Raw genomic sequence first — 57,671 nt, forward strand, 5'->3', positions numbered from 1 at the left:
AATGTCCTCAAGCTGCTCGCACGCTTGCCAGAGCAGATGCCCGAGGAACATGGCGCCAACCTGCAACAGGCCAACGACTCGATCAATGTCTATCGCGCAGCGGTCAGCCAGTTCCGCGACTCCCAGATCGACAACGCCGCGGCACTCAAGCGCATGGCAGAGCAAGGCGACGTATTGATCGACGCCAGCCAAAAACTGACGGTCTCCCAGACCGCTGTGCGCGACCGTGATGCCGCCGAGGCCAAGACCTTCCTGGTCTCGGCTGCCGTACTGGCCCTGTTGTTCGGTGTCATCGCCGCCCTGGTCATCACCCGGCAGATCGTCGGTCCTCTGGGCCAGACGCTCAAAATCGCCGAACGCGTGGCTGCCGGCGACCTGAACCACAACCTCACTTCCGAGCGCCGTGACGAACTGGGCCAGCTACAGCGCGCCATGCAGAACATGACCGTGGGCCTGCGGCAATTGATCGGTGGCATCAGCGAAGGCGTCACGCAAATCGCCAGCGCCGCCGAACAACTATCGGCCGTTACCGTACAGACCAGCGCCGGGGTCAACAGCCAGAAAGCGGAAACCGACCAGGTCGCCACCGCCATGCACGAAATGACCGCCACGGTGCAGGAAGTGGCCAGCAATGCCGAAGAGGCTTCCGAAGCGGCCGTCGCCGCCGATGCCCAGGCGCGCGAAGGCGATAAAGTCGTCGGCGAAGCGATTGCCCAGATCGAACGCCTGGCACTCGAAGTGGGTAATTCCACCACCGCCATGGGCGAGCTGAAGCGAGAAAGCGACAAGATCGGCAGTGTGCTGGATGTGATCAAGTCCGTCGCCCAGCAAACCAACCTGCTGGCCCTCAACGCCGCCATCGAAGCTGCCCGGGCCGGTGAAGCCGGGCGTGGGTTTGCGGTGGTCGCCGATGAAGTCCGCAGCCTAGCCCAGCGCACCCAGAAGTCCACTGAAGAAATCGCAGAACTGATTGTGGGCCTGCAAACCGGTACTGAACAGGTCGCGACCATCATGGACAACAGCCGCAGCCTGACCGACAGCAGCGTCGAACTGACCCGCCGCGCGGGAGGCTCGTTGGAGAACATTACTCGCACGGTTTCGGCGATCCAATCGATGAACCAGCAGATCGCGGCCGCGGCCGAACAGCAGAGCGCCGTGGCCGAAGAGATCAACCGCAGCGTGCTGAACGTACGCGACGTGTCAGAGCAAACTGCATCGTCCAGCGAAAAAACCGCTGCCTCCAGCGCCGAACTGGCCCGGCTGGGCGTGCACTTGCAGACGTTGGTGGGACGATTCAGGGTCTAGGGGGCGAACAAAGACGGCAGCCATCAGCGAACGCCTGGGCAAGCTCCAAGAGAGCGTACAAGCGGCCCCCAAAAAGGTTTGTACGGCCCCGCAGACCAGGCGTTGCTCAATCAACCTGCCGGCCCTCAACGCGACCATCGAGGCGGCCCGGGCCGGGGAGGCCGGGCGTGGCTTTGCCGTGGCGGCCAACGAGGGCCGTAGCCTCGCCGCGGTCGAGCAGCAGACCGCTGTGGCTGAGGCAATCAATCGCAGCGTGCTGACCTCATTCGCAAACGGTGTGCAACCCAGACCTCAAAGTTCGTCTCGTAGCAAAGGCCTGCTGCCTAAATCCTGAGCAAAGCGAAGCAAATAACCGTCTGGATCCTGTACAAGGAAATTGCTCTCTCCTTGAAGCTGTTTATTCTCCCTATACCAAAATTCCTCTACGGGCTTTCGTAACGTATGCCCGGATAGCACGAGCGTTCTCGCCAAAGCGTTGACATCAGGGCATTCGATTGAAAGGTTTATCCCGCGTCCATAGGGTTTTTCAAGCGGTTCAACTCGCCAGGGTGATACATCGGAACGGCCCTGCTCCAGCATCAATTGACTTCCATGATATGAAATGAAAGCAAAACCGTTTTCCGGCCTTTCGTACTCAATGTTAAAACCAATCACCTTGCAGTAAAATTTCAAGCTATGTTTAATATCAGAGACTATCATCTCTGGCAGAAGCGTATTGAAGTTAACCATAAAACCCCTTCATCCTTGAATTAATTAAATCAGCCAAAAACCATTACTGGCCGCCCCAGAAAAAGCCCTTTTCCGAAATCATTCCTTGAAAACTCAGACTTTTCCCAGATAGAAAATCTAGACGACTATCAAATAAAAGGAAATCCTTTGTTTTGTTTCTAATTAAGACCGACAAAATTTGTAATCTCGGCAAGACTTGACATCTCATGCAACAAATCAAAAAAAGTTACAAACCGCGTCTGAAATAAATTTTATATTTTTCGATTTGCGAATACTTTTAGTTTTCCGTAGATTCGCCTCCGCCCAAAACGGAGTAGAACATGGTCAAAATTATTATTGGCTCCGACCAACCCGTCGAGGCTGGTTTGAGTTGAGCGTAAAGCTACATCTCCTTTAATCATTGGCATGTCTTACTGATCGCCGATGCACCTCCGCGCCCGGCTCTAAAAGAGCTTCGATATGAATAGCCTTCTTCAAACCCCCAAATCTAAAATACTACTCAACACAGGCAGACTAGGAAAATGGTCAACATCGTCACGACGGAAGAAAATTACGACTGGAAGCGAGAACACGGCATTTTAACGACGATAAAACAAATGGCAAACCAAGTGCCCGTCCGAGATACCGACAATCAAATGCTTCAAGGTAAAGCCTTGGCGCTCTGGTCCAAAAACGCAGAACAAATGAACATTTTTTTGCGTCAATCCGTGGAGGACATAAGAAAATCCCAGTTACTGAAAATAAAAAAACTGGTTGATAATGCTTACACAAGCGTCCCTTTCTATCGTGAGCTTTATACCGCCTGCGGCTACGAACTTGGAAGCATCTCCAGCTTCGCAGACTTCGAACGACTTCCCATCATAAACAAGACCCTCCTCAATAGCTTTGAACCAAGCAAGATAGTCAACGACGCTGAACACCTTGAGCGTGCCAACACCTCTCGCACATCAGGCTCCAGTGGAAATCCGTTCACCGTATATAGCGACGATAACGACATCATCCTCGACCACTTACAAGTGCTCCGTTTCTACAATTCGTGCTTGAAAACTCCGTTACAAGAAAGCGATTGGATCTATCTGCTCCACCACGTAGGCTTGGCGTTCTCATCCCTTCATGGCAAATATAGAACATTCCAACTACCAGACCTGTTATCTGACACACCGTTAGGCGAACACCTGTCCTATCTGCGTCCCAGGTTACTTGTAACACTGCCAAGCTACCTTCCTTTGATACTTCAACACAAAGAACATGTGAAAAGCAGTGGGGTGGAAGCTATCTTGACTAATTCTGAGTCCAGTACTCAGCAAGAGCGTGACTATTATTCTAAAGCGCTGGGTCTCCCTGTGTATGACGAGTACAGCTCCGAAGAAATAGGAATGATCGCGACCCAATGCACTCACGGCAATTATCACGTCATTGAAGACGGTGTGTATTTGGAAATTGTGAACGCCGACAACCGGGGCTTCGGTAATGTCGTCTGTACGGATCTTAATAATGAGCTTATGCCATTGATTCGATTCGATCATGGCGATGTGGCCAAGAAAAATACCTCTAACAGCCTTTGCGAATGCGGCAGTGCATGCACCTCTTTGGAAGAAATAAATGGCAGACGTGACGACACTTTTCGCACTCGGGGACTGGAGGTCGTACCAAGCGCTTCTCTGTTGGCCGCTATAGATGACATATTGATTACACCTGACAAGACCTTGAAGCATTTCCGCCTGTTACAAAAAAACTCAGAGACCGTAGAGTTGATTACCCAATATTCAGGCGCCCCGCATAAAAGCATGCCGAAAATATTACAGGAGCTAAGAGATCGAATTTCCCTTTTGTTTGGCTATTCAATTACGCTGCTACACCGAGAGGTACATGAGTGGCCCATGCAGAAATCCTACAAACGCAGAAGCATTGTTCGAGAATGGAAACTTAATTAAACATGTCATTGATCAAGGTGATAAACGCTTCCTTATCCATTCACGGAAAAACATTTTTCTCGGATCTGAACCTGACCATTAACAGAGGCGACCAACTAGGAATCGTTGGAGATAACGGCGCTGGAAAAAGTTCACTGCTTCGTAGCATCGCAAAACAACAAGATGAACATGATGGCGACATAATACATGCTCGAGGGTTACGCTGTCTCTACGTAGAGCAGGGATACCCTGCTCAATGGGGCGAGTCAACTGCGGTTGAAATATTGGAAAATTGTTTATCTGACGCAACGAAAGACCAATGGAAAGTCAGCTACACTCTTGAAATGTTTAACTTTCCAGAAGGCTACCGCGCACTACCATTCAATCAACTAAGTGGCGGTTGGAAAAAAATAGTAATGATTGCCGAAGCAGCTATCTTGCAACCACATGTATTACTACTGGATGAACCAACAAATCACTTAGACCGTTCCCACATAGACAACCTGATTCGTTTGCTCAGGCAAAAACAAATTGCAGATACATTTGCTGTAGTCAGCCACAACCGTGACTTCCTGGATTTAGCTACGAAGAGTACGCTTTTTCTTCATGACCAGCGTTTTTCTCACTTCAAAACCGGTTTCACTCACGCAAGAAAACTGCTTTCAGAGCAGGAGCAGGCGTTATCCGAATACAGATCAGTCAAATTCAATGAAATTCAAAGATTAAAAAAAAGTGCACATTTTCAACGTCAACTGGGTGTAAACAATCACAGTGACAATGCTGCTCAAAAGGCAAAAAAAATAGAGCGCAGGGTCAAGAGTCTTGAAGCCAACATGCCCACCGCGAAAATTTTGCGCAAACAAGACATTACATTGACCACTGATGAATTAAATGTAAAAAAAATCCTCCATATAGAAAACCTCAAGTTACATTCAACCCAAGGACATTTCCTTTTTTTTATAAAAACGCTTGTCATCAATCGAGGCGATCGAATCGTTATTTCTGGCAAAAACGGTTCCGGCAAAAGCACCTTGCTGAAGGCCATTATTGACGGCACGGTCGCGGAGATAAAGCGCAATCCATCCATAAGAATAGGCATTCTTGATCAAGACTTCTCTGCATTACCGAAAGCATCCAGCGCATTGGAGTTCTTCTCAAGCAATTTTGAAATTGATCAGCAGCAAGCAATCAATAAACTCGCCTCTGCGGGATTCTCCTATTTGACTACCCAAAAAAAAATTGGGCAACTCAGCTACGGCGAGCGCTGTCGACTCGCTCTATTGGCATTGAGTTTGAACAATCCAAACTTTTTAATTCTGGACGAACCTACAAACCACTTGGATATAAAGTCCCAAGAGGCACTGGAAAGCGAAATCCAGCGACTGAATCCCGCTGCGATAATCGTTTCCCACGATGCAAGATTTATTGAAAATATTGGAAATCGCCACTTTGAAATAACCAACAGCGTACTTAAGGAATATTACTAGAGCACGAGCACATGGATTCGTAGCTCACACTTCACACCTGCTAAACACTCCAGACACTTGCACAGACCTATATTATCTATGAACGATTTAATTAGCTTGAAGTCAGTCTGCAAAAATTATTCTCTAGCCAGAGAAACTAAAGGTCTAATGGCATGGAGCAAGCAATTAATAAAACCAAAATATGACCTATTTCAGGCACTGGACTCGATAGAACTCGCTATTAAAAATGGCGCCGCCGTTGGATTTATTGGACCAAACGGAGCGGGAAAATCCAGTTTGATCAAGATATTGTGTGGAATACAAAAACCTTCATCCGGACAGGTAAGGGTCCTCGGCTGCGACCCAAGTCTTCGTGAAAAAAAATTCCTTAAACAAATAGGAGTTGTCTTCGGCCATAAAACATCACTCTGGTGGGATCTACCAGTAAAAACAAGTTTTGACACCTATAAAGAAATTTATGGTATTCCAGACAATAACTATCTGCGTCGGCTTTCAGAACTATCTGATGCCTTGAATCTGGTTAAGGTCCTTCACAAACCCGTTCGCAACTTAAGCTTGGGCGAACGCGTAAAATGCGAGCTAACCCTTAATCTCTTGCACTCTCCAAAATTGATTTTCCTCGATGAGCCAACAGTCGGTCTGGACGTAACGTCCAAATATGAAATACGTAGATACCTGAACCATGAAAGAAAAACAAATAACCTTTCGGTATTTCTAACAAGCCATGACCTCGGCGATATAGAGGCCTGTTGTGACGACGCCATTATCATAGACAAAGGGCGCATTCGCTTTGACGGCTCCATGCGTGAATTAAGCAGGACTTTTAGGACTAATGTAAAACTAACCGTCAGCACTCAAGACATAACTAATAGCGAGAAAGGGCTTCTAGCATTCAAAAAAGCCATTGAAAGCTTTCCAGAGTTCAGCATTCTTAATGATGGATCAAACCAGACCTCCTACATAGTGCCACGATCATCAATCAGCGCCATCTTCAGCTTATTCAGGGAGGGCATCTATGACTTGGAAGTCTCTTCATTGGATTTTGAGAATAGCGTAGTCAATCTTTTCAAAACCTGGTCTGATGAGTAATCATGAACATTACCGCCTATTACAAGCTCATTCAAACAGGATTGCTCTCGGCGTATCGAGACAGGTCCATGTTGATAACCGACCTACTCATCGCCACGGGCGTACCATTTTTTATACAATTCGCCATATGGAGCTTTGTTTACCACGGAGGCACCGCAGAAACGCTTCCGCAATATACATTAAAGGAAACATATCTTTATTATGTTTCGGTGCTAGCGCTCAATCGATTGAACAACACCTACGATCTGATTTTTAGAGTCTCCACAAATGTACATGAGGGGCAACTGGAAGGTATTTTCATTAAGCCTATAAGCTACTTTAAGTACAACCTGTTTATTTTTCTGGGTGAAAGCATTCTTTATTATGTTCCGATATTGATTATCGCTGCTTTCGTCATGATTTCAGGTTCTATAGGCCCTGGAGCCATAGGCTTCATAGTATTGAGCCTGATCAATCTGTTGTTCTGCTTTCTACTCGGATTCTTAATGTCACTGTCTACGTTTTGGCTAACTCGTCCCGACATGACACTCAGTTTCCAAGCTATTTTGGCGAACGTAATTGGTGGAACGTTGCTTCCATTGTCGTATTGGCCGGAGTTTCTTCAGCCTTTGATGCGATATAATCCGTTTAGATTACTCATCAGCGGTCCAGCAGAATTCTTGCTGCGCCCAAGCAGCGGATTACTTATAGAACTTCTAAGTCTTTATGCGGCCTGGTTTCTGATTATGTTGGCGGCCTGCAAGATCGCTTTTAAGTTCGCTAGCAACAGGTACTCGGGAGTAGGAGGTTAAATGCACGCACTCATATTGATCAGAAACGCGGCAAAAGAAGCGGGCAAATACAAAACCAATCTTTTCGGCAGCACGCTTGCGTTAGTGACACTTTATACTTTACAGTTTGTTTTTTTTGATGTCATCAGTACTTTCGTTGTTACTGACGAAATAAACACCAACTGGTTACTCATTTTCTTCATGTCATACACGCTGGGAGGTTTGCTAACCAGCTTCTTTAGTTCCGCTATTGCCGGTTTTTTTCGGCAGCTCACACAGGGCCGGATTGACATGTTGCTGGTGCGACCAGTTAACCTGCTGACACTGATTTTATTCCGCTGGTGCCAGGTTCATTATCTATGGAGCACATTACTCATGGCGGTCATTTGCGGGTTTTCGAATAAAATAGATTTTTCACCGTTCTTAGCGAGCCCATTAAACTCTGGCTTGTATTTGCTTGTCATGCTGACGGGAGTGGTCGCAAGCGTTACCTTTATTATGGCGCTAAACTCATTTTCGTTTGTTACCCAGCGCGACCTACCTGTCGACTACATTCATTCATCCATTTTTACGTTTGCGCTGTTGCCCGCGACATTCTACTCCAAGATATTGCTATATTTTTTGATCGCAGCCTTACCAATGATCGTATTTGCGTCTGTTGCATTAGATGCATTGTTTAATGGACTAACGCTGTTCGTATCAGCCTTTATTATGGTGGTAACCCTCACGTTTTTTGTTACCATCAAGCAGGTTTACAATCTATTTAGACGATTCGACAGCATCGGTGGATGACAGATAGCGATTAGCCAACGGAGGTTTTAATCAAGCCCATGAACGCGTTACCTCATGGGCGGGTTAAAGGAATGTCTAGATAACAAATCGGGGGCATCAACGACGCCCCTGGTTTTTACCTCTATATAGTTTAAGCCACAGCTAGAGCAATTTTTATCAGAACACCTGCTTGCGAAGCCGGGTAGCTGCCTCAGGAAAAATCAACAACTTGCTTCACCGCCTTGGCAAAGATAGCACTGATTGTTCCTTGCTCTTGCGCGGCCAAGTGAGACGTTACCACTAGACTTTTAGTGGACAAAGAAAGTAGGCCATACGGATCTTTAAATTGACCTCTATTTTCTACCCACTCATTGTAGTAACCATCAATATAGCAAAACGCTTCCGGGCGAGTACAAAGAAAGTCTTTAAGTGCCACTGGACAAATGATCCAAGGACTGGACATATTAAAGATTTTAATGGTTGGACTCGCATTTTTTAATACATCCTCATTAATCAAATGTCGCGTTTCAGGACATCCTGCAAGATGAATGCATACAACGTCCATAGTGCCCACAATGTCCTTCACAGATGCATACGTCATGCTCAGATTTTTTTCAATTGCGGGCTTTCTAGTTCGAGACCAATAGGTCATTCTCGAACAACCACGTAGATGTAGCTGATGCGCCATCTCGGTGCCAATAGCCCCCATCCCCACAAACCCGATGCTCAAGGCTGACAGGGAAGGTCTGGGTGTTTGAATCCAGCGCCCCCCCTCTTTCACACCCTCAATACTTTCAGGAACTTTTGCCAGGCACATGGTGAGCATGGCCAATGTAAACTCTGCCACTGCCTTGACATTCATATAAGGGGTATTGGTCAGGCGTATGGATTTTTTTGTAGCGTAGTCGATATCCACAAAACTCGCTGTACCCGTCCCCATGACCACCACGTGCCTCAGTTGAGTGGCCTTATCAATCAATCGAGCCGATAAATACTCCGGTCCGCCCAAAATATAAGTGTGCACGTCCGGTAGTAGTTCTAAAAGCTGTTGCTCGTCAACTGGACGTCTAATATGGATGGGCTCGATGCTATTTGGAAATACCGCTCTATCGATGTCAAAATCCCCTGTAATCAGGACCTTTCTCATTCTGAAACCTTCTCTGCGGTATTAATTCTATTGGCCGGTTCCAGTTCGAGCAAAGCTTGCCTCAAGCGTGAAATAGAATGGTCGAACTGATCATCAGGCTTCAATAAAGCAATTCTTATACGGTCGCCCCCTGAAACTTTATGGTTGCTCCAATAGAAATACCTTCCTGGCAGTACGGCCACGTCATAAGTTGCAAGGTAGTCAGTTAACTCAAGATCCGAGAGGCCAGTTTGCTTTATGTTAAGCCACATGACCGTCATGATCGACTGCGGATGTTCTGCATCCACATAAACCCCTGTCCCTACGAGTTGCGATCGTACTATTTCCGAGTTTTTGGTAATAATAGAATGCATGTAAGCGAGGCCGCCTTTTCTCAATGTCGCTTCGATAAACTCGATGATTACTCTCAGTGTAAAACTTGAGCAGCAAAGATAGATCTCTTCGTAAATAGCTCTAATATCCTGAGCTAAATCTTCGCTGTATGAGAGCAGGCTGGCTTTGGCATCCAATGTCGGCCACTGTTTACCGGTATCCTCTAGAACGATAAACGACGCATTCTTTTCAAGCAGAAGCGCATACTCGTCGAGCAGAGTTTTATGGCAAAATCGAAAGGAGGTGTCGAGTATTAACACTATATTGAGCCTGCAACATAGATCAGTGATATCTTCCATCATGACCGCGCCGCAGACGAAACCTGTGGGATTGTTCGGATTGACGATGAACAGAGCATTCAGATCTTTGTCTCGAATGACTTTCTCTAGTAACTCTATGTCGTAGAACATTTTTTCCGGAATGGCTTCAAGTTCGACTTCCCTTCGTCGAAGTAACTGAGCGAGGTTGTCAAATGTCGGCTCGATCAAACCGATTTTAAACTTTTTTGAACGTGCCCATGCACCCACTATATCTATGCTATTTGACGCAGTGGGACAAACCGAAAAATATTTGTGTCGTTTTAAACCTGCCAGCGAGAAATAATCTGCAAAAGTATTTTTAAAGGCCATTTCCATTTGTGGGATAGACGTCTCGACGGCGGCATCCCATAAATCCGGCAAATTGAATAACACGCCTCTAAAATGCTTCTTCGCGGAAATATAACTATGACCGTCCGCAAGGTTATACTTTACCGACAGTCCAAAAACCTCATGTTCAGTGAGGCTCTGGTTTTTGTAATCAGGCAAATAATTCATCAGACTTCCACCGGGCAATTTCAAATATTAACGTGACCTTAGCTTCCTGATTTGCCTTCCATGACGTGCCGAACCTTAATAACCAGACGCCTACATGTAAAGTTTAACTACCAATAACTAGTTATCTAAATATGTCTTACTCTTACCACCCCTGGGCTGAGCAATACTTCAAGAAATGTATTTTGTAACATTACTTGCTAGCACAGTTGCGAACCTTGAAAGTCAAAAACACTATCGTCAATTGCATTTGTCAGCACTCATATAGTCAGTAGCAGTAGCTTTACCCCCCCCTATTAGAGTTTCCAAATATATCAAAGCAACACTTTGTATATTTTTAACTTTTTTAGCCCGCCATTACAGGCTTCCAACCCATTATTCTTCGACAAAGGCGCTTGAACTTTGCAAGTTATACGTTACATCCAGAAACCTAACAGTTCTGATAGTAGACAACCTGTTCATATAGACAGAGACTGAATCAGTCGTCTGGCTTCTGGAAAATGATCATGGATACCACTCCTGTCAGGCTTCTCATTGAATATCGATACGATGCTCTTGATCGCTTGGTCGGCTACGTGCCCGGCGATCAGTCCAAAGGCAGTCGTTTTTATCAACGAGACCGGCTGACTACGGAAATCCAAGGATCCCTTCAACTTCAGATGTTTCAAAGCATGGAAAGACTACTGGCGGAAAGCCACAATGGAAACAGCCAGGTCACTTCGTTGTTGATGACCGACCAACATGGCTCTGTGCTGACAGCCTTCGGCACGAGATCAGCTTATACACCATACGGTCATCGTCCAAAGGCGGGAGGGTTGACCAGTATTATGGGCTTCAACGGCGAACGGGCTGATTCAATCACCGGTCACTACCTGCTGGGGAACGGACACCGTGCTTTCAATCCGCGGCTCATGCGCTTCAACAGTCCCGACAGCTTGAGCCCCTTTGGGAAAGGTGGCTTAAATAGCTATGCGTATTGCGGGGGTGACCCAGTCAACCGTAGCGATCCCACGGGAAGATGGTTTGGGTGGGCTTGGTTTACCAGTAATCTTGTCCAAATGGCTGCTGATTACCTGCCTCCTTTAATCCCCCAACGAGTCGCAAGGTGGATCCCGGGAATAGCAAATCCCACGTTAGGGAAGTGGGCTAAACATATTAACAAGGTGAGCAATTTTTTTTCGGGGCTTAGCTACATACCCGTGAGCTTGATTGACAATTTGGCTTTTACTCCAACTCGCTATGGCATAGCTTTAGGCGTCCATTTGGGGGTTACGGCCCTTTCCGTTGCCAGCGGTACTGTGCGGGTTCTGCACAAAATAGCTACAGAGGGGAGAGTACCAGTGCAGCTCACGGCAGTTCGACCTCGTATGCATAGCGCTTCGGCAGTAGTCCCGTCTCAAGCCCGGTTGCCTTCAAGCTGGCGGGCAGGGCAAATGAGGGTAATGCCAACTGCTTCTGAGGTACGAACAGGCATCCGATCTAATAACACCGATGTATGACGATGGAAAACAAGTCACTCAGTCCATCGGCGTGTTCATCCGTTCCCCTGCCACGCCACCCGGCATGCGGGTACGCCCCCCATTCGGTCGTCCTCATGCAGTTGCGCTTCACTTCGTTCGCTGTGGTCAGCTTACGGCGAGACTTTCACTCACCCGTTTGCACCAACACTAGGGGCGCTAAAACTCGCCCTTCAGCACAGGGCTACACAACCTTGCGCCATTGCCTTCAACTACGCCAGAATCCGCCGGCTTGTGCGCCTTGGCCCTGGGCTCTAACGTTTGCAGGTCGCTGTCAGTTCAGCGATCGGGTTTAGCAGCTCGGCACAATATCAAGGCACGCAGGTCCGCTTTATGGCGGCTGTGCGTGGGGCACTTCGGTGCGCCGGGTTCCTTGATTCCTGGTCTGCTAACCCGCGCACAGTCGCCACCCTTTTCGTTTAGCAGCGATGTCTGGTGGCTCCATCAATCAAGGAGCGTCAACCATGCACAAGGTCACACCCAACCCACCAGAACCCGAAACCGACCCCAAGAAACTCCAGGAAGCCACCGACCGCGCGCTCGATTACTACCTGAAGCCCAAACAGCCCAACCCCGAAGAAAAACAGCCGCCGGGCCAGCTCTTCACCGTCGTGGACGGTATCGACACTGAAAGCCTGTTGGCCAACCTCAGCGAAAACCTGGCCTCAGCCGATGCCATGGTCAGTGACCTTGCGTTCGACCTGAAAGGCTCGCGACGCCACATCGCCCTTGGTATTCAGCAACTGATCGAGTTGAGTGGTTTGTTGGCGAATCGGGCGCTGGACAACGTCAACACACAGCCCTGACCGCACCACGAAATGTGGCGAGGGAGCTTGCTCCCGCTCGGCCGCGCAGCGGACGCCAAAAAGCGGGGGCGGCTGCGCCACCCAGCGGGAGCAAGCTCCCTCGCCACAGGTGTCAACCATGTCCCCGGACCAAAACAGTGCCCAACAAAAAGCCCCGCTTCCTTTCAGAAGCGGGGCTTTTTGCGTATCAGGCCACTTGAGGCTGTGCGCTCAACGGCTGAAGCGGTAACAACGGTGCATGAGGATCAGCGTTGATCGATTCGCGCCACGCCGCCAGCCACTCGGGATGCCCCTCGCTCCAGACCTGCTCATGCAGGCGGGACAAGGCCACCGGGTCGCTCAGCAGAGCCAGTCGCTCGGCGTTGCTGAGACCGGCCGGGCCGGCCTTCAAGGCGTGACGAACACGTTCGACCCGCAGCCATTCGATCGGCTCGGCCTTGCCATGACGCGAGGTCGCCAACGCATACGCCAAGGCGTTCTGTTGCGGATCGACCACCGCCCGGATGAAACCGTCTTTGAGCGCATGCCAACGGTTTTCATGGGTGTACTGGTCCGTCGACAGCAGTTCCTGTGGTGGTGCGTATTCCTCAGGGATCAGGAACAGGCTTTCATCACGGGACTTCAAGCCCAGGCCCACGCGGCTGGAAATCACCGATACCGGAATCGACAGCATCAGCGAACCGACAATCGGCACCAGCCACCACAGGAAGCTCGGGTTCAGCCAGATCACCAACAAGGCCCAGAAGAAGCCCAGCAAGGTTTGCGGACCGTGGCGCTTGACCGCTTCGCTCCATGGCGTGGAGTCGTCGTCACGTTGTGGCGAGTTCCAGGTTGCAGCCCAGCCCAGGAATGCGGCGAGCACGAAACGGGTGTGGAAAATCATCCGCACTGGCGCCAGCAGCATGGAGAACAGCATCTCCAGGAGCATCGACAGCGTCACCTTGAACTTGCCACCGAACTCCTTCGCACCCTTGGCCCAGATCAGCACGATACTCAGCAACTTGGGCAGGAACAGCAGCACGATGGTGGTGGAGAACAGGGCGATGGCTTTTTCCGGGTGCCATTGTGGCCACAACGGATAGAGCTGACGCGGCTCGAGGAAGTACTGCGGCTCCATCAACGTGTTCACCGCCAACAACGCAGTGGACAGCACCAGGAAGAAGAACCACAGCGGCGCCGACAGGTAGGACATCACGCCAGTCAGGAACACCGCACGGTGCACCGGGTGCATGCCCTTGACCAGGAACAGCCGGAAGTTCATCAGGTTGCCGTGGCACCAGCGACGGTCACGCTTGAGTTCGTCCAGCAGGTTCGGCGGCAGTTCTTCATAGCTGCCCGGCAGGTCATAGGCAATCCACACGCCCCAGCCGGCACGGCGCATCAGCGCCGCTTCGACGAAGTCGTGGGACAGGATGGCACCGGCGAACGCGCCTTTCCCAGGCAGCGGCGCCAGGGCGCAGTGCTCGATGAACGGCTTCATGCGAATGATCGCGTTGTGGCCCCAGTAGTGGGATTCACCCAACTGCCAGAAGTGCAGGCCGGCGGTGAACAGCGGGCCGTACACCCGAGTGGCGAACTGCTGCATGCGCGCATACAGCGTATCCATGCCCGAGGCACGTGGTGCGGTCTGGATGATGCCGGCGTCCGGCGTGGCTTCCATCAGGCGCACCAGGCTGGTCAGGCACGTACCGCTCATGACGCTGTCAGCGTCGAGCACGACCATGTACTTGTAGTCACTGCCCCAACGGCGGCAGAAGTCGTCGAGGTTGCCGCTCTTGCGCTTCACGCGACGGCGACGACGGCGATAGAAGATCTTGCCGAAGCCCCCGGCTTCACGGCAGACATCCAGCCAGGCCTGCTGCTCGGCTACGCAAATATCGGTCTCGTTACTGTCGCTGAGCACGAAGAAGTCGAAACGATCCAGGTCGCCAGTGGCAGCCACCGACTCGAAGGTTGCGCGCAAACCGGCGAATACCCGCGGCACGTCTTCGTTGCAGATCGGCATCACCAATGCGGTGCGGGCGTCCTTGGGAATCGGCTCGTTGCCGGCGCTGGCACCGGAGATGCGGTACTTGTCGTGGCCGGTGAGCAATTCGAGAAAGCCCATCAGCGCCGTCCAGAAACCCGCCGACACCCAGCAGAACAGGATCCCGAACAGGATCAGGATGCTGGTTTGCAACGCATACGGCAGCACTTGCGTGGCCGTCTGCAACAGCGGTTGGTGCAGGACTTCGTCCAGGTCCACCAGCGACCAGCCCTGGTACGGCATGATGCCTTTCATGTACCAACCGGCAACGATGGTCTGGCCGAGCATCAGGATCAACAGGATGTAGCGGCGGATCGAACCCACGGTACGCCAGCGCGCATGCGGCAGCACGCGCTCATCCTTGGGCGGCTTCGGCGGGTTGGTACGCCCGGTCAGGCGCCGCCAACCGCGCACCAGGATATTGGTGCGCCACGGCTCCGGCACGACTTTGGTCCGACGAATCGGCGGTGTCGCCTTCAGGCACACCCGGCCGCTGGCGTCGAGCCCCAGCATTTCGGCGTCCTCAAGCTCCTCAGCGGTGCTCAGGGTCAGGCGCCGGCCCACCGAGGCTTGCGCCGCCTCGGCGGGCTCGTCGAAGGTCGATGAGGACAGGCGTTCGTGCAATTCGCTGAAGGACTTGCAGCCCGCCAGTTCGGCGCGCTGCTCGTCGGTCATGGGCAAATGGGCCAGGTACTCGCTGAGCGTCTCTGGCTGTACTGAAGTATTACTCATCGGCTGGCAACTGATAGCTCCAGGTCTCGGTCAAGACTTGTTCAGTCGGCTCCGGTTCCTGCTGGGTTGGGGTCGGTTCAACAGCGGCGTCTGCCGCCTTGACGGCCTTGGCTTCGTCTTTCGCTTTTTCGTTCGCGAGTTCTTTTTCGGTCTGCTGGCGAGCGACTTTGTCGGCCTTGGCCAGGGTCGTGGTCACGGAGTGCGCGGTGGCCGGGGCTTCGACAGGCGTCAATGGACGGACCAGCGCCGCACGCATTTCGGTGGCCTGTTTCGAATCCTTGATCTTCAACCGCAGGGTCAAGCGCCAGCCCTTGGTTTCAGGGTTGTAGCGCACGCTATTCTCGACGATCTCGCCGTTTTCGCCGACGCTCACCTGGCTACGCACATCGGCGTCTTCCGGCAGGGCTTGCAGGGACGGACCTTCGAAGTCCACCAGGTAGGCCACGCTGCCGTCCGGCTGACGGATCAGGTTGGACTGTTTCACGTCACCGGTGGAGCGCAAGGTCTGCTGGACCCAGGCGCTGTCCGGCGAGTGCAGGCTGGCTTCGTCGAGAGTCCAGTGCAGGCGGTAGCTGAAGTCCAGCGGCTGGCCTGGCTCAGGCAGTTTTTCCGGGCTCCAGAAGGCAACGATATTGTCGTTGGTTTCGTCGGCGGTCGGAATTTCTACCAGGTCGACGGAGCCCTTGCCCCAATCGCCTTTCGGTTCGATCCAGGCACTTGGACGCTTGTCGTAGCGGTCGTCCAGGTCTTCGTAATGGCTGAAGTCGCGCCCCCGTTGCAACAGGCCGAAACCACGCGGGTTTTCTACCGAGAAGTTGCTCACGGCCAGGTGTTTCGGGTTGTTCAGCGGGCGCCAGATCCACTCGCCGTTACCGGCATGGATCGACAGGCCGCTGGAATCGTGCAGTTCGCGACGATAGTTCAGCACTTTGGACGGTTGGTTGGCGCCGAACAGGTACATGCTGGTCAATGGGGCCACACCCAGCTTGGTCACGCGGTCACGCAGGAACATGCGCGACTTCACGTCGACCACGGTGTCGGTGCCCGGACGCACGGTCAGGCGATAAGCGCCAGTGGCGCGTGGCGAATCCAGCAGGGCGAAGATCACCAGGTGCTTGTCGGTCGGCTTCGGACGTTGGATCCAGAACTCGCGAAAGCGCGGGAATTCCTCACCCGATGGCAACGCGGTGTCGATGGCCATGCCGCGGGCAGACAAACCGTAGGTCTGGCCCTTGCCGATGACGCGGAAATAACTCGCGCCCAGCATGGTCATGATCTCGTCCTGCTTGTCAGCCTTGTTGATCGGGTACAGCACGCGAAACCCCGCGTAACCCAGCTGTTCGGTAGCCTTGGGATCGAATTTCACATCGTCGAAATCAAAGCGCGACGGGTCGTACTTGATCTCTTCGACAGTGGTCGCGGTGATTTCGTTGATCTTCACCGGTGTGTCGAAGTGCATACCCTGGTGATAGAAGGACAGCCTGAACGGTGTCTTCTGGTCGGCCCATTCGGCTTTTTCGGTGCGGAAACGGATTTTTTGATAGTCAGCGAATTTCATTTCGCGGAATTCGTTCGGCAGATTACTGCGCGGGGCTTCGAATTTTTGCCCGGCCAATTCTTGCGCCTTCGCCGATACATCATCCAGGCTGAATGCCCACAGTTGGCCCGCGCCGAACAGGCACAGCAGGGCCGAGCCCGCTACCAGGGCGTTTCTAAACCGTTTGGCAGTCATTTTTGGTGCATTACAGGGACTAACAATCACGAGCAACCCTCGCCGAAAACTGATCAAAAAACCAACGGCCAGATAAAGTATCTGCACGGTAACGGCACTGAAAAACCGTTCCTGCGGACCACTCTTGCCAAGTTGGCGAGCATTGTTCCGACTCCGATGGGACAAAATGATTCCCCAAACGGTCCAGGACAAGTCTCTACCTAAGTCAAATGGACCAGCGAACGCTGATCCCCCGTAGCGCGCGATTATCTAGTAGCCCGCGTGACAACGCATCAGGGGTAGCAAAGTATTTATCGAGAAAACTCCCAGTTTTTCCTCGAAACAGGTCCGAAAAGATGTTTCAAACGCTTTCAGACCTGTAACAGGAACGTTACCGGGCCATCATTGACCAAATGCACCTGCATGTCGGCGCCGAATCTACCTGATGCCACAGTGCCATGCACCTGTTTTGCCTGGGTGAGCAAATAGTTGAACAACTCTTCTCCCAGGGCCGGAGGTGCGGCGGTCGAAAAACTCGGGCGCAAACCACTTTTGGTGTCAGCTGCCAAGGTGAACTGCGACACCAGCAACAACCCACCACCGACATCCGCCAGGGACAGGTTCATCTTGCCGTCGGCGTCGCTGAATACTCGATAGTTAAGCAGCTTATGCAGCAGTTTGTCGGCGCTGGCCCGGGTATCCCCGGGCTCGACGGCCACCAACACCAGCAAGCCCTGATCCACTGCGCCGACGATTTCACCTGATACTTCGACCCGTGCGCAGCGAACTCGTTGCAACAGCCCCTTCATGCTTCTTCAGGCGGCAGGTCGAGCAGGCGCCGGGCCATTTGCGCAGCGGCGCGCACCAGTGCGTCGGTGATCCCCGGCTCCGAAGCTGCGTGACCGGCGTCGCGAATCACCTGCAGTTCGCTGTTGGGCCAGTTCTGATGCAGCTCCCAGGCATTGTCCAGCGGGCAGATGACGTCGTAGCGGCCATGCACGATGACGCCCGGCAAATGGGCGATCTTGCCCATGTCGCGAATCAACTGGTTAGGTTCGAGGAAAGCGTTGTTGGTGAAGTAGTGGCATTCGATTCGGGCGATCGACAGCGCCCGCTGCGGCTCGGAGAAGCGATCGACCACCAGCGGGTTCGGACGCAGGGTCGCAGTGCGACCTTCCCAGGTGGACCAGGCCTTGGCCGCGTGCATCTGGGCGATCTGGTCGTTACCGGTCAGGCGCTTGTGGAAAGCGCTGAGCAGGTCGTCGCGCTCGTCCAACGGGATGGGTGCGATGTAGTCCTGCCAGTAGTCGGGGAACAGGCGACTGGCGCCGGCCTGGTAGAACCACTCGATTTCCTGCGGCCGACAGAGAAAGATCCCACGCAGGATCAGGCCGTGTACCCGCTCGGGATGAGTCTGGGCGTAGGCCAGGGCCAGGGTCGAGCCCCAGGAACCGCCAAACAGCACCCACTTCTCGATGCCCAGGTGTTTGCGGATGCGCTCCAGGTCTTCGACCAGATCCCAGGTGGTGTTGTTCTCAAGGCTGGCATGGGGCGTGGACCGACCGCAGCCGCGCTGGTCGAAGGTGACGATGCGGTACAGGTTCGGATCGAAGTAACGACGGCTCTGCGCATCGCAGCCGGCACCCGGGCCGCCATGGATGAACACCACCGGCAGGCCCTCCGGGGAACCGCTTTCATCGACATAGAGCGTGTGGGTGTCATCGACAGCCAGATCGTGCCGGGCATGGGGTTTGATCTGCGGGTACAAAGTCTGCATTGCGCGCTCCGTAAGGGGTCGAGTCATCCCTGTGGGGACGTCTATTTAGTCTGCCGTCCGGCATCATAAACCCGAATTACCTTAATGAGCATGTCCCCTGCGCAGTCAAAGCATGTCAGCCAGGTACGCCAGCAGCGTGCGATACATCTGATCGACCTCTGGCACCTGGCCGCGGCCACGCAGGCAACCGTGGACCAGCCCATTGCCGACATACAGCACGGCGTCTCCCCCTGCGGCGTTCAGCCGCTCGCGATAAAGGACGCCGTCGTCGCGCAGCGGATCCCATTGCGCGACAACAACCAGCGCTGGCGGCAAGCCGTCCAGGCTGTCGGCGAGTAACGGCATGGCATAAAGCGAGGGACGAGCGCCATCCAAGTACAGCGCCTCATAACGCTCCAGCTCGCGACGGCTCAGGAGCGGGGCATCGAAGCACTCATGACGCGACGGCAAATCCGCGGGGCCACCGAGCGCCGGATAAATCAAGACCTGGGCCCGGGGCAACGGTTGCCCGGCATCACGCAAGGCCAGGCATAACGCGGCGGCGAGATTGCCGCCGGCGCTGTCACCGATCACCAGCCGGCGACGGGGGTCGATGGCAAACGGGGCGTCCGTCAAGTGCCGCCACACTGCCAGGCAATCTTCGAAACCGGCCGGAAACGGATGCTCCGGGGCCAGCCGGTAATCCACCGCCACCACCAACGCGCCCAACTCAGCGGCCAGCTCCATGCAGATGAAGTCATGGGAATCCAGGTCCCCCACGACCCAACCGCCACCGTGCAGGTAAAGCATGCACGGCCAGCCGGCAAGCGGTGCCGCACGTTGCGGGTAATAGGCCCGCACCGCCACGCCGGCCAGTGCGAAATCCTCGACGGCCAGCGTCGGCGGGCAAGGCGCAGTGAACGCCCGGCACATCTGGCTGTAGGCCTGGCGCGAACCGGCAAGGCTGTCGTCCAGGCTGGTGAAGCTCAGGGTTTTGTCGATGAAGGCTGACATTGCCTGGGAGAGTGGGTAGGTCATCGTGGTGTGGCTCAAAGGCTTTTGTGGCGAGGGAGCTTGCTCCCGCTGGGCTGCGCAGCGGCCCCAAAATTTTGCGAGCACTGCGCACTCGAGCGGGAGCAAGCTCCCTCGCCACACAGGGTTATCAGTGCCCGGAAAATGGCCTCAGTTCTTGAGACTGGCCTGCACCGCCGCCACGCCATCCTTGCCATCGAAGCTCGTGACACCCGCCAACCAGCGCTGAAGATCCTCGGGATGCTCGCGCAGCCATTGCCGGGCGACGTCCTGGGGCGTCTTGCGTTCCATGATCGGCACCATCAACTGGCTCTCCTGGGCGGCGGTGAAGGTGAGGTTCTCCAGCAAGCGGTTCACGTTCGGGCAGCGCTGGGCATAGTCCGGCGCGGTCACGGTGGAGACCGTTGCGGCGCCTTCGTTCGGGCCATAGACATCTTCACTGCCGGTCAGGTAGGTGATGTTCATGTTGATGTTCATCGGGTGCGGGGTCCAGCCGACGAAGACCACGAACTCCTTGCGATTCGCCGCGCGCTGCACCGCCGCCAGCATGCCTGCTTCGCCGGATTCGATCAGCTTGAAGTCCTTGAGGCCGAAGTGGTTGGTCTCGATCATGGTCTTGATGGTGGTGTTGGCGCCGCTGCCCGGCTCGATGCCGTAGATCTTGCCACCGAGCTGGTCCTTGAACCGGGCGATGTCGGCAAAGGTCTTGAGCCCGGCCGCCGCCACGTAGTCGGGTACCGCCAGGGTGGCCTGGGCGTCGGCCAGGCTTGGCTTGTCCAATACCTTCACTTGGTTGGCGGCCAGGAATGGCGCGATGTTCTTGTCCATCGCCGGCTTCCAATACCCCAGGAAGATGTCGAGGCGCTTGTCGCGGATGCCGGCAAAGATGATCTGCTGCACGGCGCTGGTCTGCTTGCTGTCGTAGCCCAGCCCGGTGAGCAACACATCGGCCATGCCGCTGGTGGCGATCACATCGGTCCAGTTGACCACGCCCATGCGCACGGTCTGGCACGACGCAGGCTCGGCGGCCATCGCCCCGGCGCTCAAGAGGGTGGTACCGCAGAGGATCGACAGACAGCGTTTGAACAGTCTTTTCATCGGGAAGGTCTCGTGCGGCAGCGGATTATTGTAGGTCGGTGTCTTGCTGCACCGTGCCCAAAACATTACGCAGCGCCGAGGGGCTGAAGATGAACTGTGGCGACTCGGTTTTGCACGGTGGCGACAGTTCATCTAGGAGGTTCAAGGACAGACACAGTTCTGTGGTGAGGGGATTTATCCCCGTGGGCCGCGAAGCGGCCTCAAAAAATGGATGATCTACACCGGCTCTACAAGGTGTCTTCAGATTTTTGGGACTGCTGCGCAGTCCAGCGGGGATAAATCCCCTCGCCACAGAGGTACGCGCACTGTTTATTTTTTGTAAACCTGCCGCCCCCACGCCAACAAGCCTTCGAGCAATTGCCTGAGTACCACTTGCGTCGGCTCCGCCAGGTCGGCGCGATAGTTGAACGGTTCGAACTCTTCCATGTAGGTGCTCTGGCACAGTTCCAGTTGCACCGCGTGGATGTCTTCGGCCGGGTTGCCGTAGTGCCGGGTGATGTGTCCGCCCTTGAACCGCCCGTTGAGCACGTGGGTGAACTGACCATGGCGAGCGCAGACGGCTTCGAGCTGGCTGGCCAGCGTCGGGTCGCAACTGGCACCGTTGAACGTGCCGAGGTTGAAGTCCGGCAGCTTGCCGTCGAACAGGTGCGGGATCACCGAACGGATCGAGTGGGCATCGAACAGCAAGGCATAGCCGAACTCGGCCTTGAGCCGCGCCAGTTCCTGCTGCAGCGCCTGGTGGTAAGGCATCCAGACTTGTTGCAGGTACGTCGCCCGCTCCTCGGCCGACGGCTCCAGCCCTTGGCGAAACAACGGCACGCCATCGAACAGCGTCGCCGGGTACAAACCGGTGGTGGCGCCGACGTACATCGGCTTGTCATCGGAGGGGCGGTTCAGGTCGACGACGAACCGCGAGTACTCGGCGGCCAGGGTGCTGGCACCCAGCTCGGCGGCAAATTCGTAGAGCCTTGGGATGTGCCAGTCGGTATCTGGCAGGCTTTGGGCCTCGGGGATCAACCCGGCCTGTACCGCCGGAGTCAGGCGCAGGCCGGCGTGAGGCATGCTGATCAACAGCGGCACGCGCCCTTGCTTGAAATTCAGGACCTTCTCCACAACCATTCTCCTCAATCGATTTCCACGCCGTGACGCACGACGCGTTTTTCCAGATCGCCACCGAGCCAGTACGCCAGGTCGGCCGGGCGGTCGATGTGCCAGGCAACAAAATCCGCCACCTTGCCGACTTCCAGCGAACCGTGGGTTTGAGCCATGCCCAAGGCCTGGGCCGCATGAATCGTCGCCCCCGCCAAGGCTTCTTCCGGGGTCATGCGAAAACAGGTGCAGGCCATGTTCAACATCAAGCGCAACGACAACGCCGGCGAGGTACCCGGGTTGAGGTCGCTGGCCACGGCGATTTTCACACCGTGCTTGCGCAGGGCTTCCATGGGCGGCAATTGGGTTTCGCGCAGGAAATAAAACGCCCCCGGCAGCAACACCGCCACGGTGCCGGATTCGGCCATGGCCTTGGCATCGTCCTCGGTCATGAACTCCAGGTGATCGGCCGACAGCGCCTGGTAACGCGCCGCCAGGCTGGAACCGTGCAGCGACGACAATTGCTCGGCGTGCAGCTTCACTGGCAGCCCAAGTTGTTGCGCTGTGATAAACACCCGCTCGACCTGCGCCGGGGAAAACGCCAGGTATTCGCAAAAGGCATCCACCGCGTCCACCAGTCCTTCGGCTGCCAGGGCCGGAAGCATCTCGCTGCAGATGTGTTCGATGTAGTCGTCGGCGCGATCCTTGTATTCCGGCGGCAAAGCGTGGGCCGCCAGACAAGTGCTGCGTACGCTGACTGGCAGCTCTGCGCCGAGGCGGCGGATGACGCGCAGGATCTTGCGCTCGCTGGCCAGGTCCAGGCCGTAACCGGATTTGATTTCCACCGTAGTCACGCCGTCGCGCATCAGGCTTCCCAGGCGCTTGGCGGCGCTGGCGAACAACTCGTCTTCACTGGCGGCGCGGGTGGCGCGCACGGTGCTGGCGATGCCGCCGCCGGCTGCGGCAATCTCGGCGTAGCTGACGCCTTGCAGGCGCTGCTCGAACTCACCGCTGCGGTTGCCGCCAAATACCGTGTGGGTGTGACAGTCGATCAGCCCCGGCGTGACCCAGGCGCCCTTGAGGTCGTTGACCGCCGGGTAGTCACCCGTTGGCAATTCGGCACGCGGGCCGATCCATTGGATGTGCTCGCCCTGGGTGACGATGGCGGCGTCTTCGATGATAGAGTAGACGCCCTGGGCCATGGTGGCGGCGTGGCAGTTTTGCCAGAGGGTTTTCATTGATGTCCTCCGTCAGGATCATTCCCACGCTCCGCGTGAGAATGCAGTCCGGGACGCTCCGCGTCCTTCGTAGATCGGCACGCAGAGCGTCCCATGAGGCGTTCCCACGCAGAGCGTGGGAACGATCGAATCAGTCTTACAGGCTCGGCAACAACTGCGCCGTGACCAGCTCGTTCAGGCATCGACTCGCCAGCAACTCACTGGCCGCATTGATGTCCGGCGCAAAGAAGCGGTCCTTCTCGTAAAACGGCACTTGCGCACGCAACAGCCCCCGGGCCCGCTCCAGCTTCGTGGAGGTCTTCAAGCCGCCACGCAGGTCCAGCCCCTGGCAAGCCGCAAGCCATTCCACCGCGAGGATCCCACGGGTATTTTCGGCCATTTCCCACAGACGCTTGCCGGCAGCCGGGGCCATGGAAACGTGGTCTTCCTGGTTGGCCGAGGTCGGCAGGCTGTCCACCGAATGCGGATGGGACAACGCCTTGTTTTCGCTGGCCAGGGCCGCCGCGGTGACCTGGGCGATCATGAAGCCGGAGTTCACCCCGCCATTGGCCACCAGGAACGGCGGCAACTGCGACATGTGCTTGTCCATCATCAACGAAATCCGGCGCTCGCTCAGGGAGCCGATTTCGGCAATCGCCAAGGCCATGTTGTCGGCGGCCATCGCCACCGGTTCGGCATGGAAGTTGCCCCCGGAAATCACGTCACCCTCGGCGGCGAACACCAGCGGGTTATCCGACACCGCGTTGGCCTCGATCACCAACACCTCGGCGGCCTGGCGGAACTGGGTCAGGCAGGCGCCCATCACTTGCGGTTGGCAGCGCAGGGAGTACGGGTCCTGGACCTTGTCGCAGTTCTGGTGCGAATCGGAAACTTCGCTGCGCTCGCCCAGCAGATCGCGGTAGGCAGCGGCGGCGTCGATCTGGCCTTTCTGGCCACGGGCGGCATGGATGCGTGCATCGAATGGCGAACGCGAGCCAAGCACCGCTTCCACCGTCAGGCCACCCAGGGCCAGGGCACCAGCAAACAGGTCTTCGCCTTCGAACAGGCCACGCAGGGCAAACGCGGTGGACACCTGGGTGCCATTGAGCAACGCCAAGCCTTCTTTCGCGGCCAGGGTCAGCGGCGCGAGGCCGGCCACTTTCAGCGCCTCGACAGCCGGCAACCATTCGCCTTTATAGCGCGCCTTGCCTTCGCCCAGGAGCACCAGGGACATGTGGGCCAGCGGGGCCAAGTCGCCGGAAGCACCGACCGAACCCTTGAGCGGAATGTGCGGGTAGACCTCGGCATTGATCAGCGCAATCAGCGCATCGATCACCTGCCGACGGATGCCGGAAAAACCCCGACTCAGGCTGTTGACCTTGAGCACCATGACCAGCCGCACCAGCGCATCGCTGATCGGCTCGCCCACGCCGGCGGCATGGGACAGCACCAGGGAACGCTGCAGGTTTTCCAGGTCTTCGCTGGCGATGCGGGTCGAGGCCAGCAGGCCGAAACCGGTGTTGATGCCGTAGGCAGTGCGGTTCTCGGCGAGGATCTGCTCGACGCAGGCGACGCTGGCCTCGATCTGCGCCGAGGCGCTGGCGTCCAGGCTCAAGGTCACCGGTTGCTGGTAGATATCGCGCAATTGAGCCAGGGTCAATTGGCCGGGAATCAGGTTTAAGGCAGTCATGTATTGCTCCTTTTGAGAGTTTTGTTTTTACCCGCCAGTCGCTCCGGAATGTTCCGTTATCCGTCACCTTCGCCTTTTGGGCGATGCTTTATGGGCAATAGGTGCCTTGGCACGCTGGCGCTTTTTTGATCAATTCAAATTCGGTAATACGCTGTGCAGCACGCTCGGGTCTTTTAGCAGCCCGGCGGCACTGGCGATGTCCGGCGCCAGCCAGCGATCCTGATCGTAGGCCGGCACGCGCTCGCGCAGCAGTCTCCAAGCGATGCCTGTGCCGGTGCCGAAGCGCTGGGCCTTGAGAAATTCAAAGGCCTGGGCCGCCAGCAGGTATTCGATGGCGAGGATCTGCGTGCAGTTTTCCAGCGCCCTGTGCAGCTTCAAGGCCGCGTTGGTGCCCATGCTCAAATGATCTTCTTGCAGGCCCGAGGTGACGAAGTTGTCGAGCACCGCCGGTTGCGCCAGTTGCTTGTTTTCCGCGCACAGCGACGCGGCGACGTATTGCACGATCATCATCCCCGAGTTCACCCCGGGGTTGGCTACCAGGAAGGCCGGCAGGCCGCTGACGTGGGGGTTGATCAAGCGGTCGAGACGACGCTCGGCGATGGAGCCGATCTCAGCCATGGCAATCGCCAGCAGGTCCGCCGCCATCGCCACCGACTGACCGTGGGGGTTGGCCTGGGACATCACCCGGAAATGCTCAGGCGTGCCGAGCAACAGCGGGTTGTCGGTGGCGGCGTTGAGTTCGGTTTCGATCTGTTGCCGCGCATGCGCCAGCTGATCGCGAGCGGCACCGTGCACCTGCGGAATCGAGCGGATACTCAAGGCGTCCTGGGTACGAATGCCCAGGCTCGAGGCGATGACTTCGCTGCCGTCGAGCAAGGCCCGCAAGTTGACCCCGACCTGCTGCATGCCCGGGTGCGGCTTGAGGGCGATGATCTCGGCATCGAACGCGGCAATCTGCCCGCGCTGGGCCTCGAAGCTCATGGCGCCGATCACGTCGGCCCATTGCACCAACCGCGTCGCATCGGCCAGGGCCAGGCAGCTGAGGCCGGTCATGCACGGGGTGCCGTTGACCAGGCACAGACCGTCCTTGGCGCCCAACTGCACCGGTTGCAAGCCTTCGGCGGCCAAGGCCTGTTGCGCCGAAACGATTTGCCCGCGATAACTGACCTGGCCGACGCCCAAAAGCGCGATGCTGATGTGGGCCATGTGGGTCAGGTAACCCACCGAACCCTGGGACGGCACTTGCGGTGTGATACCCCGGTTGAGCAATGCCAGCAACGCCTCGACCACCCGGCGATGGATGCCGGATTTGCCCTGGCTGTAGTTGAGGATGGCGGCGCAGAGAATCGCCCGGGTCTGTTCATCGGAAAGCGGCGCACCGACGCCACAGGCATGGCTGAGCAGGGTGTTGCGCGACAGTTGGCTGAGCTGTTCGTCCTTGAGCGAAACATTGCACAAGGCCCCCAGGCCGGTGTTGACGCCATAGGCGCGCTCGCCGCTTTCGACGATGCGCTGGACGATGGCCTGGGCATTGTCGATCCGCGCCCAGGCCTGGGCCGACAGCTCAAGCACAGCGCCGAAGCGGGCGACGGCGACCACGTCCTGCCAACGCAACTGGGCGTCGGCGATTATGATTTTTTCAGCCTGGGACATCTAAAGCCTCATACACATAAGTTGCCAATAACATTTGTGGCGAGGGGATTTATCCCCGTTGGGTCGCGAAGCGGCCCCAAACCAGACAATGGAATCAACCTGACACACCTAGATGGAAAGTAATGGGGCTGCTTCGCAGCCCAACGGGGATAAATCCCCTCGCCACAACCGCGTCCGGCCTTACACAACTGAGTCCGGCGTTACACCACCGCAGCCCTGCGCTGCACGAACCGATCGACATACTCATCCGCCGGCGAATGCAGGATCTCCCGGGGCGTGCCGACCTGGATCAGCTTGCCGTCCTTGAGAATCGCGATGCGGTTGCCGATGCGCACGGCTTCGTCGAGGTCGTGGGTGATGAACACGATGGTCTTGTGCAGGGTCTTTTGCAGCTCCAGCAACTGGTCCTGCATTTCCGCGCGGATCAGTGGGTCGAGGGCGCTGAAGGCTTCGTCCATCAGGATAATGTCGGTGTCCGCCGCCAAGGCCCGGGCCAGGCCCACGCGCTGGCGCATGCCACCGGAGAGCTGGTGCGGGTATTTGTTCTCGTAGCCCTTCAGCCCCACGGTGTTGATCCAGTGCAGCGCCCGTTCGGCGCACACCTGCTTGCTCTCGCCGCGCACTTTCAAGCCATAGGCGACGTTGTCCAGCACGCTCTTGTGGGGCAGCAGGCCGAAGCTCTGGAACACCATGCTGATCTTGTGCCGACGAAATTCGCGCAGGGCGTCCATGTCCAGTTGCAGGATGTCTTCGCCGTCCACCAGGATCGCGCCACTCGTAGGATCGATCAGCCGGTTGAAGTGGCGCACCAGGGTGGACTTGCCGGAGCCGGACAGGCCCATGATCACGAAGATCTCACCAGTGCCGATGCTCAGCGACAGGTCGTTGACGCCGACCACGCAGCCGGTTTCGGCCAGCACCTGGTCCTTGGTCTTGTTCTGGCGGATCAGCTCCAGGGCTTCCTTGGAGCGATTGCCGAAAATCTTGAAGACGTTCTTGACTTCGATCTTGCTGACGGCTGCGTTGCTCATTTGCTCACCTCATGCCGAGGGCGACCATAGGCCTGGGTAATGCGGTCGATGACCACGGCGAGAATCACGATGGCCAGCCCCGCTTCCAGGCCGCGCCCGACGTTGAGGGTCTGGATGCCCACCAGCACGTCTTCGCCCAGGCCACGGGCGCCGATCATCGAGGCGATGACCACCATCGACAGGGCCATCATGGTGGTCTGGTTGATCCCGGCCATGATGCTCGGCAGGGCCAGGGGCAATTGCACGCCGAACAGCTGCTGCCAGCGGTTGGCGCCGAAGGCGTTGATGGCTTCCATCACTTCGCCGTCCACCTGGCGGATGCCCAGGTCGGTCAGGCGGATCAATGGCGGCGCGGCGTAGATCACCGTGGCGAAAATCGCCGGGACCTTGCCCAGGCCGAACAGCATCAACACCGGAATCAGGTACACGAAGCTCGGCATGGTCTGCATGATGTCCAGCAGCGGCATCAGCACCGAACGCAGGCGATTGCTGCGCGCCGAGAGAATGCCCAGTGGAATGCCGATCAACACCGAGATCAGCGTCGCCACCAGCATCAGGGCGAGGGTCTGCATCAGTTTGTCCCACAGGCCCACCGCACCCACCAGGAACAGCAGGCCGACGATCACCGCCGTGGCGACGACCTTGCGGGTGGCGTGCCAGGCGATGCCACCGACGATGGCCAGCATCAGCCACCAGGGCGCCATGCGCAGCAGGCCTTCGAGGTTGACGATGGCCCACAGCAAGGTGTCGGAGATGTGCCGGAACACATCGCCGTAATTGGTCACCAGGGCGTCGACCCAACCGTTGACCCAGTCGGCGATGGAGAAGGTAAAGCTTTCGGGAAACATAAGAGACTCTCGATCAGGTGGATGCAGTGAACGTCCCGGCCAGCCCTAAGGTTGGCCGGGGGTATTCGACCTACAGAGCCGCGTCGATTTTCTTGGCCGCGTCTGCACTGACCCAGGCGTGCCAGACTTCAGGATGTTCCTTCAGGAAGATCTTCGCCAGTTTCGGCGACTCGATCCGCTCTTTGGCCATGCGTCCAAGGTTCTGGTTCAGGATATCGATCGGCAGGTTGACCTTTTCCAGCACCGCCACCAGTTCCGGGGCTTCGTCGTGGAACGTCTTGGACAGGCCGACCTTGATGCTCACGCTTTTATCCACGCCCGGTTTTTCTTCCAGTTTCACCAGGTCTACCTGGCCCATCAGTGGCGTTGGCGACCAGTAGTAGAACAGGATCGGCTCGCCACGCTTGTAGCTCGACAACACTGCGGCATCCAGGGCCGGGCCGGTGCCTGGACGGAAGTTGGTGTAGGTTTTTTCCAAGCCGTAGCTTTTCAGCATTTCGCTGTTGTCCAACTCGCAGGTCCAGCCGGCCGGGCAGTTGTAGAAACGGCCTTTGGACGGTTCTTCCGGGTCCTTGAACACGGCGGCGTACTGGCCCAGGTCGGCAATGTTCTTCAGGCCAGGGGCCTTGGCTTCGAGCTTGCGCTTGGCGTCGCCTTCAACCACGTAGCGCGGCACATACCAGCCTTCGATGGCGCCCACCACCGGGGCACCGACGCCGACCACCTTCCCGGCCTTCTCGGCCTTGTTCCACACCTCGCTACGGCCGACCCACTCTTCGGCGAATACCTGGATGTCGTTGCTGCTCAGGGCGTTCTCCATGGTGATGGAGTTGCCTGGCAGGCTGTCGGTCTTGCAGTCGTAGCCTTTTTCCAGCACCACTTGCAGGACGTCGGTCAGCAGCATGGCGCTTTCCCAGTTCAGGCCGGCGAACTTCACCGGTTTGCCCGACTCGCACCAACTCGCCGCTTGTGTGGCGCCGGCGCTGGCCAGCAGGCCCATGGAAAGCAGTGTGGTCAGCAGGGTCTTGTTCGATTTCATTGTGTGACGCTCCTAATCAGTTGGTTTGGCTTACGGCAGTCAAGAGGCATCCAGCCCTGTCAACGTCCCATCAGACCGCTTGGATGCGGCCCGCCCTGCTCGGTTGTGCGTCAACCGCGTCCTGCTCGAGCGGCAGGATCAATTGATCGGGTACTGCGCTGTGCCACTTCTTGGCGGCGACGTAATACTGCGCCGCCGGAACCACCAGACCGATGATCCAGGAAATATCCACACCGCCCATGGCTTCCACCAGCGGACCGGTATAGAACTTGGTGGCGATAAACGGCAGTTGAACCAGTACGCCGAAGACATAGACGCTGATGCCCAAGGCGTTCCAACGACCGTAGCGGCCATTCGGATCGGCCAGTGCCGGCACGTCATAGCGCTCGCGAGTGATGCAGTAGTAGTCCACCAGGTTGATCGCGCTCCAGGGCGTGAAGAACGCCAGCAGGAACAGGATGAAAGACTTGAACGCACCGAGGAACGAGTGCTGGCCCAGTAGCGCGATCAGCGTCGCAGCGCCGACGATGACCAGCACGAAGACCAGACGCTGCAGGCGCGTGACGTTCAGGTGACCACGAAAACCGCTGATGATGGTCGCGATGCACATGAAGCTGCCGTAGGAGTTCAGCGTGGAAATGGTGACCTTGCCGAACGCGATGCTGAAGTACAGCAGCGCAGCCGTGGCGCCGGTCCCCCCGAGGCCCACGATGTAGGCCACTTCGTGACCGGCGAACTGCCCATTGGCCGAGGCCGCGGCAAACACGCCGAGGATCATCGCCACCTGCGCGCCGATGACTGAACCTGCGCCTGCGGCAAAAAAGGTTTTCACCGAGGAAGTTTGGCTCGGCAGGTAACGCGAGTAGTCCGCCACATAGGGGCCGAAAGCGATCTGCCAGGAGGCCGCGAGCGACACCGCCAGCAGGAAGCTGCTCCAGCTGAAATGGCGGATTTGCAGCAGCGCGCCAACGTCCGTCTGGCTGATCAGACGAGCGAACAGGTAGACAAAGGCAATCACACCAATGACGCTGGCGACCCGGCCAATGAAGTGAATCACCCGATAACCGAGCACCGTGACCAGCACGATGACGCTGGCAAAAATGAGGATACCGGCACTGTCGCTGACGCTGAACAACTGCCCCAGCGCCTGGCCGGAAAGCACGGTTCCCGTTGCGGTGAAACCCAGGTACATCAGGCACACCAGCACGATCGGGATGGCCGCGCCATACACACCGAACTGCACACGGCTGGAGATCATCTGCGGCAGGCCAAGCTTGGGCCCTTGCGCGGCATGCAAGGCCATGACGCCACCGCCGAGCACTTGGCCGATCAGCAAACCGATCAACGACCAGAACACATCACCGCCAAGCACCACCGCCAAGGCACCGGTGACAATGGCAGTGATTTGCAGGTTGGCCCCCATCCAGAGGGTGAACTGGCTCAACAATCGGCCGTGTCGCTCCGTTTCCGGGATGTAGTCGATCGAACGTTTTTCGATCAACGGCTTGCGGCTTGCGCGTGTGCTACTGACAGCCATGGTTCAACCTCTGTGGATTGTTCTGGAATTCATTTGCGCCGCTGCTTCCCTGTTGGAGCGAGCTTGCTCGCTCCAACAGGGGCCGGGGGTTACTTGCCAGTGATCATCGGCAAGTTCAGCCCCTGCTCTTTCGCGCAATCGATCGCGATCTGGTAACCGGCATCGGCATGACGCATCACACCCGTAGCCGGGTCGTTGTGCAGCACGCGGGCAATGCGCTCGGCCGCTTCGTCGGTACCGTCACAGACAATCACCATGCCCGAGTGCTGGGAGAAGCCCATGCCGACGCCGCCACCGTGATGCAGCGACACCCAGGTCGCGCCGCTGGCGGTGTTGAGCAAGGCGTTGAGCAGTGGCCAGTCGGAAACGGCGTCGGAGCCGTCCTGCATGGATTCGGTTTCACGGTTGGGGCTGGCCACGGAACCGGAGTCCAGATGGTCGCGACCGATGACAATCGGTGCCGACAATTCGCCGCTGCGCACCATCTCGTTGAACGCCAGGCCCAGCTTGGCGCGCTGGCCCAGGCCGACCCAGCAGATCCGCGCCGGCAAACCCTGGAAGCTGATGCGCTCGCGGGCCATGTCCAGCCAGTTGTGCAGGTGGGCGTCGTCGGGGATCAGTTCCTTGACCTTGGCGTCGGTCTTGTAGATGTCCTGCGGATCACCCGACAGCGCAGCCCAGCGGAACGGACCGATACCGCGGCAGAACAGCGGACGGATATAGGCCGGTACGAAACCAGGGAAGTCGAAGGCATTTTCGACGCCCTCTTCCTGGGCCATCTGGCGGATGTTGTTGCCGTAGTCGAAGGTCGGCACGCCCATTTTCTGAAAGGCCAGCATGGCTTTGACGTGGACGGCCATCGATTGCTTGGCGGCCTTCACCACGGCGGCGGGCTCGGTCTTGGCGCGGGCACGGTACTCGTCCCAGGTCCAGCCGGCCGGCAGGTAGCCGTTGAGCGGGTCGTGGGCGCTGGTCTGGTCGGTGACCATGTCCGGACGCACACCACGACGGACCATTTCCGGCAGGATCTCGGCAGCGTTCCCGCACAGGGCGATGGAAATCGCCTTGCCTTCGGCGGTGTATTTCTCGATGCGCGCCAGGGCGTCGTCGAGGTCGGTGGCTTGCTCGTCGACATAGCGGGTTTTCAGGCGGAAATCGATGCTCACCTGCTGGCACTCGATGTTCAGCGAGCACGCACCGGCCAGGGTCGCGGCCAAGGGTTGCGCACCGCCCATGCCGCCCAGGCCGGCGGTCAGGACCCAGCGACCCTTGAGGTTGGAGTCGTAGTGCTGGCGACCAGCCTCGACGAAAGTTTCGTAGGTACCCTGCACGATGCCCTGGCTGCCGATGTAGATCCAGCTGCCGGCGGTCATCTGGCCGTACATGGCCAGGCCCTTGGCGTCGAGTTCGTTGAAGTGCTCCCAACTGGCCCAATGCGGCACCAGGTTGGAGTTGGCGATCAATACGCGGGGGGCGTTGCTATGGGTCTTGAACACGCCCACCGGCTTGCCGGATTGCACCAGCAGGGTTTCGTCGTCGTTCAGGTGGGTCAGGCTTTCGACGATCTTGTCGTAACACTCCCAGTTACGCGCCGCACGGCCGATGCCACCGTAGACCACCAGTTCCTTGGGGTTCTCGGCCACCTCCGGGTCGAGGTTGTTCATCAGCATGCGCAGCGGCGCTTCAGTCAGCCAGCTCTTGGCGGTCAGCGTGTTACCGCGAGGGGCACGGATTTCAACGTCACGGTATTTTTCAGGTTTGCGGGTAGCGTCGGTCACAGCAAAAACTCCTCAGCGATCAATCCAGACCAGCCCGGGCAGTGGGCAGCGATTTAGCGAACGTTGCGTTGAATATCAGTGACTCATACGCATACGTCTTTACTTGTATGTACAAGCATATGCAATCAAGCGGCCAACTTGTTGGAGGTGGTGTTCAGAAACGCTTGGGAATTGGCTGAAAGCCTTGTGATTTCAGGGCTGCTGAGCGGCATGAAATTTTTAAGAGGGTTTTCGAGGGGAAAATCGGAGGTTCACAGAAGCATGGTGTTGCGCCACGCTGGGGCATTCGGTAACAAATTGGTGCGCAAAGAAGAAACAATGCGTAAGAGCTTTTGTGGCGAGGGGATTTATCCCCGCTGGGCTGCGCAGCAGCCCTATACCCAGACAACTCGGCACATCAGGAAAAAACGCAAGGGGTCGCTCCGCGACCCAGCGGGGATAAATCCCCTCGCCACACAGTGAGTGAAGCCGATTTCAGTGGGGCGTCAGCTCAATCACGCAGCATTGACCGCGAGTGGAGACATCCACCAACCCGGTGTTACCGCTCAGTTGCAAACAGTCGTAGAGGCCCAAGTCCACAGCGGACTCACCAATCTTGATAGCCAGTCCCGGGGCGGCACTGAACACCAGCAGCGTTTCCGCGTCACTGAAAAACCGCTGCTGGCCGCCCAACCACTGCAACCGCGCCCGGTAACGTTGCGGCGCGTAGATCAGGTTGAAGTCACGAATCGGTCCGCCCAGCAGCGTACAAAACACATGGCTCTCGCCGCTGAATGCAAAAGGGTCCAGCGGATGCAGAGGTCGCGTGGCCTGGCCATCGACGTTCAGCGTCATGCCGCTCCCCTGCAAGACACTGATGACCCGCTCGTAACCGGCGAAGGTGGAGAAACCGCCCGACTCACCGATGTCGGCAATCGACAGCCGCCAGCCGAAACCTTCCAGGCCGGTGCCGGCATCGCGAGTGATTTCTTCGGTGCTGCCGCCACCGTTTTTCCACGGCATGCGTGGGTAGTCTGTCGCGCGTAAAACCTTCAAATGGCTCATTTATGAAAGCGCCCTTCCAGACTGTGACGGGAACCCGGATGGATCAGGCGCGCAGCGGTCACCGGCTGGCGCCCGGACCAGGTACGGCGGCGGATCAATAGACACGGCTCGCCCCTTTCGATCTGCAACAGCTTGCATTCACTCGGCTCGGCCAGGATCGCCTCGACCACATGCTCGCCCTCGGTCAGCGGCGCGACCTGGTTCAGATAGGCGTAGGGCGTTTGCACGGTGAAGTCCTGCTTGAGGTAGTCCGGCGCCACCAACGCATTGACGAAACGGTCCTCGATTTGCACGGGGATGTCGTTCTCGAAATGCACGATCAGCGAATGGAACACTTTCTGGCCTTCGCGCATATCCAGGGCCAGTGCCCGCTCGGAACCGGCCGCCTCCTCTTCCAGGGTGATGACCTTGCAGGTGTGGCGATGACCGCGGGAGGCGATTTCGTCGGCGATGTTATGCACTTCGAACAACGCGGACTGGCTCTTGGGCTCGGCCACGAAGGTGCCGACGCCCTGCATGCGCACCAACAGGCCGTCGGCGGTCATTTCCCGCAGCGCACGGTTGATGGTCATGCGACTGAAGCCCAGTTGGCTGACCAGTTCGCTTTCCGACGGCACGCGGTAATGCGGCGGCCAGTTTCCACTGTCGATCTGCTGGGTGATCATCTGTTTGACGCGGGCGTACAGGGGTGCCGGACTGTCACCCATGTTTGCGGCCAGCGGCGGTTTGGCAGGCGGAGTCGACACGGCGGTTCCTTGTTCTGCGGATAAGAATGCTAGCTTGCCGGAGTTTACCGGCCAGGCAAACGTCTGTATATGTATATACAAATTACGCACGATGAGGTTGAACCATGTCCGCCTTCTTTGCCGAACGCGCGCTGCTGCCTAGTGGATGGGCCCATGATGTACGTCTTGAGGTCGATGCCGAAGGCGTCCTGACCCATATCCAGGCCGGTTCCCACGCAGACGGCGCCGAACGGCTGGGCGGCCCGCTGTTGCCGGGTATGCCGAACCTGCACTCCCATGCCTTCCAACGGGCCATGGCCGGGCTGGCGGAAGTGGCGGGCAATCCCAACGACAGTTTCTGGACATGGCGCGACTTGATGTACCGCCTCGTCGGAAAAATCAGTCCCGACCAACTCGGCATCATTGCCCGCCAGCTGTACATCGAAATGCTCAAGGCCGGCTACACCTCAGTCGCCGAATTCCACTATGTGCACCACGACACCGATGGCGCGCCCTACGCCGACCCGGCGGAGCTGGCCCTGCGCATCAGCCACGCCGCCAGCGCTGCTGGCATCGGCCTGACGCTGCTGCCGGTGCTTTACAGCCACTCGGGGTTTGGTGGCCAGGCGCCCAATGACGGGCAGCGCCGGTTCATCAACAGCACCGAAAACTACTTGAAGCTTCAGTCGCGCTTGCAGCCGATCCTGACCGGGCAGCCGTCCCAGGCGCTGGGTCTGTGCTTCCACTCGCTGCGTGCCGTGACGCCCGGGCAGATCCAGGATGTGCTGGCCGCCAGTGACCGCGAGTGCCCGGTGCACATTCATATTGCCGAGCAGCAGAAGGAAGTCGACGACTGTCTGAACTGGAGCGGCGCCCGTCCGCTGCAATGGCTGTACGAAAACACCGAAGTCGACCAGCGCTGGTGCCTGGTCCACGCTACCCACGCCAACGCCCAGGAAGTCAGCCTCATGGCCAGGAGCCGGGCGATTGCCGGCCTGTGCCTGACCACCGAAGCCAACCTGGGGGACGGGATTTTCCCCGCCGTGGATTTCCTCGCCCAGGGCGGGCGCCTGGGAATCGGCTCTGACAGTCATGTATCGCTGAGCGTGGTCGAAGAATTGCGCTGGCTGGAATATGGCCAGCGCCTGCGGGATCAGCGGCGCAACCGCTTGTATCGGGCGGATCAGCCGATGGTCGGTCGCACCTTGTTCGATGCGGCGCTGGAAGGCGGCGCCCAGGCCCTGGGGCAACCGGTCGGTGCCCTAGACATCGGCAAGCGCGCCGACTGGCTGGTGCTCGATGGCAGCGACCCGTATTTGGCCACGGCCCAGGGCGACGCAATCCTCAATCGCTGGCTGTTTGCCGGTGGCGATCGCCAGGTACGCGATGTGATGGTCGGCGGCCGGTGGGTGGTGCGCGATGGGCGGCATGCCGGCGAAGAGCAAAGCGCCCGGGCGTTTACCCAGGTATTGCGCGAACTTTTAGGCTGACGCGGATAAAAAATGTGGGAGCGAGCTTGCTCGCGATGAGGCCTTCACATTCAACCCTGAGGTTGGCTGAAAGTCCGTCATCGCGAGCACGCTCGCTCCCACATTGGCTTTCGGCTGGCAGTTAATCCGAAGTCTTGGCCATCTGCCGATCCGACGCGCGCCAGATCAGTCGGGTCGTGTCATAGCCCTGCTGGCGGGCCTTGCTCAGCAGCTCCTCGCGCACGACGCTATTGACGGTCGGTGTACGGGACAGCAGCCACATGTAGCGGCGGCTTGGGTCGCCGACGATGGCGGTCTTGTAGTCATCGCTGACGTACAACACCCAGTATTGCCCTTTCGCCACGCCCGGCACGATTCGCGAAAACCAGTTGTCGAACTCGACCCAGAGCTTGTCGGTCTTGCCCGGCACCTGCGGCGTGGCGGTGCCCCTGGCTTCTTCCCACTGCCAGTCCGAGGTCAGGCAGCGATTGAGCACGCCCACGTTGCCGTCTGGCTTGAGGGTGTAGTGAGCTTCCGATTGCGCGCAATTGCGCTGGAAATACATGGGCAGGCGGGCCAACTCATACCAGGTGCCTTGGTAGCGCTTGAGATTGACGCTGTTGACCGTCTTGGGTGCCAGCGGATCTTCGCCAGAAGTGGCACAGCCAGCCAAAATCAGGCCAGCCAAAAGCACAAAAACTAACCGCATCATTATTTTTCTCCCGCGGGCACTGTGGCCAGCATGGTTAGTTCGTCAGTTCAAATTCGGATGCCAGAAGCCTCTAGCCAAGGCACTGCGACGAGTCATAGCCCGCTATGGCGAGGAGCAGCAACGCAGGCTAGGGCCTTCTGGCGCCGAAGTTGACTGACAGAACTAACCATACTGGCCACCATCCCCGGTTTACTTCAGGCCTTGGCCGGAAAACATCAACACTTTGTCACCGGCGTACTGCACGCTGATAAAGCTTTTCTGGTCGCCCCAGGTGCAACTGGACATGCCGAGCGCGCCCGAGCAATCGGTCGGTTTCCCCAGTAACGTTTCGACTTCGGACTTGGGCATGCCAGCCGACAGCTTCGAGTAGTTTTCCTGGTTGACCTTGCTGCATGCAGTCAATACGACGCACACAAACAACAAGGCGATAGATCGCAGCGACATGGTGTACTCCTGGAACGGAAGGGGGGTGGCAGGTGCCAACCAGAAGCTTAGAAGAGAAAACCCCTATCTGGTTCCCCGACACCCCCGGTATTTATTAGGTCTGGCCAGGTGTTTCATCGGTGAAACACTCACTTTGTGACAGCGTCGTGCATTTCGTCGGAATTGAGCCGCTACCGGCTGATGGGGCGCTCTGGCACGCCGATAAAAAGAAACGGCGCAAACGAATGCGTTATGGCAAATTGACAGCCCCCTCCTGACCCGTCCCTCCGCGGTAGTGTTATTAATGACCAGAAACATGAAATTCAGCCATAAAATCCTGTTGGCTGCCGCCCTCGTGGTGGCCGTTGCATTCGCCTGTTTCATCCTGTTCAACGACTATCGTCAACGCCAGAGCTTGAACGCCAGCACCGAAACCTCCATGCAGGAACTCGGCAACCTGACCAGCCGCAACATCCAGACGTGGGTCGACGGCCGCATCCAGTTGCTGCAATCGCTGGCCCAGCAGATAGCCGTGGACGGCAGCAGTGCCGACAGCCTCAAGCGCGCCGTGGGCTTGCCGGCGTACACCAGCAATTTCCAGCTCAGTTATTTTGGTGGCACCGACGGCGTGATGTTCTCGGTACCGGCCGGCAATCGCGCTGCCGATTACGACCCGCGCGCCCGTGGCTGGTACAAGGCCGCCAACAGCGCACAGCAAACCATCGTCACTGAACCCTACATCGCCGCCTCGTCGGGCAAGCTGGTGATCACCGTCGCCACCCCGGTGCAGCACCAGAACCAGATGATCGGCGTGGCCGGTGCGGACATCGACCTGTCCAGCGTCAGCGCCATCATCAATTCGCTGAACTTCGGCGGCCACGGCCACGCGTTCATCGTCAGTGCCGACGGCAAGATCCTGATCCACCCCGACAGCAAGCGCGTGCTCAAGACCCTGGCCGAGGCCTACCCTAACGGCGCGCCTCAAATCAGCCCGGGCGTGAAAGAAGTCGACCTCGACGGCAAGACCCAATTCATCTCCTTCACTCACGTCAACGGCGTGCCGGGAGCCGACTGGTACGTGGCGCTGGTGCTCGACAAGGACACCGCGCTGGCGATGCTCAGTGAGTTCCGCACTTCGGCGCTGATCGCCATGGTCATCGCGGTGGTGTTCATCATCGCCCTGCTTGGCATGTTGATCCGCGTGCTGATGCAACCGCTGCTGACCATGGGCCGCGCCATGCACGACATCGCCGAAGGCGAAGGCGACCTGACCCGGCGCCTGGTCATCCACGGCCACGACGAATTCGGCGCGCTGGGGACTTCGTTCAACCGCTTTGTCGAACGCATTCATACCTCTATCCGCGAAGTGGCCTCGGCCACCGGCCAGGTCAACGAAGTCGCCCTGCGCGTGGTCAGCGCGTCCAACTCGTCGATGTTCAACTCCGACCAGCAGGCTTCACGCACCAGCAGCGTGGCCGCGGCCATCAACCAGCTCGGTGCCGCCGCCCAGGAAATCGCCCAGAACGCCGCCCTCGCCTCGCAACATTCCAGCGATGCGCGCAACCTGGCTGAAGATGGCCAGCACGTGGTGGATAAAACCATCGCGGCCATGCAGCAGCTGTCGGCCAAGATCAGCGATTCGTGCGGCAACATCGAAACCTTGAACAGCAACACAGTGAACATCGGCCAGATCCTCGAGGTGATCACCAGCATTTCCCAGCAGACCAACCTGCTCGCCCTCAACGCCGCCATCGAAGCGGCCCGGGCCGGTGAAGCCGGGCGCGGCTTCGCGGTGGTCGCCGATGAAGTGCGCAACCTGGCCCACCGCACCCAGGATTCGGCGCAGCAGGTGCAGAAGATGATCGAAGAACTGCAAGTGGGCGCCCGGGAAGCTGTGCTGACCATGACCGACAGCCAGCGCCAGAGCGAAAGCAGCGTCGGCATCGCCAACCAGGCCGGCGAACGCCTGGGCAGCGTGACCCAGCGTATTGGTGAGATCGACGGCATGAACCAGTCCGTGGCCACCGCCACCGAAGAACAGACCGCCGTGGTGGAGTCGATCAACGTCGACATCACCGAGATCAATACCCTGAACCAGGAAGGCGTGGAAAACCTGCAAGCCACCTTGCGCGCCTGTGCCGATCTTGAGCAGCAGGCGGCGCGGTTGAAACAGTTGGTGGGGAGTTTCCGGATCTAGTGCCTGGACTGGCCCCGTCGCGAGCAAGCTCGCTCCCACATTAATGATTGCGAACGGGGTCAAATGTGGGAGCGAGCTTGCTCGCGATAGCGGCGTCAGCTACACCGAAAGAATCAGAACCTGGACCCAGGCCTGTTCAAAAACTCCATTTCCTCAGCCGTGGACTCGCGTCCCAACACCGCATTGCGATGGGGAAACCGTCCAAACCGCGCAACGATCTTCTGGTGCCGCTCGGCATAATCCAGGTTGTCTTCAAACACCGCCCGCTGCGCCTGCGGTTGCTCTCGCACCAGGTCGATGAAGCGCGACACGGCCTCGTTCTGTACCGCAAGGTTTTCGCAGTGTTCGAGCACGAGGTAGATGAATACGCGCTGGATCGGTTTGAGTTGCCGGTCGAAACCCGCTGCCATGCCCTGGGCCACCAGCGCTTGGGCACGCAGGTCACCGGAGAAGGCCTTGGGGGTGTCGCGAAAGATCATTCGTGGGAGTTGGTCGAGGAGCAGCACCAGGGCCAGCCAGCCTTCCGGGCGTTGCGCCCAGTCGGACAATTCGCCAGCCAGTGCCAGCTCGACCAGATCGCCGAAGCGCTCGTTGGCCTGGCGATCATGACGTTTGCCGAACCACAGCTTGCCTCTGTCAGCCGATATTTCGTCCGGTGTCTTGGCTGAACCAAACCACCAATCGAGCAACGGCTGCCAGGGCTCGGCCATGATTTATTCCTTGTGGTAGGCCGTAACGCGCGCCACTTCTTCCTTCGAACCGAGGAACACGGCCACGCGCTGGTGCAGGCCTTCGGGCTTGATATCAAGGATGCGCTGGTGACCGTCGGTGGAAGCGCCGCCCGCCTGTTCCACCAGGAACGACATCGGGTTGGCTTCGTACATCAGGCGCAGTTTGCCCGGCTTGGACGGCTCGCGGCTGTCGCGCGGGTACATGAACAGACCGCCACGGGTCAGGATACGGTGCACATCGGCCACCATCGCGGCGACCCAGCGCATGTTGTAGTTCTTCTTCAGCGGGCCTTCTTCGCCTGCCAGCAATTCTTCGACGTAGCGTTTTACCGGGGCTTCCCAGTGACGCTGGTTGGACATGTTGATGGCGAATTCCTGGGTGGTTTCAGGAATGGTGATGTCTTCGTGGGTCAACACGAAGCTGCCCATCTCGCGGTCCAGGGTGAAGCCTTTGACGCCGTCGCCCAGGGTCAGCACCAGCATGGTCTGAGGGCCGTAGATGGCATAACCGGCGGCGACCTGTTCGGTGCCTGGTTGCAGGAAGGCCTTTTCATTCAAGGCTTCGTTCTGGCTCAGGTATTCGTTGGGGCAACGCAGTACCGAGAAGATGGTGCCAACCGGTGCGTTGATGTCGATGTTCGACGAACCGTCCAGTGGGTCGAACACCAGCAGGTAGGCACCCTTGGGGTATTTGCCCGGGATCTGGTAGGCATTGTCCATTTCCTCGGACGCCATGCCGGCCAGGTGACCGCCCCATTCGTTGGCTTCGAGCAGGATTTCGTTGGACAGCACGTCGAGCTTCTTCTGCACTTCGCCCTGCACGTTTTCGGTGCCCATGCTGCCCAGGACACCACCCAGCGCGCCTTTGGAGACGGCGTGGCTGATTTCCTTGCACGCACGCGCCACCACTTCGATCAAAAAGCGCAGATCGGCAGGGGTGTTGTTGCTGCGGGTCTGCTCAATCAAATAGCGACTCAAGGTAACGCGGGACATGGACGGCTCCGAAGAATAGGGGACGGAAAAACCAGCGCAGTTTAGCGCGAGTCGGGACTTAATTCCTCCTATGAGACGGGGAATGGCGGATTGAGTTCACGGGGTGGCGGCTCGCTTGTGGATTTTGGGTCGCTGGGAGACCGAATCGCGAGCAAGCTCCCACAGTTTGACCGAGTTGTTTCGACGAACGCGGCCTACTGTGGGAGCGAGCTTGCTCGCGATGAATTCACCTCAACCCTTGACCGGTGGCTTGCGCAGCAAGCTGAACGCCATCGCCGCGAGGAACAGCACGCTGAGCAGCAGCACCGCCCACAAGCCGATTTTCTTCCAGTTGGTCTCGACCGTCGCAGGCGTGGTTGCCGTGGCCGCAACCGGGGTCGACGTGGCCGCGCCGTTCACCGTCGCCGTACCCAGCGTCGCCAGGCGCGACGGTTTGTAATCGGGCACCAGCGTGGTCAAGGGCAAGCTGGCCGCTTTCACTGTCGCGTTGCCCAGGGCCAGGCGGTAAGGCCCTTCGCCGCGCGCCAGGAACACCACCTGGGTCGGACGCACGGCAAAGCGCAGGGCCGGGGCTTCGCTACCCAGGCCACCGCCACGCTCGTCCACGGTCAATTTCAATTGCTGCACGGTCTGGCCGGACAGTTGCAATTGGTTTTGCAGCACATCCTGGCCGTTCTGGGTCAGGCGATACAGCAAGCCACTGCCCAGCGGTTGCCACGGATGGCTGCTTTCACGGCGACCGGCCAGGGTCACCGGCGCCAGGCTGTTGGCCTGGCTCAGCTCGACCTGCACCTGCTCGATGTTCAGCCCCATGGGCAACTGCCAGGTGTATTCACCGGCCTTCGTGGTGCTGCCGGCCAACGGCTGCGACCAGGCCAGCGGCAACGGCAGGCTTTCGCGGCTGGCGCTTTGCAACTGGGCCGCGGTCAGGATCGGCGCGGAAGATGGCGAATCCCACAACAATCGCAGGTAACGCGCCGATTGCCCCGGCAAGCTCACTTCATGCTGCTCGACTCGCTCATCGGCAAAGGTCAAGCGCGCCACCTGGCCTTCACCCCAGGACTGCCAGTGTTGCAAGTCGTCACTGGCTTCGATGGTGAACCGCTGGAAGCCGTCGCGCTCACTGGTCCAGTCGAGGACCAACTGCTGCAACGGCGCCTTGATCGCACTGGCATCCAACAACCAGCCACGCAGCTCCTCCTCCCCAGCTTCGAGCCGGCTGGAGGGTTGGACTTCCACCAAGGTGCCGTTGGCGTTCGATTGCACCCGCACACTGGGCGCGCGTTCATTGTCATCGGCGGCGTTGTACAGCGGGAACCACTTCACGTCGGTGAGGGTGCGGTTTTCCCGGCTCTGGGCCGACTCACGTACCAGGGCGTAGGCCTGGGCCTGGCCGGCCGCGTTGAAGACCCGCAGATCGCTCAGGTCGGTCTGCCGCGCCTGCAACTGCACGTCCAGCGGCAACGGGAAGCGATACCACGGCCCCTCGCCGCTCAAGGCCAACGGCACCTGATGGGCGAAATCCGCCGGTTGCTCCTGGGCCACGGCCGACAATGCAGCCCATAACCCCACCACGCCCAGTCCGATCCGACTCAACTTGCGACTCAAGACGACACTCCCTCATTGACAGGCATAGGCGGCTCATCCTGCGCGACCGTCTCCGGGCGCTTGGGTGGCAGCGGCGCAAAATAGCCCACTACCAGCAGCAACACGCCTACACCGATAAACGAAACAATCCGCGCCAGACCGCCACGGTTACTCAATTCGACAAAGAACAGCTTGGCCACGACCACGGCGATCAACGCAGCACCGATCAGCCACACTTCACGGCGATGGCGCAAATGCCCACCGATCATCAGCCCCAGGGCGATCAGGGTCCAGACAATAGACAACCCGGCCTGCACGAACATGGACTCGAGCAGCGCGTCCAGCTCGTATGGCACCCCCATCCACTGGTGGGCCGTGCGCATCACCAGGGCGGTGAAGAACGCGAACAGCGACACACCGGCGATCAACTGGGCGATGTGCCCGACGCGATTCCAGCCATTCGTCGATTGCTCCACGGCGTTGCGAGCCCACACATAGATACCGAACAAGGCGAACAGCAGGCCCAGCTCCAAGGGGTTGAGCAACGGCACATAAGGCAGTGGCTCTGAGTTGCCATCGCTGAAGGTGTTGGTCAGCCAGAACCAACCGAGCATCAACAGCGCCATCGGCGCCGCCGCGTAGACACGGTACTCGCGCGGTTGGGCCGATGCCGGCCACGGCAATGCACGCGGCGTGGCCATCAGCACCAGGTAAAGGCCTGGCAGGATCGCCCAGGCCAGCCAGCGCCAGGCGTTGTACTGCTCGGACAGCAACAGCAGGCCGTAACGCAACTCCAGCATCAACACCGCCATCAGCAACCAGCAACCGAGCACGTGGGCCGTACTGCGCGCCGGGGCCGGCAGCATCGGCGCCAGGCGCTTGAGCGAGAGGAAGTGCACGGCAAATACCGCCAGCCAGGCCAGCCAGCCGAAATTCGCGGCCGGATGATAGTGGCTGTGCCACGTCGCCACCAGCACGCAGCCCGCCGCCGGAATCAGCAAGGTGCACAGCAGCCCCAGCGCCGGCCATTTCAACCGCCGCGCCAGGACCGTCCATACCACCACGCTGACCGCCGCGACCAGCAGCAGCCAACTGCCTTGCAGGTTCGCCGGGGCAAAGCGCAATACTTCGCTGACCCACGCCAGCGCCCACCAACCGGCGCCCCAGATCAGCAGCAGCTCGGACAGGCGCTGCAAGCTCAAGGCCTTGAGCTCCTGCGCCGCGTGCGCCCGTTGCAGGCGCCATGCGCCCACCAGCGCAGCCAGCCCCAGCACCAGCGGCGTCCAGAAGCCGCTGTGGGCCAGCGGTCGCAGCCCCTCGGCGTTGAGCGGCCCCAACAGTGCTGGCCCCGCCATCAGGAACGCCGCACCGCCGAGCAGTTGCAACAGCAGACCGAAGACAAAGCTCACGCGCTGCTTCAGGTACAGGCTCAGCCAGATGATCAACAGGCCGCTGGCCGCCCACACGCCACTCGCGGTTTGCCAGGGCAGGACGAACAGCACCGCAAGATTGATCAGCACCAGCCCCGCCAACAACACCACCGACAAGCCACGCAGCAACCGGACATCGTTGCGCACCATGTCGTCACGTGCCGCCAGCAGCATGCCGCCAATCAACGCCAGGCCGATCAGCGAGGCGCTGAGCAAACCGCTCCAGCCAGCACTGAACACCGCCGTCGAATCCACTTCGGCGCCTTGCAAGCGCAACAGGAACAGCGCGCCGCCGAGCAATTGCACCCCAAATGCGGTAAACAGGAAGCTGCGCGACTGCAGGCGCAGGCCAACAAACAACGTCGCCAATCCGGCCAGGGCCCAGGCAATGGCGGTGCCGTGGGTGAAGAAGAACAGCGGTGCCAGCAGATAGAGAAAACTCAACCCCAGCACAGCCAGCAAAGGCAGGCCTTGGCGCTCCCAATTGGCGCTGTGTTCAGGCTCAGCCTTATGCAACAGGTAGAAAGTGAACAGCAAGGCACCGCCGAGCATCAACGCGCCCAGCGCAGACCCATCGAGCAGACTGCCGTCGCCGATACGCAATTCGCTGACGAACGCCAGTGCCGAGCCCAATTGCAGCAACAAGGCAAAAGCCCGGGCGAATGGGCGCTGCTGGCGCAGGCCCAGCCAGAAGATCCCCGCGCCCTCCACGGCCCACGCCGCTGCGGTCCAGCGAGCATCGAGCCCCAAAGGGATCGCCAGGCTGGCAAAAATCACCCCCAGGGCCAGGCAGGTTTCCGCCAGCAGCAGGGCGCGACCGCCCATCAATACCCGCGCCAGCCCCATGTAGATCATACCCAGGGCCAGGGCGCTGAACGCAGCGGCGAATTCAAAATGCTGCACCAACGCGAACTGCAAGCCGAAGCCCACCAGCGGCGGGCCGAACAGCATGGTGCCGTCCACGTAATCGCCCTTGCGCGCCGACCAGTGCAACAGCGCGTCGCGGCTGGCGTCTTCGGGAGCATCGCTCATTTCCAGCAACTTGCGCCGGGTGAACAGCAAGCCAATCACCAGGTAGATAAGGAAGAACAGAATCAGGAACGGCTCGGTACTCCAGAGCAGTTCCGGTGTGTAGGAACGCATGCCCCAGGCGAAACCGATACCGAAGGTGCCGACAAAGCCGATCAGGTTGAGCAGACGCCAGGCCTTGAACCAGGCAATCGCGAGGATGCCGGCATTGAGCAGGATGAAATAGCTGAACAGGGCGACGTGGTTGCCACTGCCGGTAGAGGTCAGGATCGGCGCGGCAAACCCGCCCAGCGCCGCAGCCGCGGCCAGGCCCAGGGCGTTCTGGGTAATCGCCAGGATTGCCGAGAACACCGTCACCGCCACCAGCAAGCCCAGAGCCGCCTTGGAGTCGAGCAACGGATGCAGGCGCATGGCCGCGAACACCGTCAGGTACAGCACCGCGATGCCAGTCCCCTGGAGCATAAGCGCATAGTTACTGTTGCGTTGGCGCAACCACCAGCCCAGGCCCAACAGGCCCAACGCACTGGCCGCGACGCCGGCGTAACGCAACTCGATCGGCACCACCATGCCTTCGGTGGCATAGCGCAGCAAAAACGCCAGGCCGAGGAACAACAGCACCACGCCGACCCGCAGTACCGTGTTGCCGCCGAACAGCCAGTTGCGCGCGCCAATCACGGCGCGGTCGAACAGATTCGGGCCACGCGGGGCCGCCGGCTCCGCAATCACTGGTTCCAGAGGCAAAGGGGCAAAATCACGCTCGGCACGTCGACTGGACGTCTCTGGTGCGGGCTTCCAAATGTCATCGGGCAACGGCTGGCTGGCCTGGGTGGCCATCGTGGAAACGGGCTCGAGATCTGGCGGCAACTCCCAGACGAGCTCTGGCTCGGTGTGCGCTTCGGGCTTCGCGGCCTGGGGCACGACAACCTCGGGCGCTGGCGCAGGCTCACTCGATGCGGCAACGGCCCCGCGCTCGAACACTGCCAGGCGTGCCTCCAACGTGAGCAAGCTCTGCTGGGCCTCTTGCAACAAGATCTGTTGCTTGGCCGCCTGGACACCCAGGCGCCCCAATCGAAACGACTGGGCGATGCCAAGCCCCACCAAGGCGCCTATCAGCGCATCGGCGAACGACTCGTCCACCACCCAGCCGAGTGCCAGGCCCAACAGCGTCAAGATCCATTGCATGGTCGATATCCCTAAGCGGCCCGTTGCGGGCATGACCGGGGTGATGCGGTGCCTGGATCAGTCTAGTGGAACCCCCCAAACCCTATGGGAGCGAGCTTGCTCGCGATAGCGGCATGACAGACACCTTAAGGCTGACTGATACACTGCTTTCGCGAGCAAGCTCGCTCCCACATTGGAATGTTGGCGCTGCCAATTGCTGAGTCCGGCCACACAGCCCGGCGAAACTGGCGCCTAGTATATCGACGAAGCCCAACCGCCGTTGGGCTTCGCTCACATTTCTTACAGCAAATGCTACTCCAGGGCTTTCCAGATATCGGTGGCGTACTCACGAATGGTCCGGTCCGAGGAGAACCAGCCCATGCGCGCGGTGTTGAGCACCGCCGAACGCCACCATTGCTTGGAGTCGTGCCAACGCTCTTCGACCTTGGCCTGGGCGTTCCAGTACGAGTCGAAGTCGGCGCAGACCAGGAAGCGGTCGTAATCGACCAACGAGTCCACGAGCCCGGCGTAGCGCATCGGATCATCCGGCGAAAACACTCCGCCGCGAATCGCCTGCAACACATCGTTCAGGCGGTGGGACGCGGCGATGTCCGGCGCGGCGCTGAATTCGCCGTTTTGCTTGCGGGCTTCCACCTGCTCGGCGGTCAGGCCGAAGATGAACATGTGTTCACCGCCGACGCGCTCATGCATCTCCACGTTGGCGCCGTCCATGGTACCGATGGTCAGTGCGCCGTTGAGGCCGAACTTCATGTTGCTGGTGCCCGACGCTTCGAAACCGGCCGTGGAGATCTGCTCCGACAGGTCCGCCGCCGGAATGATGCTTTCGGCCAGGCTGACGTTGTAGTTGGGCAGGAACACCACTTTGAGCAAGCCGCGCACGGTCGGGTCGTTGTTCACCACCCGGGCGATGTCGTTGGTCAGCTTGATGATCAGCTTGGCCTGGTGGTAACTGGCAGCGGCCTTGCCGGCGAAGATCTTCACCCGCGGCACCCAGTCCACCTCCGGCTCGGCGCGAATCGCCTGGTACAACGCCACAGTGTGCATCAAGTTGAGCAACTGGCGCTTGTACTCGTGGATCCGCTTGACCTGCACGTCGAACATCGCCGCCGGATTCACAGCGATGCCCAGGCGCTCGTGGATCAGATAGGCCAGGGCCTTCTTGCTGTGCAGGCGCTGCTCGGCGAACAGCTTGCGAAACGCTGGCTTGTCGGCAAACGGCTCCAGTTCGATCAAGCGCTCCTCGGGGTTGTCGAGCACGCTCGGGCCGAGGGCATCGACCATCATCGAGGTCAATTCGGAGTTGGCCTGGAACAGCCATCGGCGGAAGGTGATGCCGTTGGTCTTGTTGTTGATCCGCTCCGGATAGAGTTTGTGCAGCTCGGAAAACACCGTGCTGCGCATTAACTGGGTATGCAGCCCGGACACCCCGTTGACGCTGTGGGAACCCAGGAACGCCAGGTTGCCCATGCGCACCCGGCGACCATTGTCCTCTTCAATCAGCGAAACCGAACGCAGCACATCGAAATCGTGCACGCCCTTGGCCCGCAGTGAATCGATGTGCTGGGCGTTGATCAGGTAGATGATCTGCATGTGCCGGGGCAACATGCGCTCCATCAGCCCCACCGGCCAGGTTTCCAGGGCTTCGGGCAGCAACGTGTGGTTGGTGTAGGACAACGTGTCCTGGGTGATCTGCCAGGCCGCATCCCAGGCCACGTCGTAGACGTCCACCAGTTGCCGCATCAGTTCGGCCACGGCAATGGATGGGTGAGTGTCGTTGAGCTGGATTGCCGCGTGATCGCCCAGGGTCAGCACCGAGGTGTGCATGTTGCGATGGCGACGCAGCAGGTCCTGCAGCGAGGCGGCCACGAAGAAGTATTCCTGGCGCAGACGCAGTTCCTGGCCAGCCTCGGTGCTGTCGGCCGGGTACAGCACGCGGGAAATACTTTCGGCCCGGGCCACTTCGGCTACCGCGCCCAAGTGGTCGCCGGCGTTGAAGCGCTCCAGGTGCAAATCTTCCACAGCGCGGGCGCGCCACAGGCGCAGGGTATTGACGCTGGCTCCGCGCCAGCCCACCACCGGCGTGTCGTAGGCAATGGCCCGCACGGTTTCGGCCGGGGACCAGACTTGCCGGGTCTTGCCGGCCTCATCGGTCACGGTTTCGACGCTACCGCCAAAGCCGATCGGGTAGACCACCTCCGGGCGCTCGAACTCCCAAGGGTTGCCGAAATCCAGCCAATGCTCGGTCTGCTCCTGCTGCCAGCCGTCAACGATGGCCTGGCGAAACAAGCCGTGCTCATAACGGATGCCGTAGCCATGGCCGGCGATGCCCAGGGTGGACATGCTTTCCATGAAACACGCGGCCAAACGGCCAAGACCGCCGTTGCCCAATGCTGCATCTGGCTCGAGCAGACGAATGCGCTCCAGGTCCACACCCAGTTCGGTCAGGGCTTCGCGCGCCGTGTCCAGCAGGCCGAGGTTGCTCAGGCTGTCGTAGAGCAAGCGGCCGATGAGGAATTCCAGGGAGAGGTAATAGACGCGCTTCTGGCCCTTGCGGTAGATCTGTCGCGTGTGGTCCATCCAGTGTTCGACCATGTGGTCGCGGGCGGCAAGGGCAATGGCTTCGAACCAATCGTGATCAAACGCATGATCCGGGTCCTTGCCGACGGCATAAGTGAGTTTGGTCAACACGGCGTCGCGAAATGCGGCAACTTCAGCTTCGCGAACAAGTGGTTCTTGAGTCATTGATAAGACCTCGAACGAGCATGGAATTGTCTGAGCCTAGACGGTCTGACAGACGGTACAGGCTCTTGGTTCGGTGGATTTCCCCGAGTGTCGGAGAATCGCCGCCATGGAATTGCCGGATGCTCGAATGAATGCAGGGGCCGTGCCGATCCGGGCGGGTTTGGCCGGGATGAAAAAAAACTGGCGGATGGTCGTTCAAAATTTCACCAGTCCCGGTATGATCGCGCGCCCTGATGCATGCTGGTAAACCGTGATGATGAAGCCCAACCTGATCGCCGCCGCGGAGATCGACCGACTCGATACCTGGGCCAAGTACTCCGCCCCGATGTGCGGTTCCTGCGTGTCGAGCTGCTGCACGCTACCGGTGGAGGTCAAGATCAAGGACCTTATCCGCATCGGCATCGTCGATGAGTTCGAACTGGGCGACCCGCCGAAGAACATCGCCAAGCGCCTGCAAAAGGAAGGGATCGTCGAGCGCTACAACCAGAAGTCGGAAATCTTCACGCTCCAGCGCATGAGCAACAACGATTGCCTTTATCTGGACCGCAAGAGCCGGTTGTGCACCATTTATGAGAAACGCCCGGACACTTGCCGCAACCATCCGCGGATTGGGCCACGGCCGGGGTATTGTGCCTACAAGCCCAAGGAAGCGGAACGCGAGCGCAATCCGCGGACGCTGGATCGCTTTTGATCAACTGATGTTCGGCGGTGCCTGATCTGACGCCTTTGCGAGCAAGCCGGCTCCCACAGGTCCAGCGCCGTCCTTGTGGGAGCGGGCTTGCTCGCAAAGACGGCCTACCCATCACCACATCATTTCAGGCACAAAAAAACGCCCCCTATCTCACGATCGGGGGCGTTTTTTATTCAGCCTGGGCTAAACGATCAAGCCTTGGCTTTCTTGGCGGCGCGGGTACGCTCGCTTTCGTCCAGGATTTTCTTGCGAAGACGGATGGACTTAGGCGTCACTTCGCACAACTCGTCGTCCTGGATGAATTCCAGGGCCTGTTCCAGGGTGAAGCGAACAGGTGGAACCAAGGCGATGGTTTCGTCTTTACCCGAAGCACGCATGTTGTCGAGCTTCTTGCCCTTGGTAGGGTTCACGCCCAGGTCGTTGTCACGGCTGTTCAGACCAACGATCTGGCCGCCGTAGATTTCCTGGCCGTGCTCGACGAACAGCTTGCCACGCGCCTGGAGGGTTTCCAGGGAGTAAGTCAGCGCCTTGCCGGTTTCGACGGAAACCAGGACGCCGTTCTGACGGCCGGACATGTCGCCGGACTTCATCACGTCGTAACGGTCGAAGATCGAGGTCAGGATGCCAGCGCCGTTGGTCAGGGTCAGGAACTGGTTACGGAAACCGATCAGGCCACGAGCAGGGATGTTGTATTCCAGACGAACACGGCCCTTGCCATCCGGCACCATGTTGGTCAGGTCGCCCTTACGCAGGCCCATCTCTTCCATCACCTTGCCCTGGGATTCTTCTGGCAGGTCGATGGTGACGTTTTCGAACGGTTCGTGCTTCACGCCATCAACCAGGCGGATGATCACTTCCGGACGGCCTACAGCCATTTCGAAGCCTTCGCGACGCATGGTTTCGATCAGTACCGAGAGGTGCAGTTCGCCACGGCCGGAGACCTTGAACTTGTCAGCCGAGTCGCCTTCTTCAACGCGCAGTGCAACGTTGTACAGCAGCTCTTTGTCCAGACGCTCCTTGATGTTACGGGAGGTCACGAACTTGCCTTCTTTACCGCAGAACGGCGAGTCGTTTACCTGGAAGGTCATGGAAACGGTTGGCTCGTCGACGGTCAACGGCTTCATCGCTTCGACGGTGTCCGGGTGGCACAGGGTGTCGGAGATGAACAGCTCGTCCATACCGCTGATGCAAACGATGTCGCCAGCCGCTGCTTCTTCAACGTCTACACGATGCAGACCGTGGTGACCCATCAGCTTCAGGATACGACCGTTACGCTTCTTGCCGTCGGCGCCGATAGCCACAACCGGGGTGTTCGGCTTGACGCGACCGCGGGCGATACGGCCAACGCCGATCACACCCAGGAAGCTGTTGTAGTCCAGTGCGGAGATTTGCATCTGGAACGGACCGTCACGGTCAACCGCCGGCGCCGGTACGTTGTCGACGATCGACTGGTACAGCGGGGTCATGTCTTCAGCCATGTCGTTGTGGTCCAGACCGGCAATGCCGTTCAGGGCCGAGGCGTAGACGACTTTGAAGTCCAGCTGTTCTTCGGTGGCACCCAGGTTGTCGAACAGATCGAAGATCTGGTCCAGGACCCAGTCCGGACGCGCGCCTGGACGGTCAACCTTGTTGATGCACACGATCGGACGCAGGCCGGCTTCGAAAGCCTTCTTGGTCACGAAACGGGTTTGCGGCATAGGGCCGTCCTGGGCGTCAACCAGCAGCAGCACGGAGTCGACCATCGACATCACGCGCTCTACTTCACCACCGAAGTCGGCGTGGCCCGGGGTGTCCACGATGTTGATGTGGTAGCCGTTCCAGTTGATGGCGGTGTTTTTCGCCAGAATGGTAATACCGCGCTCTTTTTCCTGGTCGTTGGAGTCCATCACGCGCTCGTCGTTGAGCTCGTTGCGCTCCAGGGTGCCGGATTGACGCAAGAGTTTGTCTACCAGGGTGGTCTTACCATGGTCAACGTGGGCAATGATGGCGATGTTGCGTAGATTTTCGATCACTTGTGTATCTCGATCAGAGGATTCGGTGTGCTGACAGGTCGTGGCAGCGATTTACGTTGAGTCCGACAAGGCCGTTACAGCCTGGCGGCGGCGTCGGGGGGCCGGTGACGCAGGCCACAGGCAAACAGCCCCGGGCACTTAGCTCGGTCGATAAACGCGCACATTGGCATGCCCCTCACTGAGCAAATGGTGGGCATGCAGGCGACTCATCACGCCTTTGTCGCAATACAGCAGGTACTGGCGAGTAGGGTCCAGTTCCTTGAAACGCGCGTTCACGGCATAGAACGGCATCGTTTTTACCTCGATGCCGGCAATCTCCAGCGGGTCGTCTTCAGCGTCGTCCGGGTGACGGATGTCGATGATGATCTGACCGGCCAGCGCTTCGCCGACTTCTTCAATCTGAATGTCCTGGCCCAACTCATCGATGACTCGATCGATCGGCACCAGCCTGGCGTTTTCGAGCGCACGCTCAAGCACCGCCATGTCGAATTCTTTCTCTTCGTGCTCCACCCGCCCGCGCTTGGCCGCCGTCTTCGGATTGACCGAGATGACGCCGCAGTACTCCGGCATGTGCCGGGCAAACTCGGCGGTGCCGATTTCGTTGGCCTGGTCGATGATGTCCTGCTTGTGGCTGGCAATCAGCGGCCGCAAGACCAGCTTCTCGGTCACGCAGTCGATCACCGACAAGTTCGGCAACGTCTGGCTCGACACCTGGGAGATCGCCTCGCCGGTCACCAGCGCATCGATGTGCAGGCGGTCGGCAATGCTCGACGCGGCACGCAACATCATACGCTTCAAAATGACGCCCATATGACTGTTATCGACTTTGCCGAGAATCTCGCCCAGGACTTCCTCGAACGGCACACTCACAAATAACACGCGTTGGGAACTGCCGTACTTCTTCCAGATGAAGTGCGCCACTTCCATCACGCCCAGTTCATGGGCGCGCCCGCCGAGGTTGAAGAAGCAGAAATGGCTCATCAACCCGCGACGCATGATCTGGTAGGCGGCCACCGTGGAGTCGAAACCGCCGGACATCAGCACCAGGGTCTGCTCCAGCGAACCCAGCGGATAACCGCCGATGCTGTTGTGCTGGCTGTGGATCACGAACAGCCGCTGGTCGCGAATTTCGATGCGCACTTCGATCTGCGGATCTTTCAGCGAAATACCGGCCGCGCCGCACTGTCGGCGCAACTGGCTGCCGACGTACTTCTCCACATCCATCGAACTGAACGGGTGCTTGCCGGCACGCTTGCAGCGCACCGAAAAAATCTTGCCGGCCAGGGCATCACCATAATGGAGCATGCACTTGGCAAGGATGTCGTCGAAATCCCCCAGCGGGTATTCATCGACTTGCAGGAAATGCGCGATGCCCGGCATGCAGCTCAGGCGCTCGGTCATTTCCTTCAGGACCTTGGGCTCACTGACACGGGTTTCCAGCTCGAGGTTGTCCCACACGCCATTCACCACCACGGCCGGGTCCAGGTCTCGGAGCACGGCACGGATGTTCTTGGCCAACTGGCGGATGAAACGCATCCGTACCGGGCGGCTCTTGATGGTGATCTCGGGGAAGACTTTTACGATTAGTTTCATGAAAACAGCGCGCGAACGGCCAGCCGAAAAAGGGGGGCGCGGATTATAGCGGAAATTGCTCAAGGTTTAACCAGTTTATGTGCAGATGGTTTTGCATGCACCAAAACAGGTCATTATCGATTGACGACGCCACATTGCAGTGCGTTATTGTCTGACAATCTTTGATTAACGCCCTTAAAAGCGTGGATTTGGTGCAAAAAACCCATGCTGGGGCACTGGCATGCAATTTGCTCCCTTGTGAGGCAGGTTGCCTTGGCAGAGTATTCGCGCCGGCATCACCCATATCTAAGGGCACTCCACTACCCGCCCGAAGCCACCCGGAGGACATATGTCGAAGTCGGTTCAACTCATCAAAGATCATGACGTCAAGTGGATTGATCTGCGCTTCACTGACACCAAAGGTACTCAACATCACGTGACCATGCCGGCCCGTGATGCGCTGGACGACGAATTCTTTGAAATCGGGAAAATGTTCGACGGCTCCTCCATCTCTGGCTGGAAAGGCATCGAAGCCTCCGACATGATCCTGATGCCGGACGACGAAACTGCCGTCCTGGACCCGTTCACCGAAGAGCCGACCCTGATTCTGGTCTGCGACATCATCGAACCTTCGACCATGCAAGGCTATGACCGCGACCCACGCGCCATCGCCCACCGCGCCGAGGAATACCTGAAGTCCACCGGTATCGGCGACACCGCTTTCTTCGGTCCTGAGCCTGAGTTCTTCATCTTCGACTCGGTCAAGTTCAAGTCTGATATCTCCGGCTCCATGTTCAAGATCTTCTCCGAACAAGGTTCGTGGATGTCCGACCAGGACGTGGAAGGCGGCAACAAAGGCCACCGCCCAGGCATCAAGGGCGGCTACTTCCCGGTTCCACCGTTCGACCACGACCACGAAATCCGTACCTCCATGTGCAACGCACTGGAAGAGATGGGCCAGACCGTCGAAGTTCACCACCACGAAGTGGCAACTGCCGGCCAGAACGAAATCGGCGTGAAGTTCAACACGCTGGTCAAGAAGGCTGACGAAGTCCAGACCCTGAAGTACTGCGTACACAACGTTGCCGACGCCTACGGTCGCACCGCGACCTTCATGCCTAAGCCACTGTACGGCGACAACGGTTCGGGCATGCACGTTCACATGTCGATCTCCAAAGACGGCAAGAACACCTTCGCAGGCGAAGGCTATGCCGGCCTGTCGGACACCGCCCTGTACTTCATCGGCGGTATCATCAAGCACGGTAAGGCGTTGAACGGCTTCACCAACCCGTCGACCAACTCCTACAAGCGTCTGGTACCAGGCTTCGAAGCTCCGGTCATGCTGGCCTACTCGGCTCGCAACCGTTCCGCCTCGATCCGTATTCCTTACGTGAACAGCCCTAAAGCCCGCCGTATCGAAGCGCGCTTCCCGGATCCGGCTGCCAACCCGTACCTGGCCTTCGCCGCACTGATGATGGCCGGCCTGGACGGTATCCAGAACAAGATCCACCCTGGCGATGCCGCTGACAAAAACCTGTATGACCTGCCGCCTGAAGAGGCCAAGGAAATCCCACAGGTTTGCGGCAGCCTGAAAGAAGCCCTGGAAGAGCTGGACAAGGGCCGTGCGTTCCTGACCAAGGGCGGCGTATTCAGCGATGACTTCATCGACGCTTACATCGCGCTGAAAAGCGAAGAAGAAATCAAGGTTCGCACCTTCGTACACCCACTGGAATACGAGCTGTACTACAGCTGCTGATCCAGTAAACGCCGCCACGCACGGCGTGAATAAAGAGAGGCCTCCTTCGGGAGGCCTTTTTTATGGGCGCAGGTTACGTGCATGATGCCTCGTCGCTCCCCCATAGAAGACGAGACCGCCCATGACTTTGCGCTTCAAGCTCTGCCTTGCCCTGTCTGCCGCACTGCTGGCCTCCACCGCCGAAGCCGCCTCGGCTCGCGCCCCCGAGGCCCTTAGCCCGTTGCTTAACGCCATTGGCGAACGCCTGGCCCTTGGCGATCAAGTGGCGTTGAGCAAATGGGACAGCCATAAACCGGTAGAAGACCGTCAGCGCGAGCGTGAAGTCATTGCCGCCGCCGTTGCCCAGGCACCGGCCTACAAGCTGAGTGGCGAAACCGTGGAAGCGTTTTTCGCCGCCCAGATAGAAGCCAACAAAATGGTGCAGTACATCAACCTGTCCGACTGGGCCCTGGAAGGCAAGGCCCCCGACCTCCCACGCCCGGACCTGGTGGGAGAGATCCGCCCGCAACTCGATCGCCTGCAAAAACGCCTGCTGCAACAACTGGCCGACTTCACCCCCTACCGCACAGACCCGCAGTGCCCGCAATGGCTGGCCCGGGCCACCCACCACAACAAGCAGCACCCGGTGCACCGCCTCGCCCTGATCCGAGCGACCGGTGAGCTGTGCATCTCCCCAAAATCCTAAGACAACCCCCCTCCCCCTGTGGGAGCGAGCTTGCTCGCGATGGCGGAGTGTCAGGCACAGGGATGCTGGATGTGCCGGCCTCATCGCGAGCAAGCTTCCCACAGGGGTTATGTGCAACAACTTGGGTCAATCACCCTCCCTGACCTATGCTGCAACCCATCACTTTTCGTTTTCGGTCGATTTTCCATGGGTCGTGGTTTTTCAATCATCCTGTTCTTGCTGCTGACGCTGCCCGCCGCCGCGCAGATCTACAAGTACACCGACGCCGACGGCAACACCGCCTACAGCAACCAGCCGCCTCTAGGCGTGCCGGCCCAGGCGGTGGAGTTGCCGCCGCTCAACAACATCGAACGCCAACCCCCGGCCAGCCCGAAAACACCGCCAGCCCCCGCCAACAGCGACGAGCCGCGCAATGCCTACGAGATATTGGAACTGACGGACATCCCCACCGACGAGGCCCTGCGCGCCAACAATGGCACCTTCACCGTTGGCGTCCGGGCGCAACCACGCCTGCAGAGCCCGCATCTGTTCCGGCTGTTGCTGGACGGCCAACCCTACGGCCAGGCGTCCAACGTGCCGCGCCTGCAATTGGTGAATATCGATCGGGGCGAGCACAGCCTGGCGGTTCAAGTCATCGACGGGGACAATCTCGTGCAACAGAGTGAAACCGTGACGTTCACCGTGCAGCGGGTGCACCAGCCGTGATCCGCTGGCTGATCGCCCTAGGCCTTTCGCTGGCCGCGCTGCCGGGCATGGCACAGGTCTATACCTACATCGACGCCCAGGGCAATCGCGTCTTCACCGATCAACCGCGTCCCGGCAATGCGAAGAAGGTACAGCTGCCCCCCGCCAACCGCCTGCCAACGCCGCCCGCCAGCACAAACCCTCCGCCCGCGGCAGAAGCCCCGCCCAAGCCACTGTTCCATTACGAAATGCTCCGGCTGCTGATCCCCGAGCCGGACGCGACGATACGCAGCACCGCAGGCGAACTGATCGTCAGCGTCACCAGCGAACCCGGCCTGAAAAAAGGCCACCGCTATCGCTTGCTGCTCGACGGCCAGCCAACAGGCGCGCCGGGGCCAAGCCCGGTGTTTGCCTTGAACAACATCGATCGAGGCACCCATCAACTGGCGGTGGAAATCCTCGATGAGCAAGACCGCATCGTCGAGCGCACCGCCAACCAGCCCTTCCATATGCAACGCATGTCCCTGGCGCAAAAGCGCCGCATCAAACCCTGCGCCACGGCCGATTACGGTCAACGCCCCGAGTGCCCCCTCGCCGAAAAGCCTGAAGAAGAAAAAAGCAGCATCTTGCCGTTCTTCTGATGCCGTTCAGGATGACGCACTATATTGGTGCAAACACTTGCACGCTACTCAGTTTCCAAACCCATTTTGGTTCGAAAGTACCCGAAAAAGCTGGCAGAACGCCACGCAACTGGGCGAAAAACACCCTTTTGAGGCTCTAAACGCTTCTTTTCGGAGCCTTGGTTTGGTTTTTGCATTTTCCTTTGTAACAGCGCATTAATCGCGCGCGCAATTTGGGACCAGCCCCGAGTTGCTACGCTCCAAAAGAGGTCCTGATGACCATTAGCGACGCACTACACCGCTTGCTGCTCGACAACCTCACCACCGCGACCATCCTGCTCGATGCCGAACTGCGCCTCGAGTACATGAACCCGGCGGCCGAGATGCTCCTGGCCGTCAGTGGCCAGCGCAGCCACGGGCAGTTCATCAGCG

At 58.6% G+C, this 57,671-nt stretch carries 46 protein-coding genes and 1 pseudogene (2 of these 47 cut by a window edge); 18 read left to right on the forward strand and 29 right to left on the reverse strand.

What is annotated here, in order from left to right:
• The 3 genes and pseudogenes from BT116_RS31835 to BT116_RS31585 form a co-directional block, all read left to right on the forward strand.
• Positions 1-399 (forward strand): annotated as a pseudogene (locus BT116_RS31835) (methyl-accepting chemotaxis protein); its annotated part reaches 600 nt to the left of the window's first position; the annotation flags it as partial.
• A gap of 201 nt (positions 400-600) precedes the next feature.
• Entirely contained in the window at positions 601-1,305 is a 705-nt protein-coding gene (locus tag BT116_RS31840; protein ID WP_256572576.1) for a methyl-accepting chemotaxis protein, read from the forward strand.
• A 115-nt stretch (positions 1,306-1,420) separates the two neighbouring features.
• Complete coding sequence (locus tag BT116_RS31585) at positions 1,421-1,639, forward strand: methyl-accepting chemotaxis protein (protein WP_305883128.1); 219 nt, start codon at positions 1,421-1,423, stop codon at positions 1,637-1,639.
• Here BT116_RS31585 and BT116_RS14755 read toward each other — a convergent pair.
• Positions 1,597-2,034, reverse strand: coding sequence for a VOC family protein (locus BT116_RS14755; protein ID WP_072345010.1), 438 nt, complete (start codon positions 2,032-2,034; stop codon positions 1,597-1,599). The two genes, BT116_RS31585 and BT116_RS14755, sit on opposite strands and share 43 nt — an antisense overlap.
• 521 nt (positions 2,035-2,555) lie before the next feature.
• Here BT116_RS14755 and BT116_RS14760 point away from each other — a divergent pair.
• The 5 genes from BT116_RS14760 to BT116_RS14780 all read left to right on the forward strand — a co-directional run bounded on the left by BT116_RS14760 (position 2,556) and on the right by BT116_RS14780 (position 8,085).
• Positions 2,556-3,968 (forward strand): phenylacetate--CoA ligase family protein, encoded by a 1,413-nt coding sequence (locus BT116_RS14760; RefSeq protein WP_072345013.1) that lies wholly within the window; start codon positions 2,556-2,558, stop codon positions 3,966-3,968.
• A 2-nt stretch (positions 3,969-3,970) separates the two neighbouring features.
• The gene (locus tag BT116_RS14765; protein ID WP_072345015.1) at positions 3,971-5,434 is read left to right on the forward strand and encodes an ATP-binding cassette domain-containing protein; all 1,464 of its coding nucleotides are present in this window, start codon (positions 3,971-3,973) and stop codon (positions 5,432-5,434) included.
• Positions 5,435-5,512: 78 nt separating this feature from the next.
• Positions 5,513-6,523 (forward strand): ABC transporter ATP-binding protein, encoded by a 1,011-nt coding sequence (locus BT116_RS14770; protein ID WP_072345018.1) that lies wholly within the window; start codon positions 5,513-5,515, stop codon positions 6,521-6,523.
• A gap of 2 nt (positions 6,524-6,525) precedes the next feature.
• Complete coding sequence (locus BT116_RS14775) at positions 6,526-7,314, forward strand: ABC-2 family transporter protein (RefSeq protein WP_072345021.1); 789 nt, start codon at positions 6,526-6,528, stop codon at positions 7,312-7,314.
• Positions 7,315-8,085, forward strand: coding sequence for an ABC-2 family transporter protein (locus BT116_RS14780; RefSeq protein WP_072345024.1), 771 nt, complete (start codon positions 7,315-7,317; stop codon positions 8,083-8,085).
• A gap of 190 nt (positions 8,086-8,275) precedes the next feature.
• On the opposite strand, the gene BT116_RS14785 is transcribed toward BT116_RS14780, so the two are convergent.
• Together BT116_RS14785 and BT116_RS14790 are read right to left on the reverse strand one after the other, a co-directional pair.
• On the reverse strand, positions 8,276-9,211 hold the full coding sequence (locus BT116_RS14785; RefSeq protein WP_072345027.1) for an NAD(P)-dependent oxidoreductase: 936 nt from the start codon (positions 9,209-9,211) through the stop codon (positions 8,276-8,278).
• On the reverse strand, positions 9,208-10,398 hold the full coding sequence (locus BT116_RS14790) for an aminotransferase class I/II-fold pyridoxal phosphate-dependent enzyme (protein ID WP_072345030.1): 1,191 nt from the start codon (positions 10,396-10,398) through the stop codon (positions 9,208-9,210). The genes BT116_RS14785 and BT116_RS14790 overlap by 4 nt, the downstream gene beginning before the upstream one ends.
• A 503-nt stretch (positions 10,399-10,901) precedes the next feature.
• Between BT116_RS14790 and BT116_RS14795 the strand changes: the two genes are divergently transcribed.
• Both BT116_RS14795 and BT116_RS14800 read left to right on the forward strand, forming a co-directional pair.
• Complete coding sequence (locus BT116_RS14795) at positions 10,902-11,894, forward strand: RHS repeat-associated core domain-containing protein (RefSeq protein ID WP_072345061.1); 993 nt, start codon at positions 10,902-10,904, stop codon at positions 11,892-11,894.
• 482 nt (positions 11,895-12,376) lie between these two features.
• Positions 12,377-12,718: a DUF6124 family protein gene (locus BT116_RS14800; protein ID WP_072345064.1), complete on the forward strand. Its 342-nt coding sequence runs from the start codon at positions 12,377-12,379 to the stop codon at positions 12,716-12,718.
• A gap of 187 nt (positions 12,719-12,905) precedes the next feature.
• On the opposite strand, the gene mdoH is transcribed toward BT116_RS14800, so the two are convergent.
• The 17 genes from mdoH to hutC all read right to left on the reverse strand — a co-directional run bounded on the left by mdoH (position 12,906) and on the right by hutC (position 34,706).
• Positions 12,906-15,476 (reverse strand): glucans biosynthesis glucosyltransferase MdoH, encoded by a 2,571-nt coding sequence (gene mdoH, locus BT116_RS14805; RefSeq protein WP_072345067.1) that lies wholly within the window; start codon positions 15,474-15,476, stop codon positions 12,906-12,908.
• A complete protein-coding gene (locus BT116_RS14810) occupies positions 15,469-17,238 on the reverse strand; it encodes a glucan biosynthesis protein G (RefSeq protein WP_072345149.1) in 1,770 nt (589 codons plus the stop codon). The genes mdoH and BT116_RS14810 overlap by 8 nt, the downstream gene beginning before the upstream one ends.
• Before the next feature lie 320 nt (positions 17,239-17,558).
• Positions 17,559-17,996: a D-aminoacyl-tRNA deacylase gene (dtd, locus tag BT116_RS14815; RefSeq protein ID WP_063323331.1), complete on the reverse strand. Its 438-nt coding sequence runs from the start codon at positions 17,994-17,996 to the stop codon at positions 17,559-17,561.
• Positions 17,993-18,964 (reverse strand): prolyl aminopeptidase, encoded by a 972-nt coding sequence (gene pip, locus BT116_RS14820; RefSeq protein WP_003196909.1) that lies wholly within the window; start codon positions 18,962-18,964, stop codon positions 17,993-17,995. Before pip ends, dtd begins: the two co-directional genes overlap by 4 nt.
• 105 nt (positions 18,965-19,069) lie before the next feature.
• Entirely contained in the window at positions 19,070-19,981 is a 912-nt protein-coding gene (locus BT116_RS14825; RefSeq protein ID WP_256572575.1) for an alpha/beta hydrolase, read from the reverse strand.
• 144 nt (positions 19,982-20,125) lie between these two features.
• A complete protein-coding gene (locus BT116_RS14830; protein ID WP_072345069.1) occupies positions 20,126-21,073 on the reverse strand; it encodes a choline ABC transporter substrate-binding protein in 948 nt (315 codons plus the stop codon).
• A 309-nt stretch (positions 21,074-21,382) separates the two neighbouring features.
• On the reverse strand, positions 21,383-22,186 hold the full coding sequence (hutG, locus tag BT116_RS14835; protein WP_072345153.1) for an N-formylglutamate deformylase: 804 nt from the start codon (positions 22,184-22,186) through the stop codon (positions 21,383-21,385).
• A gap of 11 nt (positions 22,187-22,197) precedes the next feature.
• Positions 22,198-23,400: an imidazolonepropionase gene (hutI, locus tag BT116_RS14840; RefSeq protein ID WP_072345072.1), complete on the reverse strand. Its 1,203-nt coding sequence runs from the start codon at positions 23,398-23,400 to the stop codon at positions 22,198-22,200.
• Between the two features lie 136 nt (positions 23,401-23,536).
• Entirely contained in the window at positions 23,537-25,069 is a 1,533-nt protein-coding gene (gene hutH, locus BT116_RS14845) for a histidine ammonia-lyase (protein ID WP_072345074.1), read from the reverse strand.
• Between the two features lie 129 nt (positions 25,070-25,198).
• Positions 25,199-26,722 carry a histidine ammonia-lyase gene (gene hutH / locus BT116_RS14850; protein WP_072345076.1) on the reverse strand — a complete coding sequence of 508 codons (1,524 nt, stop codon included), beginning with the start codon at positions 26,720-26,722 and terminating at the stop codon, positions 25,199-25,201.
• Between the two features lie 200 nt (positions 26,723-26,922).
• Entirely contained in the window at positions 26,923-27,753 is an 831-nt protein-coding gene (locus tag BT116_RS14855) for a quaternary amine ABC transporter ATP-binding protein (RefSeq protein WP_072345081.1), read from the reverse strand.
• Positions 27,750-28,601 (reverse strand): ABC transporter permease, encoded by an 852-nt coding sequence (locus BT116_RS14860; protein WP_041024738.1) that lies wholly within the window; start codon positions 28,599-28,601, stop codon positions 27,750-27,752. Before BT116_RS14860 ends, BT116_RS14855 begins: the two co-directional genes overlap by 4 nt.
• A gap of 70 nt (positions 28,602-28,671) precedes the next feature.
• Complete coding sequence (locus BT116_RS14865) at positions 28,672-29,640, reverse strand: ABC transporter substrate-binding protein (RefSeq protein ID WP_072345084.1); 969 nt, start codon at positions 29,638-29,640, stop codon at positions 28,672-28,674.
• A 70-nt stretch (positions 29,641-29,710) separates the two neighbouring features.
• A complete protein-coding gene (locus BT116_RS14870) occupies positions 29,711-31,177 on the reverse strand; it encodes a purine-cytosine permease family protein (protein ID WP_072345101.1) in 1,467 nt (488 codons plus the stop codon).
• 89 nt (positions 31,178-31,266) lie between these two features.
• Entirely contained in the window at positions 31,267-32,955 is a 1,689-nt protein-coding gene (gene hutU, locus BT116_RS14875; protein ID WP_072345103.1) for a urocanate hydratase, read from the reverse strand.
• A 474-nt stretch (positions 32,956-33,429) separates the two neighbouring features.
• Complete coding sequence (locus tag BT116_RS14880) at positions 33,430-33,999, reverse strand: HutD/Ves family protein (protein ID WP_072345105.1); 570 nt, start codon at positions 33,997-33,999, stop codon at positions 33,430-33,432.
• The gene (gene hutC, locus BT116_RS14885) at positions 33,996-34,706 is read right to left on the reverse strand and encodes a histidine utilization repressor (RefSeq protein ID WP_170845945.1); all 711 of its coding nucleotides are present in this window, start codon (positions 34,704-34,706) and stop codon (positions 33,996-33,998) included. The genes BT116_RS14880 and hutC overlap by 4 nt, the downstream gene beginning before the upstream one ends.
• Before the next feature lie 143 nt (positions 34,707-34,849).
• Here hutC and BT116_RS14890 point away from each other — a divergent pair, with 143 nt between their 5' ends.
• Complete coding sequence (locus BT116_RS14890; RefSeq protein ID WP_072345107.1) at positions 34,850-36,214, forward strand: formimidoylglutamate deiminase; 1,365 nt, start codon at positions 34,850-34,852, stop codon at positions 36,212-36,214.
• A gap of 121 nt (positions 36,215-36,335) precedes the next feature.
• Here the strand turns inward: BT116_RS14890 and BT116_RS14895 are convergent, their stop codons facing one another.
• A complete protein-coding gene (locus BT116_RS14895) occupies positions 36,336-36,905 on the reverse strand; it encodes a lipocalin family protein (protein WP_072345109.1) in 570 nt (189 codons plus the stop codon).
• Positions 36,906-37,094: 189 nt separating this feature from the next.
• Positions 37,095-37,349: a hypothetical protein gene (locus BT116_RS14900; protein WP_003196877.1), complete on the reverse strand. Its 255-nt coding sequence runs from the start codon at positions 37,347-37,349 to the stop codon at positions 37,095-37,097.
• A 283-nt stretch (positions 37,350-37,632) separates the two neighbouring features.
• On the opposite strand from BT116_RS14900, the gene BT116_RS14905 reads away from it, so the two are divergent.
• Complete coding sequence (locus BT116_RS14905) at positions 37,633-39,525, forward strand: methyl-accepting chemotaxis protein (RefSeq protein WP_218189675.1); 1,893 nt, start codon at positions 37,633-37,635, stop codon at positions 39,523-39,525.
• A gap of 113 nt (positions 39,526-39,638) precedes the next feature.
• Here the strand turns inward: BT116_RS14905 and BT116_RS14910 are convergent, their stop codons facing one another.
• The 5 genes from BT116_RS14910 to BT116_RS14930 all read right to left on the reverse strand — a co-directional run bounded on the left by BT116_RS14910 (position 39,639) and on the right by BT116_RS14930 (position 49,219).
• Positions 39,639-40,235: a DUF924 family protein gene (locus BT116_RS14910; protein WP_072345113.1), complete on the reverse strand. Its 597-nt coding sequence runs from the start codon at positions 40,233-40,235 to the stop codon at positions 39,639-39,641.
• Between the two features lie 3 nt (positions 40,236-40,238).
• Positions 40,239-41,249, reverse strand: coding sequence for a class 1 fructose-bisphosphatase (locus BT116_RS14915; protein ID WP_063323348.1), 1,011 nt, complete (start codon positions 41,247-41,249; stop codon positions 40,239-40,241).
• A gap of 231 nt (positions 41,250-41,480) precedes the next feature.
• On the reverse strand, positions 41,481-42,857 hold the full coding sequence (locus BT116_RS14920) for a DUF3999 domain-containing protein (RefSeq protein WP_072345115.1): 1,377 nt from the start codon (positions 42,855-42,857) through the stop codon (positions 41,481-41,483).
• Positions 42,854-46,477, reverse strand: a complete 3,624-nt coding sequence (locus BT116_RS14925; RefSeq protein WP_072345117.1) for a DUF2339 domain-containing protein — start codon at positions 46,475-46,477, stop codon at positions 42,854-42,856. The genes BT116_RS14920 and BT116_RS14925 overlap by 4 nt, the downstream gene beginning before the upstream one ends.
• A 291-nt stretch (positions 46,478-46,768) precedes the next feature.
• A complete protein-coding gene (locus tag BT116_RS14930; RefSeq protein WP_072345119.1) occupies positions 46,769-49,219 on the reverse strand; it encodes a glycogen/starch/alpha-glucan phosphorylase in 2,451 nt (816 codons plus the stop codon).
• A 253-nt stretch (positions 49,220-49,472) separates the two neighbouring features.
• Here BT116_RS14930 and BT116_RS14935 point away from each other — a divergent pair, with 253 nt between their 5' ends.
• On the forward strand, positions 49,473-49,910 hold the full coding sequence (locus BT116_RS14935) for a YkgJ family cysteine cluster protein (RefSeq protein WP_072345121.1): 438 nt from the start codon (positions 49,473-49,475) through the stop codon (positions 49,908-49,910).
• 191 nt (positions 49,911-50,101) lie between these two features.
• On the opposite strand, the gene typA is transcribed toward BT116_RS14935, so the two are convergent.
• Together typA and thiI are read right to left on the reverse strand one after the other, a co-directional pair.
• Positions 50,102-51,922 carry a translational GTPase TypA gene (typA, locus tag BT116_RS14940; RefSeq protein WP_072345123.1) on the reverse strand — a complete coding sequence of 607 codons (1,821 nt, stop codon included), beginning with the start codon at positions 51,920-51,922 and terminating at the stop codon, positions 50,102-50,104.
• A 138-nt stretch (positions 51,923-52,060) separates the two neighbouring features.
• Positions 52,061-53,515 (reverse strand): tRNA uracil 4-sulfurtransferase ThiI, encoded by a 1,455-nt coding sequence (gene thiI, locus BT116_RS14945; protein ID WP_072345124.1) that lies wholly within the window; start codon positions 53,513-53,515, stop codon positions 52,061-52,063.
• Positions 53,516-53,843: 328 nt separating this feature from the next.
• Between thiI and glnA the strand changes: the two genes are divergently transcribed.
• The 5 genes from glnA to glnL form a co-directional block, all read left to right on the forward strand.
• Positions 53,844-55,250, forward strand: a complete 1,407-nt coding sequence (gene glnA, locus BT116_RS14950) for a type I glutamate--ammonia ligase (RefSeq protein ID WP_003196860.1) — start codon at positions 53,844-53,846, stop codon at positions 55,248-55,250.
• Positions 55,251-55,371: 121 nt separating this feature from the next.
• Positions 55,372-55,935 carry a chorismate mutase gene (locus BT116_RS14955; protein ID WP_072345126.1) on the forward strand — a complete coding sequence of 188 codons (564 nt, stop codon included), beginning with the start codon at positions 55,372-55,374 and terminating at the stop codon, positions 55,933-55,935.
• Between the two features lie 186 nt (positions 55,936-56,121).
• Positions 56,122-56,640 carry a DUF4124 domain-containing protein gene (locus BT116_RS14960; RefSeq protein WP_072345128.1) on the forward strand — a complete coding sequence of 173 codons (519 nt, stop codon included), beginning with the start codon at positions 56,122-56,124 and terminating at the stop codon, positions 56,638-56,640.
• Entirely contained in the window at positions 56,637-57,260 is a 624-nt protein-coding gene (locus BT116_RS14965; protein WP_072345130.1) for a DUF4124 domain-containing protein, read from the forward strand. Before BT116_RS14960 ends, BT116_RS14965 begins: the two co-directional genes overlap by 4 nt.
• Positions 57,261-57,514: 254 nt before the next feature.
• Positions 57,515-57,671: the start of a nitrogen regulation protein NR(II) gene (glnL, locus tag BT116_RS14970; RefSeq protein ID WP_053117539.1), read on the forward strand. The gene runs 929 nt beyond the window's last position; only the first 157 of its 1,086 coding nucleotides appear in the window; it begins with the start codon at positions 57,515-57,517; its stop codon lies off the right edge, out of view.

Source organism: Pseudomonas sp. NFACC16-2 (assembly GCF_900119205.1).
Classification (GTDB): Bacteria; Pseudomonadota; Gammaproteobacteria; order Pseudomonadales; family Pseudomonadaceae; genus Aquipseudomonas; species Aquipseudomonas fluorescens_Q.

Excerpts from the sequence above, each read along its gene's own strand:
- BT116_RS31840 (WP_256572576.1), top strand. The coding sequence starts at position 601 with ATGACCGCCACGGTGCAGGAAGTGGCCAGCAATGCCGAAGAGGCTTCC.
- BT116_RS14755 (WP_072345010.1), bottom strand. The coding sequence starts at position 2,034 with ATGGTTAACTTCAATACGCTTCTGCCAGAGATGATAGTCTCTGATATT.
- BT116_RS14760 (WP_072345013.1), top strand. The coding sequence starts at position 2,556 with ATGGTCAACATCGTCACGACGGAAGAAAATTACGACTGGAAGCGAGAA.
- BT116_RS14765 (WP_072345015.1), top strand. The coding sequence starts at position 3,971 with ATGTCATTGATCAAGGTGATAAACGCTTCCTTATCCATTCACGGAAAA.
- BT116_RS14770 (WP_072345018.1), top strand. The coding sequence starts at position 5,513 with ATGAACGATTTAATTAGCTTGAAGTCAGTCTGCAAAAATTATTCTCTA.
- BT116_RS14775 (WP_072345021.1), top strand. The coding sequence starts at position 6,526 with ATGAACATTACCGCCTATTACAAGCTCATTCAAACAGGATTGCTCTCG.
- BT116_RS14780 (WP_072345024.1), top strand. The coding sequence starts at position 7,315 with ATGCACGCACTCATATTGATCAGAAACGCGGCAAAAGAAGCGGGCAAA.
- BT116_RS14785 (WP_072345027.1), bottom strand. The coding sequence starts at position 9,211 with ATGAGAAAGGTCCTGATTACAGGGGATTTTGACATCGATAGAGCGGTA.
- BT116_RS14790 (WP_072345030.1), bottom strand. The coding sequence starts at position 10,398 with ATGAATTATTTGCCTGATTACAAAAACCAGAGCCTCACTGAACATGAG.
- BT116_RS14795 (WP_072345061.1), top strand. The coding sequence starts at position 10,902 with ATGGATACCACTCCTGTCAGGCTTCTCATTGAATATCGATACGATGCT.
- BT116_RS14800 (WP_072345064.1), top strand. The coding sequence starts at position 12,377 with ATGCACAAGGTCACACCCAACCCACCAGAACCCGAAACCGACCCCAAG.
- mdoH (WP_072345067.1), bottom strand. The coding sequence starts at position 15,476 with ATGAGTAATACTTCAGTACAGCCAGAGACGCTCAGCGAGTACCTGGCC.
- dtd (WP_063323331.1), bottom strand. The coding sequence starts at position 17,996 with ATGAAGGGGCTGTTGCAACGAGTTCGCTGCGCACGGGTCGAAGTATCA.
- pip (WP_003196909.1), bottom strand. The coding sequence starts at position 18,964 with ATGCAGACTTTGTACCCGCAGATCAAACCCCATGCCCGGCACGATCTG.
- BT116_RS14825 (WP_256572575.1), bottom strand. The coding sequence starts at position 19,981 with ATGACCTACCCACTCTCCCAGGCAATGTCAGCCTTCATCGACAAAACC.
- BT116_RS14830 (WP_072345069.1), bottom strand. The coding sequence starts at position 21,073 with ATGAAAAGACTGTTCAAACGCTGTCTGTCGATCCTCTGCGGTACCACC.
- hutI (WP_072345072.1), bottom strand. The coding sequence starts at position 23,400 with ATGAAAACCCTCTGGCAAAACTGCCACGCCGCCACCATGGCCCAGGGC.
- hutH (WP_072345074.1), bottom strand. The coding sequence starts at position 25,069 with ATGACTGCCTTAAACCTGATTCCCGGCCAATTGACCCTGGCTCAATTG.
- hutH (WP_072345076.1), bottom strand. The coding sequence starts at position 26,722 with ATGTCCCAGGCTGAAAAAATCATAATCGCCGACGCCCAGTTGCGTTGG.
- BT116_RS14855 (WP_072345081.1), bottom strand. The coding sequence starts at position 27,753 with ATGAGCAACGCAGCCGTCAGCAAGATCGAAGTCAAGAACGTCTTCAAG.
- BT116_RS14860 (WP_041024738.1), bottom strand. The coding sequence starts at position 28,601 with ATGTTTCCCGAAAGCTTTACCTTCTCCATCGCCGACTGGGTCAACGGT.
- BT116_RS14865 (WP_072345084.1), bottom strand. The coding sequence starts at position 29,640 with ATGAAATCGAACAAGACCCTGCTGACCACACTGCTTTCCATGGGCCTG.
- BT116_RS14870 (WP_072345101.1), bottom strand. The coding sequence starts at position 31,177 with ATGGCTGTCAGTAGCACACGCGCAAGCCGCAAGCCGTTGATCGAAAAA.
- BT116_RS14880 (WP_072345105.1), bottom strand. The coding sequence starts at position 33,999 with ATGAGCCATTTGAAGGTTTTACGCGCGACAGACTACCCACGCATGCCG.
- hutC (WP_170845945.1), bottom strand. The coding sequence starts at position 34,706 with ATGGGTGACAGTCCGGCACCCCTGTACGCCCGCGTCAAACAGATGATC.
- BT116_RS14890 (WP_072345107.1), top strand. The coding sequence starts at position 34,850 with ATGTCCGCCTTCTTTGCCGAACGCGCGCTGCTGCCTAGTGGATGGGCC.
- BT116_RS14895 (WP_072345109.1), bottom strand. The coding sequence starts at position 36,905 with ATGATGCGGTTAGTTTTTGTGCTTTTGGCTGGCCTGATTTTGGCTGGC.
- BT116_RS14900 (WP_003196877.1), bottom strand. The coding sequence starts at position 37,349 with ATGTCGCTGCGATCTATCGCCTTGTTGTTTGTGTGCGTCGTATTGACT.
- BT116_RS14905 (WP_218189675.1), top strand. The coding sequence starts at position 37,633 with ATGACCAGAAACATGAAATTCAGCCATAAAATCCTGTTGGCTGCCGCC.
- BT116_RS14910 (WP_072345113.1), bottom strand. The coding sequence starts at position 40,235 with ATGGCCGAGCCCTGGCAGCCGTTGCTCGATTGGTGGTTTGGTTCAGCC.
- BT116_RS14915 (WP_063323348.1), bottom strand. The coding sequence starts at position 41,249 with ATGTCCCGCGTTACCTTGAGTCGCTATTTGATTGAGCAGACCCGCAGC.
- BT116_RS14925 (WP_072345117.1), bottom strand. The coding sequence starts at position 46,477 with ATGCAATGGATCTTGACGCTGTTGGGCCTGGCACTCGGCTGGGTGGTG.
- BT116_RS14930 (WP_072345119.1), bottom strand. The coding sequence starts at position 49,219 with ATGACTCAAGAACCACTTGTTCGCGAAGCTGAAGTTGCCGCATTTCGC.
- BT116_RS14935 (WP_072345121.1), top strand. The coding sequence starts at position 49,473 with ATGATGAAGCCCAACCTGATCGCCGCCGCGGAGATCGACCGACTCGAT.
- thiI (WP_072345124.1), bottom strand. The coding sequence starts at position 53,515 with ATGAAACTAATCGTAAAAGTCTTCCCCGAGATCACCATCAAGAGCCGC.
- glnA (WP_003196860.1), top strand. The coding sequence starts at position 53,844 with ATGTCGAAGTCGGTTCAACTCATCAAAGATCATGACGTCAAGTGGATT.
- BT116_RS14955 (WP_072345126.1), top strand. The coding sequence starts at position 55,372 with ATGACTTTGCGCTTCAAGCTCTGCCTTGCCCTGTCTGCCGCACTGCTG.
- BT116_RS14960 (WP_072345128.1), top strand. The coding sequence starts at position 56,122 with ATGGGTCGTGGTTTTTCAATCATCCTGTTCTTGCTGCTGACGCTGCCC.